Source organism: Rhodococcus triatomae, assembly GCF_014217785.1.
In the GTDB taxonomy this organism is placed as follows: domain Bacteria; phylum Actinomycetota; class Actinomycetes; order Mycobacteriales; family Mycobacteriaceae; genus Rhodococcus_F; species Rhodococcus_F triatomae.
Genome location: NZ_CP048814.1, coordinates 4,575,131 through 4,632,801, shown reverse-complemented (window position 1 = coordinate 4,632,801; position 57,671 = coordinate 4,575,131). Strand labels below are relative to the sequence as shown.

Below are 57,671 nucleotides of genomic sequence, written 5' to 3'. Positions count from 1 at the left end.
CGGCTCTACCGCACGGGCGATGTCGTCCGCCGCCGGGGCCCGCATCTGGAGTACCTACGGCGCGCCGACGATCAGGTGAAGGTACGCGGCTTCCGCATCGAGCTGGGCGAGGTGGAGACGGCGCTGCGCGCTCTCCCCGGTGTCCGGGACGCGGCCGCGAAGGTGATCCGTTCCGCCGACGACTCCGGACGGCTCGTCGGATACGTGGTGCCCGGTGACGGGGTCACGCCGGACGTCGCGGACCTGCGCCGCCGCCTGATCGACAACCTCCCGCAGTACCTGGTGCCGCAGTCGATCTCGATGATCGATGCGCTCCCCACCACACTGAACGGCAAGCTCGACCGGGCGCGTCTGCCCGAACCCGTCGCCGCGTCCCGCACGAGAGCGAGACCGGCCGAGGGTACGGACGCACTCGGGGAAGCAGGAGCACGCGGTGCTCTCGGGGCGCCGCAGCCTCGTCCCCGATCGACGCTCGCGCTCGTCTGCACGACCGTCGAGGACATCCTGGGTGTGCCTGCCACCGCGGACGACGAGTTCTTCGCGCTCGGCGGGGACAGCATCGGCGCCGTCCGCCTCGTCGCGGCGCTGCGCAAGAGCGGGCTGTCACTGGCTGTCGCGGACGTCTTCGACGCCGTGCCACTGAGTGTCCTCGCGGCGACGACGGTGCGCGCGGCACCGGACGCGGATCCGCTCGTTCGGGACGGCGTCCTGGTGGAACTGGACACTCGTGCCGCGGCGCGACTGCGCGAGGACTACCCGCAGTGGGAGCAGGTGCTGCCCCTGGGGCCGCTCCAGGAGGGGATGTACTTCCAGTCCCTGTCCGATCGGGCAGCCACCGGACTGGACAGCTATCACGTCCAGTACTGCTTCGACTTCCCCGCACAGGCTCCGTGCGATCTGGCCGCGCTCGAGTCCGCGACCGCGGCGTTGCTGCGCCGCTATCCGAACTTGCGTGCGGGTTTCACCCACCAGGGCTTCGACGCTCCGGTCCAGATCGTCACCCCCGCCGTCGTCCCCGTGGAGGTGGGGCCCGTCGATACGGACACCGAGATCGCGGAGTGGGCCACACGCAGCTTCGAGGAGCCCTTCGACCTCGCTCGTCCGCCGCTGTTGCGCATCACCGTGGCCGAACGCAGGGACGGCTCGCAACAGGTGATTCTCACGCATCATCACCTGCTCACCGACGGATGGTCGCAGGCGGTCATGCTCTCCGAGTTGTTCACCCTCTACGGCGTCGCCCGGGCACTCGCCCCGGTGGGGGCAGCAGACCCGTCGGGGTCCGCGGCCTGGATCGGCGGAAAGCTCGACGAGGTGCTCGACCCACCTGCGGACTACACGGATCATCTGCGGTGGCTCCGGTCCACCGATACCGAGGCTGCCGCCGCGGCGTGGGGTGATTACCTCAGCGGGCTCACCGAACCGACCCTCGTCGCCGAGGAAGCGCCGACGGGCCTGATGCTGCCGAACAGACAGAGCACAGTCGTCGCACCGGATGTCCTCGCGGGGCTGCAGGCGCTGGCACGCGAGTGCGGCGTCACGCTGTCGACCGTCATGGCCGTGGCGTGGGGGCTCGTGTTGCGGCGTGTCACCGGCCGCGACGACGTCGTGTTCGGTACCACCGTCTCCGGCCGCGATCCCTCGGTCCCGGACGTGGGCAGGATCGTGGGTCTGACGCTGAACACGGTGCCGACGCGGATGCGGCTGGCACCGGGGCTCCCGCTCGCGGAGCTGCTTTCGACCACCATGCGCGAACAGGGGCGTCTGACCGCGCACCATCACCTCGGGCTGGGACGTATCAACCGCACGACCGGACTCTCGGTGCTCTTCGATTCCCTGTACGTGTTCCGGAATCTCAACGGGCCGGAGGTGATTCGCACAGGTCGCGCCGCCGTGTTCGACAGGGCCGGAATCGTCGGCTCGCAGGCGAAGGACGCCACCCACTACGCGGTCACCGTCGACGTCGACCCCGCGAGTGCCGACGGCGACTGCCGGATCACCGTGGAGAACCGGCCGGATCTGGTCGCCGACGACGACGCCCGCCGTCTCCTGGACGTCATGGGCGAGGTACTGGGGCTGATGGGTCGGGCAGGAGCGCGCGAGGTGGTCGTCGCCGACACGGGTACCGCGCTCGCCGGCACGGATGGCACGGACGGCGACCTCGCGCCGCTGATCCCGGAACTCGTCGACGTTCCCGCGCCGGGGCAGGCGGGCGGAAGCATCGACACACTGCTGGTCGAGCGTGCGGCACTCACCCCGGATGCGCCGGCCCTCACCTGCGGTGCGGTCACGCTGACCGCCGCGCAGCTCCACGCCCGTACCGATGCGATGGCACGTGAACTCGCCGGCCGCGGTGTGGGGCCCGGCGACGTGGTGGCACTGGCGCTGCCGCGTATCGCCGACCACGTGGTGGCGATCTTCGCGGTCATGCGGGCCGGTGCCGCCTACCTGCCACTGGATCTCGGGTATCCCGCGCAGCGCCTCACGGAGCTGGTCACCGACAGCGAGGCAGGCACACTGATCACCCACGACGCGGCAACCGGCCGCTCGCGGGAGATCGTGGCCGGGCTCGTGGGTGTGGACATCGTCGATCTCGCGCATCCGTCCGTCGCGGCCGTCCTCGACGGACGGGTGGCGCCGCCCACGGTCGCTGACGAGCAGGTCTCCGGGCCGAGGTACGAGGACCAACTCGCGTACGTCATCTACACGTCCGGCTCGACCGGAAAGCCCAAGGGCGTACAGGTTCCGCACCGCGGGCTGACGACGATGTATCACAACCATCGCGACGAGATCTTCCTGCCCACCGAGGACTCGGTGGGTGGGCGACGCCTACGCGTGGCGCACACCGTCTCGTTCTCGTTCGACATGTCGTGGGAGGAACTGTTCTGGATGCTCGCCGGGCATCACGTCCACGTCATCGACGAGGAGTTTCGGCTGAATCCGGTGGCGCTGGTGCAGCACTACCGGGAGATCGGCATCGACGTGATCAACGTGACGCCGTCCTATGCGCGAGAACTGCTGTCCGGCGGGCTGCTCGACGACGAGCGTCGCCCGGTTCTGGTCATGCTCGGCGGGGAGGGGGTTCCGCAGGAACTCTGGTCGCTGTTGCGGGACACGGACGGGGTCGACGGGTACGATCTGTACGGCCCGACCGAGTTCACCATCAACGCGATGGGCTCGGCGGTCCGTGACAGTGCGAGCCCGTGTCTGGGCCGGCCGGTGCGCAACGCGCATGCGCGGGTCCTCGATTCGGGCCTGAAGCCGGTGCCCGTCGGCGCCGCCGGGGAGCTGTATCTGTCCGGCGACGGCATCGCGCAGGGGTACCTCGGCCGTGCGGGGACCACGGCGGCGACCTTCGTCGCGAACCCGTACCGGCCGGGCAGCCGCATGTACCGCACCGGCGACGTGGTCCGGCTGCGCGCCGGTGGGCGGCTCGAGTATCTGGGCCGCGCCGACCACCAGGTGAAGATCCGCGGTATCCGGATCGAGCTCGGAGATGTCGAGGCCGCCCTCGAATCGATCCCCGGCATCGCCCGTGCCGCGGCAACCGTGCGCGAGCAGGGACCGACGAAGAAGCTCGTCGGATATGTCGTCCCGGACGCCGGTTCCCCGCCCGTCGACGTGCGTTCGGAACTGCGTGATCGGGTTCCCGCACATCTGATCCCCGCCGAGATCGTGACGATCGAGTCCGTGCCGTTGACCGTCAACGGCAAACTCGACCGGGCCGCGCTGCCGGCGCCACCGCGGCGTGACGCCGCGGACACGCTTCGGACCCCGTCTCAGCAGCGCGTGGCGTCCGTCTTCGGGGCGGTGCTCGGAGTGGACGGCGTGGGCGCCGACGACAGCTTCTTCGACTGCGGTGGCGACTCGTTGACCGCCATGCGGTTGATGACGGCGTTGCATCGGGAGTTCGGGGTCGACGTGGACGTGGCGACCCTTTTGCGGCGACCGACGGTCGCCGACATCGCCGCTCACGTCGACGCTCGCGACCCCGACTCGTCGCCTGTGCAGGGCGGCACCGATCCCGGTGGCACCGAGGACGTACTGGTGCTGCGCGACGGCGGTGCCGGCGGCCCGCTGTGGTGTGTACACCCGGCGGGAGGGCTCGCCTGGCAGTTCGCGCCACTGGCCGCGGCGTTGCCGGGGGACCGGCCGGTGCTGGGCCTGCAGTTGCCGGCGACGACGACGGCGCGGGTCGTCGACGATCTGGCCCGCGAGTACCTACGGACCGTCCGCGATCGGCAACCGACCGGGCCCTACCGCCTGCTGGGGTACTCGTTCGGGGGAAACGTCGCACACGCGATGGCCGAACTGCTCGCCGAGTCGGGGGAGGACGTGGCCTTCCTGGGCGTCCTGGACGCGTACCCGGCCGGGGTCGATCTGTCGGCGGCGAGGAAGGGCTCCGTGCGGCCGGAGCAGGATCTCGAGGGAGTCCCGGAGGAGCTCGGGCGCGCACTGCAGGCGAACTTCTCCCGCACGGTCTCGATGCTGGACGCCACCACGCGCACCCCCGAGTATCGCGGTGCGCTGACGCTCTTCGCGGCGAACGCGAGTGGGCGTGGCGAGGTCATGGTGGAGCTGTGGCGCGAACACCATCGCGGTGAACTCACCGTGCATCGTCTCGACCACGACCACGGGTCGATCGTGGGCCGCGACGGATGGGCCGAGCTGGTCCCGCTGCTCGAATCGGCGGTGGAGTAACGTGCAGCCCGCGAGCCGACCGTGCGAACTGCTCGACTGCGAAAGGGAAACACAGTGACCGACAACGAGATACGCACCCGTCCCCGCAGGGCGGTGGCGGTGCTCGTCGCGCTGCTGCTCGGAGCCCTCGCGCTGACCGCGTGCAGCGCAGACGCCGCCGAGGAGGGCTCCGGCAGCGGAACCCGAGTGGTCTCCACGGCCAAGGGGGACGTGACGATCCCCGCCGAGCCCGCGCGCATCGTGGCTCTGTCCTCGGCGATCACCGGATACCTCTACACGCTCGACGCGCCGGTCGTCGCCACCGACACCCGGAGCCTGGGTGCGGAGATGGTGGACGGATTCCCGTCCCAGTGGGCGGAGAAGGCGACGGCCCAGGGAACCACGCCCCTGCCCGGCGGCGACGAGCTCAATCTCGAGGCGATCGTCGAGGCCCGACCGGATCTGATCATCGGTGGGGGGCAGGGGTTCACCTCGGCCCTGGCCGATCAGGCGTACGACCAGTTGACCAAGATCGCGCCCACGGTGCTGATCTCCCCGGAGATCACCGACTGGCGCGAGCAACTGACCCAGGTCGCCGACGCGGCGGGTGAGTCCGATCGGGTGGACGGGCTCATCGCGGCATACGACGCGAAGGTCGAGGAGGTCAGGGAGTCGATCGAGGTGCCGGGAACACCGGTGGCGTATCTGCTGTCGCTGCCCAGCAACGAGCCGACGCTGATACCGCAGACCGCGGCGCTCCCGCAGACCCTCGCCGCGGTGGGGCTGGTGCCGGACGACGTGACCACGAAAGCGAACGATCCGGACCTGTACGGCACCGGGGACTCGTTCATCCTCAGTCGAGAACTGCTGTCGTCCACGGCCGACGCGCCGGTCGTGTTCGTGATCCGACTGACCGGTCGCACCCTCGACGAACTCGCGGCCGACCCCCTGTACGCGTCGCTCCCGGCGTTCGCGGACGGCAACGTTTACGAACTGCCACCGACCAGCTACCGCTCCGATTACCAAGGAGTGATGACCACGCTGGACGAGGTGCAGCGACTGTTCGGCTGACGTGGTCGACGCCGGACGGGCCGGCGAGCTGTGGAACGAGACGAGCCGTGAAACGAGAAACGAGAGAGGGATCTACCGATGGCGACGACGGCCCGTGAGGGCACGATCTACCCGATTTCACTGCGTGAACTGGACGTGCTCGAGGTGTACGACGTGACGCCCGGCATGCGTCGGGTCGTCCTCGGCGGGCCGAATCTGCACGCGCACCGGAGGGACGGGGTGACGGTGCCTCCACTACGGACGCTCGGTTTCGACGACGACGTCAAGATTCTGCCGCCCGACCCCGCGACGGGAACCCTCGGCATCGACCTGCCCACGAACAACGACCGGGGAACGGTGGACTGGCCGCCCGGCTCGTTCGAGTACACCCGCACCTACACCGTGCGGCGGTTCGACGCGGACAGGAACGAGCTGACGATCGACTTCGCTCTGCATCGGACCGGACTCGCCTCGACCTGGGCGCGACGCGTCTCACCGGGAGAGACACTGCTGGTTGCCGGCCCCCGCCATTCGGCGGGGCTTCCGGTCGGTGCGGACTGGATGCTGATCGGGGGCGACGAGACTGCCTTGCCCGCCATCGGGCACTGCCTGGAGAAACTGCCCGCCTCGATGGCGGCGACGGTGGTGATCGAGGTCGCGGAACCCGGACATCACCAGGACCTCACCAGTGCCGCATCGGTGGACATCACGTGGCTGTACCGCAGCGAGAACGACGGTCGTTCCCGGCTGGTCGAGGCGGTACAGGGTGCGCCGTGGCGGCCCGGCCAGCCGTACCTGTGGGTGGCGGGCGAGACACTGACCATCAAGCCGCTGCGGCGTTGGGCCAAGGTGGAGAAGGAGATTCCCAAGCAGTTCGTGGAGATCGTCGGGTACTGGCGCCACCGGGAAGTGGCGACGGTGGCCGACGATCCCGAGGTGGTGGACCTCTCGGCCGAGGAGGACGCGACCTCGGCGCTGCACGAAATGTCGGAGCTGTTGCCGCCGCTGGCGCTGCGAACGGCCGTGACTCTCGGCATCTTCGAAGCGATCGACGGCGGTGCCGCGACATCCGACGACATCGCCGAGCGCTGTGGCGCGGACCCGGTGGCCCTGCGCAAACTGTTGCGGCACCTCACCCTCATGAATCTGCTCCGCTCGACGGGGACGGGCCACGAGCTCACCGAGGCCGGATCGCTCCTCGCCGATCCCGACCATTTCGTCACCGGGGCACTGCATTTCGACAGCATCCACACCCGGCTGGACCTGACCTTCCTCGGGCTCCTGGAGGCGATCCGCACCGGCCGGGCGGTCGGCTGGGAGGGTGTGACGGTCGCCGAACGGATGCAGGACCCGGTGTTCGCAGCCGATTTCCACGACGAACGAGCCCGCGACGCCCAGTACCGCGCGCCCGCCCTGCCGGACGCGGTCGACTTCTCGGGAGTCACCACGATCGGCGTGGTCGGCGAGGGCGGCGGGGTGTACGCGGACACGTTGCTGCGGATGCTCCCGCAGATTCGGGTCCGTCTGGTCGGGCTGCCGAGCGTCACCGAACGCGCCTTCGCCGATGTGTCCGCCGATCGGCGTGACCGAGTGCTACGGATCGATGCCAGCGAATTCACTCCACTCACGGAGCCGGTGGATCTGGTGGTCGCGGGCGGCGTGCTCGAGACGCTCCCGGACGGGGACGCGGCGATGCTCCTGCGCTCGTTGGGGGCGTCGTCCGGTCGTGTCGTACTGGTCACCGATCTGCTGGACCCGGACACCACCGATGATCACGACACCGAGGACGACCTTCGATTGTTGTGCCTGCACGGTGCGGGCCGGCGTACCGAGGACGAGGCCCGGGCGCTCGTCGCCTCGATCGGCGGATCGAGCGTGCGGGTCGCTCCACTCGGCTGGGGCTCGAATGTGGTCGAGTTCGAGCTTGATCGTCGCGGCTGACCGCGCCTCGTCACACGCAGGCCTCGAGGCCGCGACAGCGCCCGGTAGCATCACCGGTACTCGCGGCAGTCGGAGAGGAAACCGGTGCGAATCCGGTACGGTCGCGCCACTGTGAGCCCATCGGGCAAGTCAGACACTCTCCGCCTGCCCTGACCGACTCCACCTCTTGACCGACACCGCTGGGGCGCGAAACCCCAGGAAGGGCCGATCCGTGATCCTGCTGCTGTCGACGTCCGACACCGACCTGCTCAGTGCCCGTGCCAGTGGCGCCGATTACCGCTGGGCCAACCCGGCCCGCCTGCTCGTCGACGCGGACCTGCCCGGACTCCTCGAAGGCGCCGACCTGGTGATCGTGCGCATCCTCGGTGGGCGCCGCGCGTGGGAGGACGGCCTCGAGGCCGTCGTCGGGAGTGGCCTGCCCGTCGTGGTGCTGGGTGGTGAGCACGCGCCCGACGCCGAGCTGATGGAGTGTTCGACCGTGCCTGCCGGGGTCGTTGCCGAGGCGCACAACTATCTGGCGGAAGGTGGAGCGGACAACCTCGCCCAGCTGCACCACTTCCTGTCCGACACGGTGTTGCTGACCGGTCACGGTTTCGCCCCGCCCGCCCATCTGCCGAACTGGGGGGTCGCGGACTTCGCGCCGACCGCCGACCCGGCACGCCCCACGGTCGCGGTGCTGTACTACCGCGCCCAGCACCTGGCCGGGAACACCCGGTACGTGCAGGCGCTGTGCGAGGCCGTGGACGCGGCCGGAGCGAATCCGCTCCCGATCTTCTGCGCTTCGCTGCGCACCGCGGAGGAGGCGCTGTTGCAGACTCTCGGCACCGCCGACGCGCTGATCGTGACCGTCCTCGCCGCGGGGGGAACGAAGCCGGCGAGCGCTTCCGCCGGGGGGGGACGACGAGGCGTGGGACGTCGCCGAACTCGCGGCGCTCGACGTGCCGATCCTGCAGGGGTTGTGCCTGACGAGCAGCCGGGAAGCGTGGGAGTCCAACGACGAGGGCCTCACTCCTCTCGACGTCGCGACCCAGGTCGCGGTCCCCGAGTTCGACGGACGGGTCATCACGGTTCCGTTCTCGTTCAAGGAGATCGACGCGGACGGCCTGTCCACCTACGTTCCCGATCGCGAACGTGCGGCACGAGTGGCCGGCATCGCGGTGCGGCACGCACGGCTCCGGCACATCCCCGCGGCGCAGCGCCGCATCGCACTCATGCTGTCCGCATATCCCACCAAGCACGCCCGCATCGGCAACGCCGTCGGTCTGGACACCCCGGCGAGCGCCATCGAACTGCTTCGGGCGCTGCGGGCCGCCGGGTACGACCTGGGTCCGGAGGACGGTGACGAGGCGGTGCCCGGCCTGTCCGCAGGCGACGGCGACGCGCTCATCCACGCGCTCATCGCTGCGGGTGGGCAGGACCCGGACTGGCTCACCGCAGACCAGCTCGAGGGAAATCCGATCCGGATCTCGGCGGACCGCTATCGCGCCTGGTTCGAGCAGTTGCCCGTGGAACTTCGGGAGAGCGTCGAGGAACACTGGGGCCCGGCCCCCGGCGAACTGTACGTGGACCGGTCGCAGGATCCGCGCGGCGAGATCGTCATCGCGGCACTGCAATTCGGAAACATCGTGCTCATGGTGCAGCCGCCCCGCGGGTTCGGCGAGAACCCGGTCGCGATCTACCACGACCCGGACCTGCCGCCCAGCCACCACTACCTGGCGGCGTACCGGTGGATCGCGGCCGAGTCGGCTGCCGGGGGTTTTCATGCCGACGCGATCGTGCACCTCGGCAAGCACGGCAATCTGGAGTGGCTACCGGGCAAGACACTCGGTATGTCCGCTGCCTGTGGCACCGATGCGGCGCTCGGCGATCTGCCGCTGATCTACCCCTTCCTGGTGAACGACCCGGGGGAGGGCACCCAGGCGAAGCGCCGCGCGCACGCCACCCTCGTGGATCACCTGATCCCGCCGATGGCGCGCGCCGAGAGCTACGGCGACATCGCGCGGCTCGAACAGCTCCTGGACGAGCACTCGAACATCTCCGCGCTCGACCCGGCCAAGCTGCCCGCCATCCGTCAGCAGATCTGGACGTTGATGCGTGCGGCGAAGATGGATCACGACCTGGGCCTGACCGAGCGTCCCGAGGAGGACGTGTTCGACGACATGCTGCTGCACGTGGACGGCTGGCTGTGCGAGATCAAGGACGTCCAGATTCGGGACGGCCTGCACATCCTCGGGCAGGCGCCGGAGGGCGATGCCGAGATCGATCTGGTCGTCGCGATGCTCCGGGCCCGGCAGATGTGGGGTGGCGAGCAATCGGTCCCTGGTCTGCGCGAAGCCCTGGGGCTCAGTGAGAACGGTGACGAGTCCCGCACCCGGGTCGACGACATCGAGCAGCAGGCGCAGGCGCTGGTGCGTGCGATGGCCGACCGTGGGTGGGATCCGGCGACCGCCGACGAGGTGACGGACGACCCGACCGTCGCGAAGATCCTCCGGTTCGCCGCCACCGAGGTGGTGCCCCGGCTGCGGGAAACCGATGGCGAGATCGAGGGGGTCCTGCACGCACTCGACGGCGGTTTCATCCCCGCGGGACCGAGCGGGTCGCCCCTGCGCGGGCTGATCAACGTGTTGCCCACCGGCCGCAATTTCTACTCGGTGGACCCGAAGGCGGTTCCCTCCCGGCTGGCGTGGGAGACCGGTCAGGCCATGGCGGAATCGCTGCTCGCGAGGTACCGCGCCGATCACGGTGACTGGCCGCGCTCGGTGGGGCTGTCAGTGTGGGGCACCTCCGCGATGCGGACGTCCGGCGACGACATCGCCGAGGTCTTCGCCCTGCTCGGGGTGCGCCCCGTGTGGGACGAGGCGAGCCGCCGCGTGGTCGATCTCGAGGCCGTGGACCCGGACGAGCTCGGCAGGCCGCGTATCGACGTGACCGTCCGGATCAGTGGCTTCTTCCGGGACGCGTTCCCGCACGTGCTCGCGCTGCTCGACGACGCCGTGCGGCTCGTGGCCGGACTCGACGAACCGGACGAGCAGAACTTCGTGCGTGCCCACGCCCGTGCGGATCTGGCGGATCACGGTGACGAACGCCGCGCCACCACTCGCATCTTCGGTTCCAAGCCGGGAACCTACGGCGCCGGGCTGTTGCAACTGATCGACTCGAAGAGCTGGCGTGGGGACCAGGATCTCGCCGACGTCTACACCACCTGGGGCGGATTCGCGTACGGACGGGGCCTCGACGGTGTCCCCGCCGCGGACGACATGCGCTCGGCGTACCGCCGGATCACCGTGGCCGCGAAGAACACCGACACCCGTGAACACGACATCGCGGATTCGGACGACTACTTCCAGTACCACGGCGGCATGGTCGCCACGGTGCGGGCGCTCACCGGATCGGATCCGGAGGCCTACATCGGCGACAGCACCCGGCCGGACGCCGTGCGCACCCGGACTCTCTCGGAGGAGACGGCCCGGGTGTTCCGGGCCCGTGTGGTCAACCCGCGCTGGCTCGAGGCGATGCGCCGTCACGGATACAAGGGGGCGTTCGAGATGGCGGCGACGGTCGACTATCTCTTCGGCTACGACGCGACGACCAACGTGGTGGCCGACTGGATGTACGAGAAGCTCGCCGAGTCCTATGTCCTCGACGAGCAGAACCGCAAGTTCATGGAGCAGTCCAACCCGTGGGCGCTGCACGGTATCGCGGAGCGGCTGCTCGAGGCCGCCGAACGTTCGATGTGGGAGGCACCCGAGCAGGAGACCCTCGACGCGCTGCGGCAGGTGTACCTCGAGACCGAGGGCGAGCTCGAAGGGGAATAGCCGCGCCGGTGCGCGGTCACTGCGGTGGGTGTGCGTGGTCCGTCTCGTACGACTTTCGGCGCTCGTCGACTCGGCGGACCACCCAGATGGTCGCGAGGACGGCGACGAGGGTCAACGGCCACCCCATGGCCACCCGCGCGATTCCCAGCCACGTCGTCTCGTCGAGGTGATAGAGCCATTGCTGCACGGCGAATCGAGCGAACGCGAGAAGGCTCCAGAGTGCAGTGGCGGCATCGTAGTAGTGCAGGGACGTCCGGTCTTCGCGCCAGAAGGTGCCCTGGGAGTTGGCGGCTGCCCACACCTGCCCGATGAGGGGACGCCGCACCAGGATCGAGATCAGCAGGATTGCACTGATGCCCGCGGTGATGACGTTGCCGATCAGGTAGTAGCCACGTGCCTCGCCGACGATCGCCGCCACCGCGGAACTGACGAGCACTCCGCCCAACCCGACGAACGCTGCGCCGACCGGCTCTCGCCGCAGCAACTGCACTGCCCCGACCAGCACGGAGGTGGCGACCGACATCCCGATCGCATGCCACAGGCCGAACGAGGCGTTGACAGCGACGAAGACCGCGACGGGGAGCGTGGTCAGGATCGCTCCGGATGCCCCGCCGATGTATCTCCAGGCGTAGGCGAGTTGTGCCTCCAGGGTCTCGGGCACCGGCCGGAGCCCGGGCGGTGCCCCTCCTCCCTCGTCTCTTTCGTCGCCGTCGCGTTCGTGCTCTCTGTCGTGCGAACTCATCGTGCGTCCTCTCATCGGATGAGGAACAGGCGATCGAGATAGGTCTCGAGCGCTTCTTCCAGGCTTCGCGTCGGGAAAGCCGCGGGAGCGAGGGCGTGGTGCAGGCACAGACCGTCGACGAAGGCGACCAGGGCGGAGGCCTCGGCGACGGGGTCGGTCTCCCTTGCGAGCTCGCCGTGTTGCCGGGCGGCGGAGAGCGCGCGGGTGACACCGTCGAGGAGCCCGGCCGTGGCACGTTCGTGGGTCGCGGACGTCTCCGTGTCGGTGAGCGCGACGTGCAGGAAGTTGAGCCAGAACCGGAGCTCTCGCTCTCGTTCCGCGTCGAGGGGCAGCACCGTCCGCATGAGTGCTCCGACGTAGTTCCGTAGCGGGCGTGCGGGTTCGATCGCGAGAACACGCTGCTCGGCGCGTTCGAAGACGTGAGCGATCCCGAACCGGAGGAGTTCGTCCTTGTTCCGGAAGTAGCGCTGCACCATGCCGACCGACACCCCGGCACGTGTCGCCACGTCGGTCAGGGTGGTGCGCTGGAGGCCCAGATCCGCCACCACGCCGAGGAGCGCGTCGGTGATCTGGCTGCGCCTGGTGGCTGCGTCTGCGTGTCGGGTCACATAAAAATAGTACCGTAATATTATTTAGTCGGTAAGAGGGCAATCGCCAGTTTCTCGGCCGCGTAGCCGACGGCGTCCTCCCAGTCCGGGGCGAGCAGCGCCGTTCGGGGGCCGCTGAAGTGATCGGCCAGGCCGGTGGCCGTGGACCACAGCAAGGTCAGCGCGAGGTCGGGCCGATCGACACCCCATTCCGAGAGCCGTGCGTGAATACCGGCGAGCACCCGAGTCGTCGCGTGGAGGAGCGGATCGACTGCTTCCTGGTCGATCCCGCCTTCCCCGCCGCCTGCTGCGAGCAGGTGGACATCCTTCCCGAATTCGGCATGCAGCAGCCGGTAGTCGGACATGAACCGGACGAAGAACTCCCGTGGATCAGGCCGAGCCTCGAGAACCGGGGCGAGCCCGGTGAACATCTCCTCGAGTCGCTCGGCGTACAGCGCGGCATACAGTTCTTCCTTGTTCGCGAAGTAGAGGTACACCGTGCCCAGGGCGATTCCGGCGCCGTGCGCGACGTCCCGCATGTGCAGTGCTCGGAGGCCGTTCTCGCGCAACAGGTCGCGACCGGCATTCATGATGCTCCGGCGTCGGGCCGGCCTGCTCTCGCCGGGTCGGGTGCGAGCCCGGCGGCGGTCGTCTGCCGGTGCGGCGTCGTTCACTCGGGTGTGCCCCATCGGTTCGCGCATCGATTGCTGTAACTGCCCATTGACACTAATCGACAGCCGGGAGAAGCTGAACCGGATTCACTGAACATTGTTCATATCGTACGTCGGGCCATGGAAGGACTGCACGACATGAAGGTCCACCACCTCAATTGCGGAACGATGACGCCGATGACCGGCACGATGGTGGCGCACGTGCTCCTCGTCGAGACCGCCAACGGGCTGGTGCTCGTCGACACCGGGTTCGGGGCGCGCGACATCGACGACCCCGGCCGGCGGCTCGGTCCGCTACGTCACGTGATCCGTCCGGCGCTCTCGCGTGCGGAGACGGCGCTCGAACAGGTCGAGCGCCTGGGATTCGACCGCACCGACGTGCGGCACATCGTCGCCACCCATTTCGATCTCGACCACGTCGGCGGACTGGCCGACTTCCCGCACGCCACCGTCCACACCACGGCAGCCGAGGCCGCCGCCGTGATGTCGCCGACCCTGAAGGAGCGAGTTCGGTACCGCAGAGCCCAGCTCGGACACGGTCCGAACATCGTCGGCCACGAGCCCACCGGCGAACCCTGGCGCGGATTCGCCGGGGCGAGGGAACTCGGCGAGATCGCACCCGGGATCGTTCTCGTACCCCTGCCCGGGCATACCCGTGGGCACGCATGTGTCGCCGTCGACGCCGGTCACCGCTGGGTGCTGCACTGCGGCGACGCCTTCTACGATCCGGCCACGCTTCACGGCACGGCGAACGCCCCCGTCACCCTGCGGGTGATGGAGACCCTGTTCGCGACGAGCCGCCGGCAGGTTCGTGACAACCACGCGCGCCTGGCCGAACTCGCTCGTGCCGCGGATCCCGAGCTCCTCATCGTGTGCGCGCACGACGCGGAACAGCTGCGTCGAGCTCAGGCATCCGAGTGAGCGGGCCGGATCGGGGCGCCGCCCCGATCCGATCGTGACAGGATCGGGTCATGGCGATCCTGTATCACGCGGAACTACGCCCGTCGAAACTCGAGCTCGTCGCGCAGTGGCTGCCCTCACGCCCCTGGTACGACGGCCCCGCCGTGCCCCGGGTGCAACGGGTGGCATCGTTCCGATTCGACGACCCGGACGGAGAGGTCGGCGTGGAGACGCACCTCGTCCGGGTCGAGGACGGCCCGGTGCTCCAGGTTCCGTTCACCTACCGTGGCGCGCCGTTGCCGTCCGCGGACGGGCATCTGGTCGGCACCATGGACCATTCGGTGCTGGGGAGACGCTGGGTCTACGACGGGTGCGCCGATCCGGTCTACGCGCGCTGTCTGGCGGAGACCATCCTCGGAGGCGGCCACGAGGCAGAACAGTTCTACGAGGTCGACGGCGCACTCGAACCGGAACCCGGAACGGCCCGGGTCACCGGGACCGGCGACGGGACCCGGTCCGCGGAAGACCTCCCGACCGCAGCTCTCGAACCCACCACACAGGGAGTCGAAACCTCGGTCGTGGCAGGGCGGTTCGTCCTTCGCGTGCTCCGAGTACCCACCGGGGAAGCAGTGGCTGATCTCGCGCTCGGTGGGACGTGGCCGGGCGTTCGGACACCGGTGGCCCTGGCATTCCTCTCGGCTGCCTAGGGGACATTCGGTGCGCCGATGGACCGAAGACTCGGTGGTGTCGACACTGCGCGCCGCAGGATGTGCGTTCGCCGAGGACGAGGCGCGGCTCCTCCTCGAGGCGGGCACGTCCCCGGCGATGCTCACCGGCATGATCGAGCGACGCGTGGCGGGATTTCCGCTGGAGCACATCCTCGGGTGGGTGGATTTCCACGGCCTCCGCTTTGCCGTGGGTGACGGTGTCTTCGTCCCTCGTCGGCGCTCGGAGCTGATGGTGCGCGAAGTGTGTGCGGCCGCCGCATCCGGGTCGATCGTGGTCGATCTGTGCTGTGGCTGCGGCGCGTTGGGTGCGGCCGTCGCGGCCTCGGTGGCCGGTGTCGAGGTTCATGCGGCAGACATCGATCCCGTGGCTGCCGACTATGCGAGGCGCAACCTCAGCGGCTACTCCGCGCAGGTCCATGTGGGTGACCTGTTCGACGCGTTGCCGGGCCGTCTGCGCGGGCGGGTCGACATCCTCCTCTGCAATGCGCCCTACGTTCCCGGTGAGGAATGGCGGACCCTGCCTCCCGAAGCCCGACTGCACGAGCCCCGTCGCGCTCTCGACGGTGGCGACGACGGATTGGTCGTGCAACGGCGGGTCGTCTCGCAGGTCACCGACTGGCTGTCGCCCGGAGGATGCGTCGTCTTCGAAGTGAGCGCGAGACAGGCGCCGGAAGCCCTGGGCCTCATGCAGGGAGCCGGTCTACGGGCACGTGTCGCGACCGCCGCCGAACTGTCCGCCACGGTGGTCGTCGGCACCGGTCCCGACGACCACCGTGGCGGGGGCGCGGGGCCTCACCCGTGAGCGTCGAGCCAGGCCCGCGCCTCCCGTGTGATGTCCGCCGCTCGATCCGGGGTGATTCCGGTGAGCACGAGCGACGAGACGGACAGGGTCTCGCCCTGATCGGTGATGTTCCCGCGGTTCGCTTCGTCCAGCAGGGCGAGTGACATCGCCTCGTCCATGCGCACCAGCAGTTCTGCATCGAGGTATCCGGAGAACACTCCGGTGCTCTGACCGCGCCGCACCGTGTCGACGGTGCGGTTGCGGATCGGCGCGAGCAGGTCCCGGATCCGGTCCTCGCCGAGTTCCCGGCGCGCGAACGACAACAGGATGCGGAAGCGGTCGCCGATCGGCCACATCCGGAGCGCGAACACGGCACTGGCCAGTTCCGGCCGGTCCGGCTCCTCCTCGGTCAGCAGTGCATTGTCGATGGCCGCCGTCGCCTCGGCCGCGATGCCCTCGACCAGCGAATCCCGGTTCGGGAAGTGTCCGTACACCGTTCGCCGGACCACGCCGGCGGCGCGAGCCACGTCGTCCATGCTCGCATCCGGATTCGCGGCGAACTCGCCGATCGCGGCCGCGATGATCCGCGAACGATTGGCTCTACCGCGGGGGCTGTGGGCAGTGGCATCGGAACTCACGTTCTCCAGTCTCGCGCAACGCCGGGACGCGCCGTCGTCGGACCCGCCGGGAGGACTGTGACGGGAATCTAATTGCACAACCATGTGCAGCGAATCTACATTTGCACATATGTGTGCAGAAAGGTGTGGGAGATGACGACGCAAACGAGGCCGCAACGGCCGGGCATCGTGGTGAACACTCCGGTCAATGCGATGACCGGGCCGTACGGTCGGCGCTGGGCAGCGCTCGCCGTGCTCTGCCTGAGCCTGCTGATCGTGGTGATGGCCAATACCGCGCTCATCGTCGCGGCACCCGACATGGTGCGCGACCTCGGGCTGACGAGTACGGACCTGCAATGGGTCATCGACGGATACACCGTGCCGTACGCGGCGCTGATGCTGCTGTGCGGAGTCCTCGGTGACAAGTACAGCCGCCGGGGCGCCCTGCTGGTGGGGCTCGCCGTCTTCGCCGGTGGAGCGATCTTCGGCAGCCTCGCCGATTCGACCACGGCAGTGGTCGCCGCGCGCATGATCATGGGTGTCGGGGCTGCCACGATCATGCCCGCGACACTGTCACTGCTGGTCGCGACGTTCCCGAAGGCGGAACGTGCGCGAGCGGTCGCGGTGTGGGCCGCGACGACCGGACTGGCCATCGCGCTCGGGCCGCTCCTGGCGGGAATGCTGCTCGAGCAGTTCTCCTGGCACTCGACGTTCCTCATCAATGTGCCGATCTCGGTACTCGCCGCGGCGGGCGTTCTCGTCCTCGTACCGCCCTCGCGAGCTGACGGGTTCGGGCGCATCGACTGGGTCGGCGGCGCGCTCTCCGTCCTCGCGGTGGGGCTGCTGGTGTACGCGGTCATCGACGGATTCCACTTCGGGTGGGGAACCGGGCCGGTGGCCGCCGCCGTGGGCGCGACGGTCGCACTGGCGGCGTTCGTCGGCTGGGAGGCTCGCCATCCCAACCCACTGCTCGAGGTGGGGAAACTGCGGGAGCCGCTCGTCGGTGGTTCCGCGCTGTCGGTCGGCACGTTGATGTTCGTCGCCTTCGGGGCGATCTACTTCGTCACCCAGCAGTTCCAGTTCGTCCTCGGGTTCGGGCCACTCGAGACCGGGCTCCGGTTGCTGCCGTTGGCCGTGGCCGTCTCCGCCGGCTCGATGCTGAGTTCGTGGATCTCCCGTCGGTTCGGAATTCGCGTGACGATCGTGGTCGGCCTCCTGGTCGCGGGATCGGGTGTCCTCTCCACGACATTCGTGGACGGCACGTCGGGCTACGCCAACTATGTGGCGCTCCTGGTGTTGCTCGGGGCCGGAATCGGGATGGCGGCGCCACCGGCGACCGACGCTCTCATGGGCAGCTTCGACGAGGACGATCTCGGCGCGGCGGGCGGTCTCAACGACACGGCGATGGAACTCGGTGGCGCGCTGGGAATCGCGGTGCTGGGCTCCGTCCTCGCGACCGGGTTCAAGGATTCGATCGCCGGATTCCTGTCGAGCCTCTCGCTCCCTGCCCTCACCGGCCCGCAGGCAGATCTCGTCGCGGAAGCGATGGACGCGGCGGGCGATTCTGTCGGGGGAGCAACGCTGGTCGCCGAGGAGATGACGAAGAACCCGTTGACGTCGGCCCGTGCAGGCGAGCTGACGAACGCTGCCGCCGAGGCCTTCGCGGACGCCGTGGTTCGCGCCAGCTGGGCAGGTGCCGCAGCGCTCGCCGTCGGTGCCGTCGTCGTGGCGATCATCCTGCCGCGCAACGCGGATCGTGTCGTGACACCGGAGAACACCGACGAAGGAGAGACCGGACGTGGGTAGAGGATCGTCGTTCGCGCGAGCGCGAGTACTGGTGACCGGAGGAGGAAACGGGCTCGGCCGACTGTTCGCGCTGGGATCGGCCGAACGAGGTGCCGAGGTGGTGATCTGGGACATCGCGGCGGATGCGGCGGAGCGGGTGTGTTCCGAGATCCGCAGCGCCGGCGGTCGTGCGGAGTTCGCCGCGGTGGACGTCACGGATCAGGCTGCGGTGGCCGCCGCAGCCGAGAAAGCAGGCGCCATCGACATTCTCCTGAACAACGCTGGGATCGTCGACGGAAAACCACTTCTCGACGCGACGGACGAGGAGATCCGGCGCACGTTCGAGGTGAACACGCTGAGCCTGTACTGGGTCACCCGAGCGTTTCTCGGCGGCATGCTCGCCCGCGACCGGGGCGCGATCGTGACCATCGCCAGCGCGGCCGGAATGGTGGGAGTGGCGCAGCAGACCGACTACTCGGCGAGCAAGTTCGCGGCTGTCGGTTTCGACGAGTCGCTCCGTGCGGAGTTGCGCACGCAGGGGTCGAGGGTGCGGACGTTCATCGTCTGTCCCTATTACATCGACACCGGGATGTTCGACGGTGTCCGGACCAGGTTTCCGCGCCTGCTTCCCATCCTCGACGAACAGAAGGTCGCGACTGCCGTTCTCGACGGGATCGAGTCGGGCCGAAGGCGTCTCGTCCTCCCGGCGCTGGTCCGGCTACTTCCGGCCGGACGTCTGTTTCCCGTGCCGGTCTTCGACAAGGTGATGGATGTGCTCGGCGTCAATCAGACGATGACGCATTTCACCGGCCGGAAGACCTAGCCACCGCCTGTTCCAGGAAGGGCGCGAACAGGTCGGCGAGATCGGACGCGACCCGGTCGGGGTTTCCGACGTTGAGCGTCAGGTGGCTGATCGCCAGCCGGACGACGGTGGCGCCGAAGATCTCGCCGTCGTGGCGGCTCAGATTCGCCCAGCTGTCCATGAAGATCCGGCAGAGTTCCTCGGTGGCGTGGTCGAGAATCGGGGTGCCGTCCGTGGTCACGAGACTCAGCAGATCGTGCTGCGGGCGGTCACCGACGATATTGAGCACCATCGGGTCGAGGACGCCCTCGGCGAAGAATCCGGCCAGTGCCGACTCGATCGCGCCGCGCGCGTCGTTCTCGTGGGTCTCGACTTGGCGCCGCACTCCCGAGAGGAAAGCGTCGACCAGCCGCAGCAGGTACGCGGTGGCGAGGCCCTGGCGCGAACTGAATTCCTTGTACAGGGTCTGCCGGCTCATTCCGGACTCACGGGCGATGTCCGCCATCGTGATCTCGTTCCACGGTGTGGCCGCCAGCAATTCGCGGGTCGTGTCGAGGACGGTGTCGCGCAGGAGCTGACGCGCCGCCTCCTGGTAGGGGACACGTGTACGCGGCGTGGACATGTCAGGAAGACTGGCATCGGTACGCGGCGGCGTCAACATGGTGGACATGAAAGTGGTCATTGTCTCGCGGCCGCACTCAGCGCCGTCAGGTCGGTCTCCGGATCGAGGAGCACCCGATCCGTGGTGAACGGAGCATGCTCGATCAGCACCCGCACGGCGCGGATGTCCTTGGGGCGCCCGATGGACACCGCTCCGACCAGCCGTCCGTCCCGTCGGCACAGGGCGGTGAAGTCCCGCCCGTCGAGGTCGCCCCGGACCAGGAGTTCGTCGTCGGCGCCGGGCCACCCCGCCACCTGGATGTTGGACCCGAACTGCTGGGACCAGGACCACGGTACCGCGCCGAAGGGCGCCCCCGTGCCGAGGATCGACCGTGCCACGGCGGCACCGTGATCGAGTGCGCTGTTCCAGTGCTCGCACCGGTACCACCCGCCGAGGGCGGCGTGGGGAATCGTCGCGACGTCACCGATCGCGTAGACCCCGTCGACCGAGGTGCGGAACCACTCGTCCACGACGACGCCGCCGTCGATCCGGGCCCCGATTCTCTCGGCGAGTTCGATCGCCGGATCCATCCCGATCGCCACCACCGCGGCGTCGGCGGCCCAGCGTCGGCCGTCGGCGGCCACGGCGACGATCCCGGTGTCGTCCGCCTCGAGCGTCGACAGCGTGACCTCGGTGTACAGATCCACTCCGGCGCTCTTGTGGAGCTCGGTGACCACCGACCCGACGGCTTCGGGAAGGAGGCGCGCCAGCGGCCGGGTCTGTGCCTCGAGGACGGTGACGGCGCAGCTGTGGTCCCGGGCCGTCGAGGCGACCTCGGACCCGATGAGGCCGCCGCCGACCACGAGCAGCCGCTCCCCGGCCGCCAGACGTTCGTAGAGCGCAGGCACGTCACGGTAGGCCCGCAGGTGGTGAATGCGCGGATGATCAGGCCCCAGCGTTCGGGGACGCCCACCGGTGGCCAGGACGAGGACGTCGTAGCCGAGGTGCTCGCCGTCGGAGAGCGTCACCGTCCGTGCCGCGGCATCGACGTCGACCACCGTGGTTCCGGTGAGCAACTCGACGTCGATGTCGGGCCAGTGCGCCGCCGGCTTCAGTGCGACACGAGTGATGTCCGACTTTCCGGACAGCAGACCCTTCGACACTGCCGTGCGCCGGTAGGGGATCTCCGATTCCTCTCCGACCAGCACGATCGATCCGGAGAAGCCCTCGCTCCGCAGTGTCTGCGCCGCGGTGGCACCGGCGACGCCGGTTCCGACGACGACGATCCGCCCGTCCGCGGGCACCGAGGAGGTCACCGCTCGACCTCGACCATCTCGAAGTCCGACTTGGCGGCGCCGCAGTCCGGGCAGGACCAGTCGTCGGGGATGTCGTCCCAGCGGGTGCCCGGCTCGATCCCGTCCTCGGGCCATCCGAGTGCCTCGTCGTACTCGAAGCCGCACTGGAGGCAGCGGAACAGCTTGTAGGTGGTTGCGGTCTCGGTCATGACGGTTCTCCAGGGGGGTGGGGTGTTCGGGAATCAGCCGGCGGGCCGTGCGCCTGCGGGGTGGGGAAGGAAGTCGACTTTCTCCCGCACGCCGCAGTCCGGGCAGCACCACTCGTCGGGGACGGTGTCCCAGGCGGTGCCGGGTGGGAAACCCTCGCGGGCGTCACCGGAGGCTTCGTCGAACACGTAGTCGCACACGGGACAGATGTAGGCGCTCATGCGGCACCGCCGTCGACGGTCGCGCCGTAGCGGGCGTAGATCTTCTCCTGCTTTCCGGGCTGCACGTTGACCCGGGTGATGTCGCCGTCGTAGTGGTCGAGCACCCGGTGGTCCATCACCGTGCGCCACAGTGGCGGCACCGTCGCGAGCAGGATCATGCTCGCGTACCCACCGGGGAGCTGCGGAGCCTGGTCCATGCTGCGCAACGTCTGGTAGCGGCGGGTGGGATTCGCATGATGGTCGCTGTGTCGCTGCAGGTGGTACAGGAACACGTTGGTGCACAGGCGATCGCTGTTCCAGCTGTGGGCGGGCGTGCATCGCTCGTAGCGTCCGGACGCCGTCTTCTGCCGACGCAGCCCGTAGTGCTCGAGGTAGTTGATCCCCTCCAGCAGGGAGAAGCCGATGACCGCCTGGATGAGGACGTACGGCCAGATGCCGATCCCGAAGACCGCGAAGACGGCGGCGAAGAGAACGAGGGTCATCAGCCACGCATTGAGGACGTCGTTCCTGATGCTCCAGTGCGTGGTGCCCAGACGCTCGAACCTGGCCTTCTCGAGATGCCACGCCGACCTCACTCCGCCGACGACGCTGCGGGGCCAGAAGCGGTAGAAGGTCTCACCGAACCGCGAGCTCGCGGGATCCTCCGGAGTGGAGACCCGGACGTGGTGCCCGCGGTTGTGCTCGATGTAGAAGTGCCCGTACGCGGATTGGGCGAGGACGATCTTCGACAGCCAGCGCTCGACGTTCTCCTTCTTGTGGCCGAGTTCGTGGGCGGTGTTGATACCGATACCAGCGGTGACACCGACGGTGACGGCGAGCCCGATATTGGACAGCACGCTGAGATCCCAGTTCGCCCAGACGTAGCACGCGAGAACGAACGACGAGTACTGGAGCGGAATGTAGGCGTAGGTGCACCAGCGGTAGTAGCGGTCGTTCTCGAGGGCGTCGATCACCTCGTCGGGCGGATTCTTACCGTCTTCACCGGCGAGAACATCGATGATCGGGATGATCACGAAGGCGATGATCGGACCCGCCCACCAGAAGACGTTCCAGCTCGTCAGCCAGACCATGCCCCAGGCGATGAACGTGGCCGAGGACGGAATGAGCGCCAGGAGCCACAGGTAGCGCTTACGGTCTCGCCACAGGGCTGTCCGGCCGTCGGATTCGGTATAGGAGAGGGTGGACACAGCTTCCTCCAGTGTCTCGTGACGCAACAAATGCGGGTAACTGATTCGCCATCGCGAACAAAAGAGCGTTCGTTGTTATGACGGTAGACACAGAGTTGTAATATGTCAACGGTGGTCCCGGGGAGCCCGTATGCGCTGGCGTCGAAGCATGAGAGATTCCCGAAAAGCACTCAACTGTCCTGATTGATCGTCTCTATACATGCATATAGAGTGTGTCTGTGAGCGATGCATTCTTGTCCGTGGATCAGGTGGCAGAACACCTGGGGCTTCACGTGCGCACGATCCGCAACTATGTCCGGGAAGGCAGACTTCCCGCGGTGCGCATCGGGAAGCAGTACCGGATCGCCCGGGAGGACCTGGAGACATTCACCGGGCGCGCGGTTCCGGAACCACTGCGGGACAGCGTGGTTCGTCGGCGACACGCCGAGGTGTCGAGCATCGTCGAGGTCGACGCCGTCGATCGGGCAACGGCGGATCGGGTCTCGACGCTCCTGCTCGGCGCAGCGGGTACCGGTCGTCCGGGGGACTCCCCGTTGCGGGTGCAGACCGTGTACGACGAGGAGCGAGCCCGGATGAAGATCGTCGTCATCGGTGCGGTGACGGACACCGCGCGCCTTCTCGACTACGTGGACGGGATCCTGTCCACGTGAGCGCGATCTATCGGTCCGCCACCGGTGCGCAGGAGATCGCCCGGCGCTATACGGAGGCGCTGGGCGCGTGGCCGGTCGCCGCCGAGCACCACCACATTCCCACCCACGTGGGTGAGACCTTCGTGGTGGCCTCCGGTCCGATCGGAGCACCACCGCTGGTTCTCCTGCACGGATCGGGAGCGAACACGACGGCGTGGCGCGACGACGTGGAGTCCTGGTCGCGCCACTTCCGCACCTACGCTGTCGACCTCGTCGGCGAGCCCGGACGGAGTGCGCCGACACGGCCACCGTTGGACTCCGACGCCTGTGCGTCGTGGCTGGACGCGGTTCTGGACGAGGAGGGAATCGGCAACGCCGCGCTCCTCGGAATGTCTCTCGGTGCCTGGACGGCGTTGGACTACGCGATCCGCCGGCCCGAACGAGTCACGCGGCTGGCACTGCTGTGCCCCGGCGGCATCGGCCGTCAGAAGGTGGGCTGGATTCCGCGCGCCCTCCTCCTGCGACTGTTCGGCAGGCGGGGCATCCGTCGGTCCGCGGCCACGGTCACCGGCCTGCACGGCCGGGAGTACCGGCAACTCCTGGACGAGGTGGCATTGACGTTCACCCAGTTCAGGCCGCGTACCCGGCTACCGGTGTTCGGCGACGAGGCACTCCGCGGTGTCCGGGTACCCGTTCAGGTGACGGTCGGCGACAGCGATGTCCTGTTCGATTCGGCGGGGACGGCGCGCCGGGTGCGCGAGTGCATTCCGCACGCCGATGTCATGACCCTGCCGGGAGTGGGGCACGCGGTATTCGGCAGGACCGAGCCGCTACTCGAGTTCCTTCTCGAAGATTCCCGCCCCGGCGGGGATCAAGACGCCGGGTTGTAGGGGAGCGGAGAACGCGACGGTGCCGGCAACTCGCGAAGAGCGCGGACGGTACGGAACCAGCGTGCCCGCACGTCCACAGGAAGGCGGTCCGGCGGACAGGTCGACTTCTGCACGCCCGGGGATGTGGTCACGACCGCGCCGGCTGGACTGTTCGGATGCATGAGGACACAGTGACGGCGTTGCATTGCCGCCGTGTTTCGACCGGTTTCCTTCTGGATTGCAATCGTCGGAGCACCCTGCACTCGTCAGCCTGGAGAGGGGTGGTCGGGTGATCCCAGCCCCCAGGCGAGGATGCGGATGGGCCGCACCCTGATGAGCGGCCCGACGCGTCCGCCGAAGGACTCGGATTCGAGCGCTTCCGCCGTACCGCGGATCTCGACTCCGCGCGGACGCCAGGGGTCGATGCTCTCGAGGTCGTCGACGACGAACGACACCCGCGGATCCGCCTGGATGTTGCGATACTTGCGGGTGCGCGCCAGGTCGTAGCCGCCGATGTCGACGGTGCCGAACTCGCGGTTGAGCCGGAATCCGACCGGGCGGCACTGCGGCCCACCCTCCGGCCCGAGTGTGGCCAGCCGTCCGAGACGCTGCCCGTCCAGGAACTGTGCTTCGGCATCGGTGAATCGACTCATCGGTGACTCCTCGTCCGCGTGGTTCCACGGTACGACGCCCGGCCCGGTGCCGCGTCCGGAATTCGGCGCTCGGTCGCAGAGTCCTGGCGGTGTCGGGGACTCGCACTACGATGAAGTGATGAGCCTCGGCGATCTTGCGCATGCGAAATACGTTCTGCTCACGACGTTCCGGAAGGACGGTTCCGCGGTACCCACTCCGTTGTGGGCTGCTCCCGACGGAGACGGGCTCGTCGTGTGGACTGTCACCGACTCCTACAAGGTCAAGCGGATCCGCCGCAACCCCGAGGTCACCGTCGCCGCCTGTGATGCCCGCGGCAACCCGAAAGGTGCGGCGATCGCCGGCCGCGCGACGATCCTCGACGCGGCGGGTACCGAGCGGGCGCGGTCCGCGATCTCTCGCAAGTACGGGATCGTCGGGTGGCTCGCGATGAAGGGCAGCCTGCTCCGGCGGGGTAAGTCGGGCACCATCGGCATCGTCGTGTCGGCGCCGGACGCACCGTGAGTTCGCCCCTGCTGATCCGTTCCACCAGTGCCTTTGCCGGCGGACACAAACCACCGAATTTGTCCCGGTGCCGGACGCGAATCGGCTCCGTCGAACGCCGCAGGTCGGCACCGGACAAAAACCCTGGACACAACCGAATGGGACACAATGCGTCCATGGTCGGGTTTTGTCCCGTGGCTTCGTTCTCCGGCGACGGGAGCGCCCCGGTGGGGTCCGTGGACCCGCGGAACCCTCGGGATCGGTGGCCGTGACGCTGCAGAAGACGTCCGACACGGGCATCGACCGTCCAAATCTGAGTGAGGGCGGCTCGAAACTGGGCTACTGCCGGGTGTCGACCGGACTCCAGAACACCGATCTGCAACTCGACGCCCTACAGGCGGCCGGGTGCTGGAAGATCTTCACCGACCACGCGTCCGGAGCGAAGGAGGACCGCCCGGAGTTGCAGAAGCTGTTCGCCTACCTGCGCCCCGGCGACACCCTGGTGGTGTGGCGCCTCGATCGGCTCGGGCGGTCGTTGCTCCACCTGATCAAGCTCGTCAACGAACTCGATGCACGCGGTGTGCAACTCGAATCGATCAACGACAGGATCGAAACATCCACTCCCGGAGGGAAGCTCATCTTCCACATCTTCGCGGCGATCGCGGAGTTCGAGCGCAACCTGATTCGTGAACGGACGTCGGCGGGCCTGATGGCGGCGCGCGAGCGGGGCAGGGTCGGCGGCCGGCCCAGGGCGGTGGACGACACGAAGGGCAACTACATCCGGTACCTGTACGGGCAGGGCATGTCGAAGAAGCGGATCGCCGAGGAAATCGGCGTGTCCACGAAGACGATCACGCGGTACTTCAAGACTCTCGAGGAGAACGAGTTCGACGACGAGGACGAATTCGACCCCGCGCTCGAACTTCCGCCTCGGATGCAGGTCTCGAAGTAGCGTCCCAGTCCGAATTCCTTGCAGGGGAGCCTGTTCGAGGTATTGAGGTATCGAGGTGGCCCGTGGTCAGGTCCTGGTGATCGCGGGAACGACGTACCTCTGCTCCAGTACCGAGTCGTCGGGCTCGTACATCCGCAGGACGGGACGGAACTCACCGGCCGGCGCGGGCAGCCAGTTCGCTCGGGCCGTCGGGTCGTCGGGCGCGGTGTGGCTGATCGTGATGGTGAGTGCACCGTCGTCGTCGTAGACGATGCCGGGGGTGCGGTCGCCGATGGAGTAACGGTCGACGGGGTTGTCGACCAGATAGAAGTCCGGGACCGAGTACATGGTGATCGACCAGAATGCACCGACGGGTGGGGTCGGGTCCAGTCTCAGGGTGTAGGTGTGGGCGCCGGTGAGTTGCGCGCCCTGGTCGTCGAGGTAAGTCATGATGTAGGCGGCCTCGTAGGCGTGGTTGCCCCAGAGTCCGCCCTTGGCAGCGGCGGCACGTTCGATGATCCGCAGCTTCGGGTCGGTGATCGTGAACCGGGGGTCGTCCAGTGCTCCGACCTCGAAGTAGTCGAGGTTGTAGTCGAAGGCGTGCAGCGTCAGTGTCCAACCGTTGACCTGCGGACTGGATCCGTGCTTCAGCGCCGTGTCGAGGTTGTTCGCACCGGCCTCCAGGCCGGCCCGCAGGGCATCGGCCGTCTCGGCATCGGCATCGGCATACGGTGAGCGACCTTCTTGGCCGATTCCGATGCGCGCGAGCGAATCCTGCAGTTCCCAGTCGCGCGGCGCGGGCGGGAAGGCCTGAGACCACAGCCTCAGCTTTTCCAGGAACAGCAGGTCTGCGTCGACGCCCGGGTCCGGCGCCGGGAGTCCGGCCGGGCGAGCGTCGGGGTCGAGCGGTGTGAGCGTCGTCGCGTCCTGCAGGGCGTGCACGACGGGCAGGTCCGCGTCACCCACGCAGGCCCACCGGCCCACGATCGAGCCGACGGTGGTGGGAAAGGCGATGACGGTCGTTCCCGTCTGGGCCTCGCCGGACCAGCCCGGCGGAACGAGCAGGTAGTCGCCGGCGGCGGTACCCGTGGCACGGTGCCCGACGTAGGCGAAGTTGTCGGTCCAGGCATCGACGAACTGCAAGACGTAATACCGGCCCGCGGTGTCCGGGACGTGCAGGGCCACCGGGCCGACCGACAGATCGATCGGCCCCATCGAATACAGGGTGTCGTTGTTGATCGTGACGAAGGTGTCGGCCGGACCGGCCAGCGTCCTGGAATGGGAGAAGGTGTTGAACGGCGCCGCCGGGCTTGCGCCGACCCCTTCGCGGACGTAGCGATCGACCTGCTCCAGGTTGAACACGAGCGGGAAGCCGTAGATGTAGGCGTGCGCAGCCACCTCACGCAATTCACGCGATTGCTCTCCGGTCATCGACACTCCTTGCTTGGCCCGACGTGCGTGGACACCAGTATCGGCCAGCACGGAGGGATGACACCTCATCCGAAAGGGATGAAGCTGCACCCCCTCCGAGGGCATTGCCTCCGTGGCACGCTCGCACCCCGCCCGGCTGTCTGACCCTCAGTCGCCAGCTGGACTGGGTGCCCGGAGCCGAAGGGGGTGCAAGGAGCGAGGCGAGGTCTGATTCAGGCGCGCGAGAACTGCGAGGCCCGCTCGACCAGATTCCGGTCCGGCACCACACCCGTGTAGCGGGCGAACTGGCGTGCTGCCTGAAGTGCGATGACTTCTGTCCCGGTGATCACCGGGACGCCGACCTCGGCTGCGGCACGTATCAGTGGCGTGCGGCTGGGGAACGCCACGACGTCGAACACCGTGGTGGCAGCACGGATCCGGGACTCGTCGAAGGCCAGGGCATCGGCGTCCGGTCCGTCCATGCCCAGGGGAGTGACGTTGACGAGGAGATCCGTCGCCGGAGCCGCGTTCTCCTCGCGGACGTGCCGGTAGCCGTAACGCCCGGCCAGCGCGCTGCCCGCCGATTCGTTGCGGGCGAGCACCGTCACGTCATCGAATCCGGCACCACGGAAGGCGGCGACCACGGCCTTCGCCATGCCGCCGGAGCCGCGCAGCAGGACCCGGGACCCGGGATCCACCTCGTGTTCGGCGAGGAGTTCGGCGACCGCCTCGTAGTCGGTGTTGGACGCGGAGAGGACACCGTCGTCATTGACGACGGTGTTGACCGCGTCGATCGCAGCCGCAGACTCCTCGACCACGTCGACCAGCGGAATGATCGCCTCCTTGAACGGCATGGAGACCGAGCAGCCACGGATCCCCAACGCACGGATACCGCGGATCGCGCCCTCGAGATCATCGGTGGTGAACGCCTTGTACAGGTAGTTCAGCCCCAGCTCGTCGTAGAGATAGTTGTGGAACCGGGTACCGATGTTGCTCGGCCGGCCGGCCAGCGAGATGCAGACCGTCATGTCCTTGTTCAGGATCGGCATGGTCAGCTCGCCCTACTCACCGAGGACATGTGGAAGTCCGGGATTCGCAGCGCGGGCATCGCGGTGCGGGTGAACCAGTCCTTCCATTCGCGTGGCAGGGTGCGCTCGGTGTGGCCGGCCTCGGAGACCCGGCGCAGCAGGTCCAGTGGGCTCTCGTTGAACCGGAAGTTGTTGACCGAGCCGGTGACCTGGCCGTCCTCGACGAGATACACCCCGTCCCTGGTCAGGCCGGTGAGCAGCAGCGTCGCCGGGTCCACCTCACGGATGTACCACAGCGTGGACAGCAGCAGACCGCGTTCGGTGGCGGCAACCATCTCGTCGAGGCCGACCGGTCCGCCGCCCTCGAGGATCAGGTTGTCGCCGGGAACCGCTGCGGTGGTGCCGAATTCGGCCGCGGCGGCCCTCGGGTACGCGAGGGCCGCCGCGGCGCCCTCGTGCACCCAGTCGACCCGCCCGGCGTCCATGCCGTTGTCGAAGACCGAGACCGAATCCGACGAGGCGGATGTGGCGACGAAAGGCGCATACTGCATTCCCAGCGCATGCGGGTCCGAGTACAGGGTGAGCGGCAGCGTCGAGAGCTGCTCGCCGACCCGCGTGCCACCGCCGGGTGCGGACAGCGCCGAACGGCCTTCCTGGGCGGCACGACCGTCCATGGACCACATCAGGTAGATCATCAGATCGGCCACGGCCGACGGCGGTAGCAGGGTCTCGTATCTGCCTGCGGGCAGATCGATCCTGCGCGCCGCCCAATCCAGCCGGGTATGCAGGTCCTCGAGCATCTTCGTGCTCGCCACGTCGGTGAAGTCGCGGGTGCTCACGCCCACCCAGGCGCTGTCGTCGCCGCGCTTGCCGTTGATCTCCACCGACCCGGTCGGCTGCACGAACCGGCGGCGCACTCCCGCGGACGTGCCGAGCCAGACGGTCTGCACGCTGTGTTCGGCGAACCCGTACAGGTCTGCGCCGCTGTCGAATCCGCGGGCGAGGTCCTGGGCCAGCTGTTCGAAGACACCGATCTCCGTGCCCTCGGCTCGCTCGCCCCAGTGCTCGTCGATCACTCCGGCGTGGACGAGCTCCCGTGCATCCGGGGCGGGCTCCGCGCCGCGAGCCGCCTCCTCGCTGGCCCGCACCACCGCGGACACGTCGGCGGCGTCCACGGTGCCCGTCGTGACCACACCGACCCGGGCCCGGTCACCGTCGCGCACGACCGAGATCACCGACCAGCGCCGCGAGGTCGAGATGCCATTGGTGGTCATCGAACTGCGCGCCCACCGCAGTGAGGCGTCGCTGGTGTCCGTGACGAGCACGATCGTGTCGTCCACGGATGCGAGGGTGAGGACCTGTTCGACGAGTTGTTGCGCCGGGATCATCGTCCGCTCTCCGTCCTGGTGTTGAGCACGTTCACGCCGCGGAACAGTGCCGACGGGCACCCGTGACTGACGGCCGCCACCTGGCCGGGTTGCGCCTTGCCGCAATTGAACGCGCCCCCCAGTCGCCACGTCGACGCACCGCCGACCGCCTCCATCGACCCCCAGAATTCGGTGGTCGTGGCCTGGTACGCCACGTCCCGCACCTGGCCGGCCAGCGCCCCGTTCCGGATGCGGTAGAACCGCTGGCCGGTGAACTGGAAGTTGTATCGCTGCATGTCGATCGACCACGACTTGTCTCCGACGACGTAGATGCCGTCCTCGACGTCGGCGACGAGGTCGGCGGTGCTGCGGTCCACGGCCGGATCGGGCTGCAGGGACACGTTGGCCATCCGCTGGATCGGCACGTGATGCGCGGAATCCGCGTAGGAGCATCCGTTGGAACGCGCCAAGCCCAGGCGCGGCGCGAAGGAACGGTCGAGTTGGTATCCGACGAGGACCCCGTCCCGGATGAGGTCCCACGACCCGGTGGCCACGCCCTCGTCGTCGTAGCCGACCGAGGCGAGCCCGTGGGCGAACGTGCGATCGGCGGTCACGTGCATGAAATCGCTGCCGTAGCGGAGGGACCCGAGTTGGTCCGGGGTGGCGAAGGACGTTCCCGCATAGGCGGCTTCGTAGCCGATGGCCCGGTCGTACTCGGTGGCGTGGCCGATCGATTCGTGGATGGTCAGCCAGAGGTTCGTCGGGTCGATCACCAGATCGGTGGGCCCCGGCTCCACGGTCGGCGCCCGGAGCTTCTCGGCGAGATCCCCCGGGATGCGGGCGAGTTCGCCGTCCCAGTCCCAGGTGCTGTCCGCACCGAGGTACTCCCAGCCGCGCCCGGCCGGGGGAGCGAGGGTGCGCATGCTGTCGAATCCGCCGTCGCGGTCGACGGCCACCGCCTCGAACTCCGGGTGTACCCGGACACGCTGTTGGGTGATCGCCGAACCGGCCACGTCTGCGTAGAAGGTCTGCTCCTTGACCAGCAGGCAGGACGTGGTGACGTGATCGACACCGGTCGTGTCCAGCAGCCGCCGGGAGTAATCGGTGAGGAGGCCGACTTTCTCCGCGCCGGGCACCTCGAACGGGTCCAGGGCGTACTCGGACACCCAGCTGACGTCCGGGTAGACGGGTTCGTCGGCGAGAACGACGTGTTCGTGGTTGAGCACGCGCAGGGTCCGGGCCACGGTGACGGCCTGGCGGGCGGTCTCCGCGGCGCGCTCGGCGGTCAGCTCCGGATGCGATGCGAAGCCCCACGTACCGTCGACCAGTACGCGGACGGCGAAGCCGATCTCGACCGTGTGCACGTCGGCCTGGACCTCCGCGTCGCGCAGGCGGATCGACTGTTGCACCAGCCGGTGTACGCGCAGATCCGCGTGATCGGCGCCCGCGGCGCGCGCCGCCGTCAGTGCGGCGTCGGCCAGTTCCCGCAACGGCAGGGCCAGGAAATCGGGGTCCACCCCCCGCGTGTTCGTCACGGGACCACCGTAGCCCCAGTGCCGCACGGGCAGCGGTGCTACCCGAATTGTTGCCAGCCGAGGCGAATCACCATCGCCACGACCACGATCAGCAGCGTGACCCGGACGAATCCGGCGCCCTTGTCGATTGCCATGCGCGAGCCGATCACCGCGCCCGCGACGTTGCAGACGGCCATCGCGAGGCCGAGCGTCCACCACACGTGCCCGGTGACGGCGAAGAACGTCAGTGCGCCGATGTTGGATCCGAGGTTGATCACCTTGGCCATGGCGGCGCTCCGGACGAACTCGGTGCCGAGGAACGTCGCGAAGCTGATGATCAGGAAGGTGCCTGTACCCGGGCCGAGTATTCCGTCGTAGTAGCCGATCAGGGCGGCGGCCAGGCCGACGACCGCGGCCGTCTTCCGCGCGGACGGCTGGGTGTGCGCGAGCACCGTCCCCAACTGTGGCCGGGCGGTGACGAACACGGCGACGGCCACCAGCACGACCATGATCACCGGGATGAAGACGTCCTTGTCGATGAGCGACACTGTCGCGGCACCGGCCGCGGCGGTGACCGCCGACAACACACCGGCGGGAATCAACACCCGCCAGTTCATGGGGATCCGGCGCGCGAACGTCCACACCGCTGCGGCGGTTCCGGTCGACGCGGTGAGCTTGTTCGTCGCGAGAGCGGCCTGCGGAGTCAGCTGGGGGAGGACGAGAAACAGTGCCGGGAGCAGGATCAGGCCACCACCGCCGACCACCGCATCGACCCAGCCTGCCGCCGTCGCCGCGGTGAGCAACAGCATCCAGTCACCGACATCCATCGCTCAATCACAGCACCGCGGCGACGGACCGGCGGCGGCGGGGGTGGGGGTGGGGTCCCTACTCTGTGAGCATGCGCAGATTCAGCCTGTGGCTCCGCGGCAAACCCATGGTCGCGGACGCCATCCTGGCGGCCGTCCTGTTCGTCCTCGAGATCTTCGTGTTCGCCACGACCGGAAACTGGCGGCAGCTGCTCCTCGGAGCGTTCATCTGCATACCCGTCGTGTGGCGACGCCGGTACCCGATGACCGCGGCCGGCGCGATCGTGCTCATGTCGGTCACCTCGACGTTCGTCAGCTACGGACTGGACGATCCGGCGGCCGTGGAACATCCGGCGCTCCTGGCGCTGGCGGTGATGCTGTACACGCTCGTCGTCTACGTCGGTCGACGGGCCGGTCTCGTGTACCTGGCCGCGTTGATTCTCGACACGCTGCTGTCGATGTGGCTGATCGACCAGGAGGTGGCGTCGACGCTCGCATTCGTCGCCCTGATCTACGCCCTGTCCTGGATGGCGGCGGAGTTTCTCGGCGCCCGCCGTGCCTACGACCAGGAGGTGGAAGCACGGCTGGCCGTCGCCGACTACGACCGGGAACGGCGCGCGGAGGAGGCCGTGGCGGCCGAGCGCACCCGGATCGCCCGCGAACTGCACGACGTGGTCGCCCATGCGGTGAGTGTGATGGTGGTGCAGGCCGACGGAGCCTCGTACGCACTCACGACGAATCCGGCGGCCGCCAGGAAGGCGCTCGCCAACATCTCCTCGACCGGACGACAGGCGCTCTCCGAACTACGTCGCACGGTCTCCCTGTTGCGTACCGACCCGGCTCTCGATGCGTTACCCCAGCACGGAACGGCCGGCCTGGCTCGGGTGGTGGAGATGATGCGAGACGCCGGCCTGCGCGTCGAACTGGTGATGACCGGCGAACTGGACGACGTGGCACCGGCCGTGAACCTGGGAATCCATCGTGTGGTCCAGGAGTCGCTCACGAACGTCCTGCGCCATGCCGGTGAGCAGCCCCGGGCACGAGTACAGGTCGTGCGGTCCGACGACGCGGTCACCATCGACATCACCGACAACGGGCACGGCGCGGGACGATTCACTCTCGGCTCGGGCAACGGGCTGGTGGGGATGCGCGAACGCGTGGCCGTCCTCGACGGGACCCTGGCTGCGGGGCCGCGCCCCGACGGGAGCTGGCGCGTGCACGTCGTGTTGCCCGTGGCCGACGACTGAAGGCCGGAGGGTGTTACGGCGGTCGTACCCGGACCGACGGGTCGCGCTATGCGCCGTCCCAGGCGTGCACCGTCACCCAGTCGACGAGGAAGTTGCCGCCGCCGATCGCCGGATACAGGCTCGATTCGAGCTGCAGCTGCCATCGCATCGGCGTCGTCGGGATACCGCGACTCTCCTCGAGCAGGACCTTGTCGTCCAGGACGAGACGGACCACCGTGGGCGTCCACTCGATCGTGACGACTCTCCAGTCGGTGTAGCCGGAGTAGTCGACGTCGGACAGCGCCTGCGAGTTCGGGGTCGCGCCGGGCTCGGCGAAGTGGTGGAACCCGTAGATCGGTCCGGTCAGCGGCCCTTCCGGGAAGTTGATCTCCCCGTCCTCGGGCCAGCGCTCGGACTCGGGCCACAGCAGCATCGCCAACCGGTAGCCGGTGATCAACGGATGACTGACCTTGATGCGCGCCGAGTACCGGCCGTACACCTGTCCCTGGTCGTCGCCGTCGATCACCGGAGACAGGTTGGCACCGGCGCGACGGCCGTCCAGCTCGTGCAGGTGGTAGTCGAGCACTCCGTCGTGGGCGCTGAGCACCCGGTCCGCGCGATACGGATTCTTGTTGTAGGTATCCAGGTAGCACTCCGGGTAGGCGCGCCATCGCGTGCCCTCCGTACCGGTGTAGACGATCTTGCGGGGGTTCGCGCACTCGGAGTTCGCGAAGCTGCCTCGCGGTGCGTCGGTGGTGAAGTCGTCGACGAAGATCTCCCGCCAACCCGGCAGCGGCGCCCGTGGCGCGGGCTGGGTTCCGCTCACCACGGGGTCGCCCGTCGACCCGGTGGACGACTGCGCGTGCGCGATCGGGGTCGACAGGATCCCGAGAAGCGCGACGGTCGCGGCCGCGACCGTCACCCCGAAGCGGCGAGACATCCGGTGGGGCACGAGCATGAACACTCCCAGGGTCGAGGACGGCGTCGACCACCCGGCAGCAGAGGGCCGCGTGGTCGGATTACGGGGACTTTACTGACCCGTCGCTCGTCTGTGGGGTGCCACGTCCGCGGGTAGGGCCGGGCCGCGCGGGAAGGGGTGCCCGGATATCGGAAGCCGAGGCCCGGAGCGTGGTGTTAGGTTGGCGCCGTGCCGATCACCGTGCTACTCGTCGACGACCAGGAACTGATGCGGATGGGTCTGACGATGGTGCTCGACGCCCAGGAGGACATCACCGTGGTGGGGGAAGCCGGTGACGGCGCGGCGGCGATCACGGCGGCACGCCGGCTCGAGCCCGACGTCGTGCTGATGGACGTCCGGATGCCCGTCGTGGACGGAGTGAGCGCCACCGAACAGATCCTCGCCGCGGGGGACCGCACTCGCGTACTGGTGATGACGACGTTCGATCTGGACGAGCACGCGATGGGGGCGCTGCGGGCCGGAGCGAGCGGCTTTCTACTCAAGGACACTCCGCCGGAGGATCTGGTGTCGGCGATCCGCAGTGTCGCCGCCGGCGATGCGGTGGTGTCGCCACGGGTCACCCGGCGGCTCCTCGCCCGGTTCCTCGACGACGGACCGCAGGCCACCCGCGACCCGGCGATTCTCGAGTCACTCACCGACCGTGAGCGGGAAGTACTGGTCCACGTGGCGACCGGCCGGTCCAACCAGGAGATCGCCGGGCTCCTGTACCTGTCGGAGTCGACCGTGAAGTCGCACATCGGGCGGATTCTCACGAAGTTGGACTGCCGGGACCGGGTCCAGGCAGTGGTGCTGGCCTACGAGACCGGGCTGGTACGCCCGGGCTCGTAGGCCGACACCTCCCATGCTGGTGTGCGTGGTCTGGCGGTCAGGCTTCGAAGATCCCGACCGTGGGGAGAACGAAGCACTCTCCGCCGCCGAGATAGCTGGTACCGCCGAACAGTGCGGCGAGGACCGGGCCCTCTCCGGTCTCGACGGTCTTGGAGAAGGTCGGAACGCCCAACGCCGTGTCGTCCAGCGCGGCGCTGCCGACCTGGAAGGTGCTGAGGTTGATCCACAGCACGGTCAGATCCGAGCCCGACGGAATGGCGATGTCCAGCGGCAGTGCCTGGAACCGCAGCTCGCCTTGCTGAATGAGGAAAGGCGCGAGGTTGAAGCCGGGTTGCGCGGTGGCGATGGTAAACGTGATCGGCAGGTCGCCGACTCCGCAACCGAGGGTGGGTGCCGGATAGAGGAAGGTCTCCGGCAATGTGACGAGGATGTCCTGCGGAACGAGCAGGCTGTCCGCCAGTGCGGACGCGGCCTCGACGGCCGCAGGGGAATGGGCTGCGGCCAGTGCCTGCAACTCGGCCACGGCATCGGCCGGGCCGGGGGCCGGTGCTGCGGACGCGGTGCCGGCGCCGACGAGGACTGCGGCGGCAGCGCTTGCGACGACCACGCTCGCACGACGAAGCAGGGAAGAGCGTCTCATGTGGACTCCTGAGTGAGGGGGACAACGTGATCCCGACGAGTGAACTGGATCACGTGGTGAGTTTCACTGTCAACTTCGCGACGGATAGGCGCATTGTCCGAATCGGGGTGAAAATGTGATCTGGACCTTCCGAGCGCCGGGAGCAATTCCGGCGTCCCGTTCGTTGACCCGGCAGACGGCACCGCTCCGCCCAGTCCACCCGCCGTCCGGAAAGGGGGCGTCATGTACGCCGTGCTGTTTCTGCTCTACGTATTCGTGGAGGTGACGGCGCTCATCGTCGTCGGCAGCGCGATCGGAGCCGTCTGGACGGTGCTGCTGTTGCTGGCGGGCACGGCCGTCGGCCTGATCCTCATGCGTTCGCAGTGGCGCCGCGTCGTCGAGGGATTCCGCAAGGCGGCAGCGGGCCGCGGCGAACCCGGCACCGCGGTGGCGGACGGCGCGCTCGTCGCCGCCGGTTCTGTGCTGATGTTCGTTCCCGGACTGGTGACCTCCGTTCTCGGCCTGGCGCTGCTCCTGCCTCCCACGCGCTGGGCGGTGCGCCCGCTCGCCGTACTGCTGGCGGGTCGCCGTGCCGCCGTCCTCGTCACGGGCGCGAACACGTTCGGCCGGATGCGCGGCGGTTACGGGCCCGGCCGGGTGGTCGACGGTGACGTGGTCGAGGGCGAGGTCGTCGACGAGGTCTTCGAGGACGGCGTCCGCAGGGGCGGCGCGTCCGACCCGGCCCCGGGAACGTCCACCCCCGGGCGGTCCGTCCTCCCCTGAAGGGGTCCGCACCCTGAGACGTCGCCCGCACTCTCGGGCGGGCACACTGGGTGGCTGTGAGTACCCAACTGCTGGTCGGTGGCCGCATCTACAGTTCTTTCGCACCCGACGCCACGTCGATGGCCGTCACGGACGGCACCGTCGTCTGGGTCGGTGACGACCGGGCCGGTCGTGCACTGCATCCCGACGCCGAGATCGTGGATCTGGCCGGCGCGTTCGTCACTCCGGCGTTCGTCGACACCCACGTCCACGTGACCGCTCTGGGGCTGTCGCTGTCCGGCCTCGATCTCGGTGAGGCGACCTCGCTGGAGGACTGCCTCGGCCGGGTGCAGCGATACGCCGACGCGCACGACGACTCCATCATCTGGGCGCACGGCTGGGACGAGACCCGGTGGCCCGAGTCGCGTCCGCCGTCCACGGCCGATCTCGACCGCGCCGCCCCGGGGCGGGCGGTGTACCTGGCGCGGATCGACGTCCACTCCGCCGCCGCCTCGTCGTCGTTGCGGGCACGCGTCGCGGATCTCGCCGCTGCCGACGGATTCGATCCCCAGCGGCCGCTTCGGGCCGACGCCCACCATCGGGTGCGCACCGCTGCCCGCTCGTCGATCGACGCCGGGCAGCGTGCCCGCGCCCGCGCGCTGGCTCTGAACCATCTCGCGGCGCACGGCATCGTCGCGGTCCACGAGTGCGGTGGACCGGACATCGGCGGCCTGGACGACTTCCGCGAGTTGCTCGCCACCGAGCATCCCGTCGAGGTGCGGGGGTACTGGGGCCTGCCGGTGACCTCCGAGACCGAGGCCCGGGAAGTCCTGGCGGACACCGGTGCCCACGCACTCGGAGGAGACCTCTTCGTCGACGGAGCGCTCGGATCCCACACCGCATGGCTGCACGAGCCCTATGCCGATGCTCCGCGCACCTGCGGCACCGCATACCTCGACGCCGCCGCCATCGCCACCCACGTTGTGGCCTGCACCCGCGCGGGTATCCAGACCGGCTTCCACGTGATCGGCGATGCGGCAATGACCGCGGCGATGGCCGGATTCCGCGCCGCCGTGGACGAACTCGGTGGGCCGGCCGTCGCCTCCCTCGGGCACCGCATCGAACACGCCGAGATGCTCACCCGCGACCAGGCGACCGACCTCGCGTCCTGGGGCGTGGTCGCCAGCGTGCAACCGGGCTTCGACGCCCTGTGGGGTGGACCCGGGGCACTGTACGAGCAGCGTCTCGGCGCGGAGCGCGCGGCCACGATGAACGACTTCGCCGGGACGGCCGCTGCCGGAGTGTCCCTCGCGTTCGGTTCGGACGCGCCGGTCACTCGGGTCGAACCGTGGTCCATGGTCGCGGCCGCCGTCCATCACCGCACCCCGGGGCGCGGAATCTCGCCCCGGGCCGCATTCTCCGCGGCCACCCGAGGCGCGTGGCGAGCCGGCGGCGTCCGCGACGGGATGGCAGGCACCCTCGCTCCCGGCGCCCCCGCCTCCTACGCGATCTGGGAGACCGGCGAACTGGTCGTCAGCGCCCCCAAGGACTCCGTACAGCGATGGTCGACCGACCCGCGTGCCCGAGTGCCCGCGCTGCCGAACCTCGAGCCCGGTGCTCCGGCACCGGTACTGCTGAAGTCGGTCCACCGCGGAGTCGTCGTCCATGAGCGGTGACGACGCCGGAGCCTCGTCGGTGAACGATGACGACGCCGGGGCGCGATCCGGCCCGAACTCCTCCCGCGCACGCGCGGCGGTGGCGCTGCGTTGTCTCGCGGCGGCGGCCTCCGGGGTCCTGCTGTTCCTGAGCTTCCCGCCGCGACCGCTGTGGTTCCTGGCGCCCGTCGGCATCGGACTGCTCGTGTGGCTCCTCGTGGTGGACGGACCACGACGGTGGCGGGTCGGATTCGGGTACGGCTATCTCGCAGGTCTCGGATTCCTCCTTCCGTTGTTGCCGTGGATCGGAGAGTTCGTCGGGCCGGTGCCGTGGCTCGCACTGGCGGCATTCGAGGCACTGTTCGTCGGGCTGTTCGGCGTCCTGGTCGTCATGCTGTCGAGACTTCCCGCCGCACCCTGGTGGATCGCCTGCGCCTGGGTCGCGACGGAGTGGTGGAGATCGAGCGTGCCCTTCGGCGGATTCCCGTGGGGACGGTTGGCCTTCGGACAGTCGGAGGGGTGGTTTCTGCCGCTCGCGTCGGTGGGTGGCGCCCCGTTGGTGTCCTTCGCCGTCGCACTCGCCGGTGCGGGTCTGGCGTGGATCGCCGTCGCGGCCCGGCAGGCCGCCGGGCGGCGCGTCCTCGCGGGTGCGGTCGCCACCGCTCTCGTCGCGGTCGTGGCCGGTCTCGCGCTGGGCCCGACCCTCGCGGGCGCCGACTCGGGCGACCGGCAGATCACCGTGGCCGCGATCCAGGGGAGTGTGCCCCGGCTGGGGCTGGACTTCAATGCCCAACGCAAACAGGTGCTCGACAATCACGTGCGCCGCACCCTGGAACTGGCCGACGACGTCACCGCCGGACGCGCCCCGCAACCGGACATCGTCGTGTGGCCGGAGAACGCCTCGGACATCGATCCGCTCCGCAACGCGGATGCCGCCGCGGACATCGGCGCGGCGGCATCGGCCGTGCGGGCGCCGATCCTCGTCGGTTCGGTCCTCGTCAACGGCGACCGGACGACGACCAATTCCGTCATCGTCTGGGACGGCACCACCGGGCCGGGCGAGCGCCACGACAAGCGGATCATCCAGCCGTTCGGCGAATACCTGCCCTATCGCGACTTCTTCCGGCACTTCTCGTCGTACGCAGATCGGGCCGGAAACTTCGTGCCGGGCGACGGCGACGGCCTGGTCACCGCGGCGGGAATCCCGGTGGGCGTCGCCACCTGCTACGAGGTGGCCTTCGACCGGGCATTCGCCGACTCGATCCGTGCCGGCGCCCAGATCCTCGCGGTGCCGACCAACAACGCGACCTTCGGTGACACCGAGATGACCTACCAGCAGCTGGCCATGTCGAGGGTGCGCGCCGTCGAGCACGGCCGCACCGTGGTCGTGGCGGCCACCAGCGGTGTGAGCGCGATCATCGCCCCCGACGGATCCGTAATTTCGCAAACCGAACTTTTCGTACCCGCGGCGATGGTCGAGGAAGTACCGCTCCGGGAAGGTACTACTCTGGCTAGTCGGCTCGGATCGCTTCCGGAGTACGTCCTGTGCTTCGTCGCGGCCTGTGGCCTGGTGACGGTCCTGGTGGGCTCGTGGCGGCAGCGCCGCGTCGAGGCCCCGGACTCGATCGACGACAAGCCGGCCCGCCGGCAGTGACACTGCCGCCGGCCCGCCGGCGGTGACATTTCTGCCGGCCCGCCGGCGGTGACTACTCGGAAAGCCGGCTCGCCGGCGGGGAGGATCCTGATGCCCTCGGAGCACACAGCCGGGAGGTCGGCCGGGGAGGTGCCGAGCGCACGCACCCTGGTGATCATTCCGACGTACAACGAGCGGGAGAACCTCACCCTGATCGTCGGTCGGCTCCAGCAGGCCCGGCCCACCGCGCACGTCCTCGTCGTCGACGACGGCAGCCCCGACGGCACCGGTCGGATCGCGGACGAGCTGGCGGCCGCCGACCCGCAAGGCCGCATCCACGTCATGCACCGCACCGAGAAGAACGGGCTCGGTGCCGCGTACATCGCGGGCTTCGAGTGGGGTCTCGAGCGCGGATACACGGTGCTGGTCGAGATGGATGCCGACGGCAGCCACGCACCCGAACAGTTGCATCGACTCCTCGACGAGGTCGATGCCGGTGCCGACCTCGTTCTCGGTTCGCGGTACGTGCCGGGTGGGAGTGTCGTCAACTGGCCGAAACGGCGGGAGTTCCTCTCCCGGGGCGGCAACATCTACTCCCGCCTGGCGCTCGGAGTGAAGATCAACGACATCACCGGCGGCTATCGGGCCTTCCGGCGTGAGGTCCTCGAGAAGCTGACGTTGGACTCGATCGAATCGCACGGCTACTGCTTCCAGGTCGATCTCGCCTGGCGAGCGTTGCAGGAGGGATTCGTCGTCCGCGAGGTGCCCATCACGTTCACGGAGCGCACGCTCGGAGAATCGAAGATGAGCGGCGGAATCGTCAGCGAGGCGTTGCTGAAGGTAACCCGGTGGGGGATCGGCAGCCGAATGGCCAAGGTGAAGGCATTCGTGCGCCGGTAACTGGGTGCCGACAGGCGTGCTGCCCCGCGTTCTCGATTCGGGAACCGGGGCAGTTGTCGTACCAGATCGTGAGATTTGCGAAACGGTGACGACGCGGTGTCCGATAGGCCACTGGGAGCGTACCGACGGGTAGCTCACAGCATTCGTTCAGCTGAGCGAGCAATGCTGCACACCGAGCGCGCACGGAGTGCGTGGTGCGAAGTGCGGTATCGGTGGATAGGTCGTGAACTGTTCGCGACCCCGAGGGGAAGATGAGGCGACGAGGCGTGACGGACCGGCGGGCAACCGATCTCTTCCCACTCTCGGCCCCTCAGCGGGGGATGTGGTTCGCCCAGCAGGTCTCGCCCGAGGTGCCCGTCAACATCGCCCAGTTCGTGGAACTCGTCGGCGACGTCGACGTGACCCTGCTGTCCGAATCGATGGTGACGGCAGCCCGTGAGCTCGGGTCCGGATTCGTCCGCGTGGTCGAGGTCGACGGGGTCGCCTGGCAGCGCGTCGATCACGGATTGGACGCCTCGGTCGGGTACGTCGACCTGCGCTCCGAACCCGATCCGCGGGCCGCCGCCGAAGCGTGGATGACCGCGGAGTACACCGCCCCGCTGGACGTTCACACCGACCGTCTGATGGCGTCGACGGTGCTCCACCTCGAGCAGGACGTCTACTACTGGTACAGCCGTGCCCATCACATCGTGCTGGACGGAATGGGTGCCTTCACCCTCGTCGACCGCGCCGCCGCCCTGTACACGGCCGCCCGCGCGGGGGCACCGGCCAAGCCGGCGGCCGCCGCCGACCTCGTCCAGCTGTCGACCATCGAAACCGAGTACCGCGACTCGCCCCGGTACCGGAAAGACCGGCAGTACTGGTCGGAGCGAGTCGGCGACGGAGTCGAACCCTTCACGCTCGCCGACCGGCACGCGCCCCCGCAATCCCGCAGTCGGACGTCGCGGATGCAACTGCCGGACACGACCGTCGCGAAGCTCGACGCGGCCCGCTCACGCCGTGACTCGTCCACTGCCTTCGAGATGATCGCCGGCATCGCGGCCTTCCTGGCGCGGATGTCCGGTCGCGAGGACGTCGTTCTGAGCCTCCCGGTCACGGCCCGCACCACCGCGGTGCTGCGCCGGTCCGGCGGCATGGTGTCCAATGTGGTTCCGCTGCGATTCACCGTCCGGCCCGAGACCACCGCCACCGAGCTCGTGGCGGCGGCGCGCGTCGAGGTCACGGCTGCGCTCCGGCATCAGAGGTATCCGCACGTGGACATCCTGCGGGACGCGGGTTCGGACGCCCGCGGGTTCTTCGGCCCGCTGGTCAACATCATGCTGTTCCACAACGAGATCACGGTGGGCGATACCGTGGGAAGGCTCGAGGTCCTCTCCACCGGGCCGATCAGCGACCTCGCCGTGAACGTCTACCAGGGGGTCGCCGGGAGCACCCTGCATCTCGACCTGGAAGCGAACCCGGAGCTGTACCCCGAGGATGTGCTCGCGAGCCATCACACGCGTCTCCGCGACTTCCTCGATGCGTTCTTCATGCTGGGCGACGGCCCGGTCGGGGACCTCGAGATCCTCACGATCGCCGAGCGCACCGCACTGGTCCCGGCGTCCGGTCCCGCGGCCCCGTTGCCCCGTACCCTCCCGCAGTTGCTTCGGCGCGCGGTCGACCTCGGCAGTGACGGGGAGGCACTGACCGCCCCGGGGAGGGACGGTCGGTTTCGCACCCTGAGTTATCGAGAACTGGACGAGAGCACCAATCGTCTCGCCCGACTCCTGACGGACCACGGGGTCGGTCCCGAGGTCGCCGTGGCGGTGGCCCTGCCGCGTTCGGTCGAATCGGTGAGCGCCACCTGGGCGGTCGCCAAGACGGGTGCCGCGTTCGTTCCGGTGGATCCGACGTATCCCACCGAGCGGATCGAGTACATGGTCGCCGACTGCGGCGCCCCGATCGGCCTCACCACGCGGGACCTGCGCCCCACTCTTCCGGACTGTGTGCACTGGATCCTGTGCGACGACGAACTCGCCGGGCGCCTCGACGCCTACCCGTCGACTCCGATCGAGGACGACGAACGCACTCCGCGCCTACGCCTCGACCACATCGCCTACGTGATCTACACGTCCGGATCGACCGGCCGCCCCAAAGGGGTGGCGGTGACCCACCGGGGGCTCGCCGCGCTCGCGGCCGACGAGCGAGATCGCCTGTCGGTCACCGCACGGTCCCGCACCCTGCACTTCGCGTCCCCGAGCTTCGACGCCTCGGTGTTCGAACTGATGATGGCGATCGGCGCCGGCGCCACGGTGGTGGCGGCGCCGACCACGATCTACGGCGGCGGCGAGCTCCACGACTTCCTCGCCGAACACCGGATCACCCACGCGTTCTGCACCCCCGGCGCGCTGGCGTCGGTGGAACCGGAAGGCCTCGACGACCTCGGCGTCGTCGTCGTGGCGGGCGACCGGTGCCCACCGGAACTGGTGGCTCGATGGGCACCCGGCCGGCGGATGTTCAACGCGTACGGTCCGAGCGAGACCACGATCATGTCCTCGAGCACGACCGACATGGTCGCCGGCGAGCCGGTCTCGATCGGCGCTCCCACCCGTGGGGTGTCGCTGTCCGTTCTCGACCGGCGACTGCGACCGGTGCCCACCGGCGTCGTCGGCGAGTTGTACGTCACCGGCGACAGCCTGGCCCGCGGTTATGTGTCGCGGCCCGGCCAGACGTCGGAACGCTTCGTCGCCAACCCGTTCGGCGCCGGGCGGATGTACCGCACGGGTGACGTGGTCCGCTGGGTACCCGGGCGAGACGGGCGCCCGGTCCTCGAGTTCCACGGGCGCACCGACTTCCAGGTCAAGATCCGCGGATTCCGCATCGAGCTCGGTGACATCGACGCCGCCCTCGCCGGTCACCCGGACGTCCGCACCGCGCACTCGATCGGATTCGACGCCCCCGGCCACGCGACCCGGCTGGTGTCGTACGTCGTCGCCGAGGACGAGAAGGCGGCAGACGTGGAGGAGTTGCTCGAGCATCTCGCCACGAAGTTGCCGCGGTACATGGTGCCCTCCGCCGTCGTCGTGCTGGACGAGTTTCCGCTCACCCCAGCCGGAAAGATCGATCGCGTCGCGCTCCCGGTTCCCGGGTTCGTGGCCGAGAGCGTCGATGCCACCGCCCCCCGTACCCGTACCGAGTCCGTCCTCGGCGAGATCTTCGCGGCCGTCCTCGGGGTGGATTCCGTCGGTGTGCACGCGGACTTCTTCGCACTCGGCGGCAGCTCGCTGTCCGCGACACAGCTCGTGTCCCGCATCAATGCGGCGCTCGACGTCCGGGTCACGGTGCGCGAGGTGTTCGAGAACCCCACCGTCGCCGATCTCGCGGAGATCGCGGACGGTGCTGCGGCGCCGTCGCGGCCGGCACTGGCGCCGCGTCCGCGACCGGACACGGTGCCGCTGTCCATCGCCCAGCAGCGGATGTGGTTTCTCAACCGGTTCGACCCGGGCTCGGCGGCGTACAACCTGCCGATTTCGCTGCGGATGACCGGGACGCTCGACGTCGCGGCGCTGCGCCTCGCGCTCGCCGATGTCCTCGAACGTCACGAGGCGTTGCGCACGATCTATCCGGAGACCGAGTCCGGCGCATGCCAGTCCGTGGCCCCGGTCGCCGATGCGCTTCCTCCGCTGGAGATCACCGATCTGACGGGTGCGGATGCCGCCACCGAGATCGACGCACACCTCGCCGCCCTCGCGGGCCGCGGATTCGACCTCACCGTCGATGTCCCCTTCCGGGCGGCACTGCTCCGGGTGGACACCGACACCCACGTGCTTGCCCTCGTCGTCCACCACATCAGCGCCGACGGCTGGTCGATGGCACCCCTGGCCGGCGACGTCATGGCCGCCTACTCGGCACGGCTGGACGGCCACGAGCCGCAGTGGGAGCCGCTGCCCGTCCAGTACTCCGACTTCACCCTCTGGCAGCACGAGGTGCTCGGCGACGAGAACGACGGCACCAGTCTCGCTGCGCGCCAGATCGACTTCTGGAAGAACGCTCTCCGCGGAATCCCCGGGAGTATCGAACTACCGACGGACCGCCCTCGGCCGGCGCAGCCGAGCTTTCGGGGTGGCCGGGTCGAGACACTCCTGGACGGCACCGCACACGAGATGCTGCAGCGCCTGGCTCGGGAGCAGGGCACGACGCTCTTCATGGTCGTGCATGCCGCCCTCGCGACGTTGCTGCACCGGGTAGCTGCGACGGACGACGTCGTGATCGGAACGCCCGTGGCCGGACGTGGCGACGAGGCGCTCGATCGCCTGGTCGGCATGTTCGTCAACACCGCTGTCCTGCGCACCACGGTGGACGGCGGCGAGGGGTTCGCTTCGCTCCTGGCTCGGGTCAAGGACGCCGACCTCGCCGCGTTCGCGCACACCGACGTACCGTTCGAACGGCTCGTCGACGTCCTGAGCCCGGTCCGGTCCACCTCACACCACCCGCTGTTCCAGGTGATGCTGAGCTTCCAGAACACCCCGCGCGCTGCGGTGGAACTGCGCGACCTCCACGTCGAGGCGGCCGAGATCGAGGTGCACGCCGCGAAGTTCGATCTCCAACTGGATATCGCCGAACGCCACAGCGTCGACGGAACACCGAACGGTGTAGCCCTGCAATGGACCTACGCGACGGATCTGTTCGACGAGTCCACCGTCCGCACGCTTGCCGAACGCTACATTCGTGTACTTGCCGCCGTCGTGGCGGACCCGCAGATCGTCGTCGGCGACATCGGCGTTCTGGCTGCTGACGAGTACGGCGTGCTCGAGCGGGTGAATGCGACTGCGGTGGATGTGCCGGATCTGTCGTTGGTGTCGTTGTTCTCGGATGCGGTGTCGCGTTTTCCGGGTGGTGTTGCGGTGACGTTCGAGGGTGTGTCGCTGTCGTATGGGGAGTTCGATGCGCGGGTGGATGCGCTTGCTCGGTTCCTGGTGGGGTCGGGTGTGACGGTGGGCTCTCTGGTGGCTGTGGCGATGCGTCGGTCGGTGGAGATGTTGGTGGCGTTGTATGCGGTTCAGCGTGCGGGTGCGGGGTATGTGCCGGTGGATCCGGATCATCCGGTCGAGCGGATCGGTCATATTGTCGAGACCGCGGATCCGGTGTTGGTGCTTATTCGGGGTGCCGATGGTGTGCGTGTCGACACTGATGTTCCGGTGGTCGATGTCGACAGTGATGCGGTGTTGTCGGCGCCTCTGACGGATGTCGAGTTGCCGTGGGTGTCGTCGTCGGATGTGGCGTATGTGATTTTCACGTCGGGGTCGACGGGTCGTCCGAAGGGTGTGGCGGTGTCGCACGGGGCGATTGTGAATCGGTTGTTGTGGATGCAGTCGGAGTATGGGTTGTCTTCTGGTGATGTGGTGGTGCAGAAGACGCCGGTGACGTTCGATGTGTCGGTGTGGGAGTTGTTCTGGCCGTTGTTGTTCGGTGCGCGGTTGGTGGTGGCGTCACCGGATGTGCATCGGGATCCGGTGGCGTTGGCTGCTCTGATTCGTGGTGAGGGTGTGACGACGGCGCATTTCGTGCCGTCGATGTTGGCGGTGTTCACTGCAGAATCCACCGCAGGGGAGTGTTCGTCGTTGCGGCGGGTGTTCGCTTCGGGTGAGGCGTTGTCGGTCGATCATGCGCGCCGGTTCGGTGAGGTTCTTCCCTCGGCCGAGTTGCATAATTTGTATGGTCCGACCGAGGCCGCGGTGGATGTGACGTATTGGCCGGTCGCTGGTGATGAGATGCATACGGTGCCGATCGGGCGTCCGGTGTGGAATACGCAGTTGCATGTGTTGGATGCGCGGTTGCGTCCGGTTCCGGTGGGTGTGGTCGGTGAGCTGTATCTTGCGGGTGCCCAGTTGGCGCAGGGGTATGTCTCTCGCCCGGATTTGACGGCGGATCGGTTCGTGGCGAACCCGTATGCCTCGGGGGCTCGCATGTATCGGACGGGAGATTTGGTCAAGCGGCGGGCTGATGGTGCTCTCGAGTATCTGGGTCGTAGTGATTTCCAGGTGAAGTTGCGGGGTCAGCGGATCGAGCTCGGTGAGATCGAAGCCGCCCTCCTCGTCCACGACGACATTTCGCAGGCCGCGGTCACGGTGCACACCGACGCTCGGGGGGAGCAGTCGCTGGTCGGGTATGTGGTTGGTGATGTCGATACCTCGACGCTGGCTTCTCATCTGGGTCATCGTGTTCCGTCGTACATGATCCCCACCCACTTCGTGGTGCTGGACGGGTTCCCGGTCAACGCGAGCGGCAAGCTCGACCGCAAGGCCCTGCCCGAACCCGAGATCGGTTCCAGCACCACCGAATACATCGCACCTCGCACCACGGCGGAGCAGTCGGTGGCGGCCGTGTTCGCCGAGGTCCTCGGTGTCGACCAGGTCGGTGCCGGCGACAGTTTCTTCGATCTGGGCGGCAACTCACTGTCCGCGACCCGATTGGTGGCGCGCCTGCGTGAGCGGACCGGGGTGAACGTCGCGCTGCGTGAGCTCTTCGATTCGCCGACGGTCGATGCCCTCGCCACCATGATCGACGTCCGTGGCGAATCAGTCGACACGAGCGCCCCGATGCCGGCGCTGGCGCCTCGCGCACGGCCGGAACGGATCCCGCTGTCCCCGGCCCAGCAGCGAGTCTGGTTCCTCAACCAGTACGACACCACGAGCCCCGTGCACAACCTGCCCCTCGCAGTGCGGTTCACCGGCGACCTCGATGTCGCCGCCCTCGAGGTCGCCCTGTCGGACGTACTGCGACGCCACGAGTCCCTCCGCACCGTGTTCCCGGAGTCCGATTCCGGACCCTCGCAGCAGGTTCTCAGCGTCGACGCGGCCACCGTCACTCTCGACGTCGTCACGGCGGCAGACCCGTCGGCGGCGGTCCGGGAGTTCGTACTGCGTGGCTTCGACGTCACCGGAGAACTTCCCGTCCGTGCTCGCCTGTTCCGCACCGGCGCGGACGAACACGTCCTCGCGATCGTGCTCCACCACATCGCGGCCGACGGTTGGTCGTTCGCCCCACTCGCCCGCGACGTCATGGTCGCGTACGCGGCGCGCGCCGAGGGCGTCACCCCGGCCTGGGAGCCGCTGCCGGTCCAGTATCCGGACTACACGCTGTGGCAGCACGACGTCCTCGGCGACGAGGACGACGCAGAGTCGCGGTCCTCGCGCCAGATCGATTATTGGAGGACGGCACTCGCGGATCTGCCCGACTCGATCGACCTGCCCTCCGACAGGCCTCGGCCCGCGGTGGCGTCGAAGCGCGGAGCCACCTTCTCCGTGGAGATTCCGGCCGAGGTGCACGCCTCGATGCAATCCCTGGCCCGCGGGCGTGGGGCCTCGACGTTCATGGTCGCGCACGCCGCGCTCTCCGTACTGTTGAGTCGGTTGACGGCAGGCGAGGACATCGCCGTCGGCACTCCCGTCGCCGGACGTGGTGACCGTGCCCTGGACGACCTCGTCGGCATGTTCGTCAACACCCTCGTACTCCGGGCGCGCGTGGATCCGGCCACGCCGTTCACCGAACTTCTCGATCAGGTCCGGGCCACCGACCTCGACGCCTTCTCACACGCCGACATTCCGTTCGAGCGCCTGGTGGAGGTGCTCGCTCCGGTTCGCTCCACCGCTCACACCCCGCTGTTCCAGGTGGCGCTGTTCTTCCAGAACCATGCTCCCGCCGAGTTCACCTTGCCCGGCCTCACCGTCTCGACCATGCCTGTGCTCCCGGACGTCGCTGCCTTCGATCTGCAGGTGGTCCTCTCGGAACTCGATACCTCCGAGCCCCGCTCCCACGGGAGCGGGGCGGGATCGGTGACCGCCGAGTTCAACTACGCCACCGACCTGTTCGACGAATCCACCGTGCGCGAGCTCGCCCGGCAATTCGTCCGTGTTCTCGAGGTCGCCACGACGAATCCGAGCGTCAGCGTCGGCGACATCGAGCTGGTCGACCGCGCCGCTCGCGACGCCGCACTGGCACGATGGAACGACACCGCCCGCGACGTCACCCCGTCGACCCTGCCGGAACTGTTCGCCGCCCAGGTCGCGCGTACACCCGACGCGACCGCGCTGATCGCCGGTGACCGCACCCTGAGCTACGCCGAGTTCGACGCTGCGTCGAACCGCCTCGCCCACTATCTCATCGGCCGGGGAGTCGGGCCCGAGTCCCGCGTCGCCGTCTTGATGCGGCGTTCCCTCGACCTCGTCGTCGCGATGTATGCGGTGGTGAAGACCGGCGCGGCGTACGTTCCGGTCGACCCGGACCACCCGTCGGATCGCGTCGGTTACGTCCTCGACTCGGCTGCTCCTGCCTGTGTGCTGAGCACGTTCGACGATCGGGTGGAGGTCGCCGGCGACGTCGTGGAGATCGATCTGCTGGACCTGAGTGCGTTCGGCGACGAACCGGTCACGGACGCCGACCGCCTCGCACCCTTGCGCGCGGACAACGCGGCGTACGTCATCTACACGTCCGGTTCCACCGGAAAGCCCAAGGGCGTGGCCGTCACCCACCGGGCCATCGTGAACCAGCTGGCCTGGATCCAGTCCGAGTACCGGCTGACCCCGGCCGACGTCTACCTGCAGAAGACGGCGACCACCTTCGACGTGTCGGTGTGGGGCTACTTCTGGCCACACCAGGTGGGGTCGACCGTCGTGCTCGCCACCGCCGACGGCCACCGCGACCCCGAGTACCTGGCCCGCACCATCGACCGCTTCGGGGTGACGGCTACGGACTTCGTGCCGTCGATGCTCGACGTGTTCGTCGCGGAAGCACCCGAGTCGACCTGCGCCACGCTCCGGCACGTGTTGGTGATCGGCGAGGCACTGCCGCCGCGCACCGCCGAGCTGTTCCGTGAACGCTGGGCCGCCGGGTTGCACAACCTGTACGGCCCCACCGAGGCCGCCGTGTCCGTCACGTACTGGGAAACCACCGAGGCCGACACCGTAACGGTTCCCATCGGAGTGCCCGAGTGGAACACCCGGCTCTACGTGCTCGATTCGCGACTGCACCCCGTACCGGTGGGAGTTCCCGGCGAGCTCTACCTCGGAGGCGTCCAGCTGGCCCGCGGGTACCTGGGACGGGTGGACCTGACGTCGGATCGGTTCGTCGCCGATCCACACGGTGATCCCGGCACCCGGATGTACCGCACCGGCGACCTCGTCCGGCGCCGGTCGGACGGCGCTCTCGAATACATCGGCCGTACCGACTTCCAGGTCAAGTTCCGCGGTCAGCGGATCGAACTGGGCGAGATCGAGGCCGTACTCCGCGCGCACCCCGCCGTCACCGGCGCCGCCGTTCTCGTGCACTCCGACGACGCGACCGGGGACCATCTCGTCGCATACGTGGTGGCCGGATCCTCGGTCACTCCCGCGGAACTCCGTACCCATGCGGGTGAGAAGCTCCCCGTCTACATGCTGCCGTCGGTCGTGACCGTACTGGACGAGTTCCCGCTCAACGCGAGTGGAAAGCTCGACCGGAAGGCGTTGCCCGCACCCGAGTTCAGCGCCGAGACCGCCGAATACGTCGCGCCCCGCACCGATGCAGAGCATGCGGTGGCCGAGGTGTTCGCCGAGGTACTCGGCCTGGAGCGGATCGGAGCCGAGGACAGCTTCTTCGATCTCGGTGGAAACTCGCTGAGCGCGACCCGCGTCGTTGCCCGGGTCCGGGCGCAGTTCGGTGCCGAGTTCGCCGTGCGCGATCTGTTCGAGAACCCGACGGTGGCCGCTGTCGCGGCTGCGGCGGGGCAGCCCTCGACCGGCCCGGGGGATTCGGCACGACCCGTGCTCGCCCGCCGCGACCGACCCGAGGTGCTTCCGCTGTCCGCCGCCCAGCAGCGGATGTGGTTCCTCAACCGGCTCGATCCCGAGTCGGCCGCCTACAACCTGCCCTTCGGTGTGAGGTTCACCGGAGACCTGAACGTCGAAGCCCTGTCCACAGCGGTCTCGGATGTCCTGGCACGCCACGAATCGCTACGCACCGTATATCCCGAGATCGACGGTGAAGCACGGCAACTGATCCTCGACGCCGGCTCCATCACTCCCGTATCGCCGGTCCAGACCGTCACCGAGTCGGAGCTGTCGTCGGCTCTGGTGGGGTTGTTCTCGGTGGGCTTCGATGTGACGTCGGAGGTTCCGGTGCGGGTGCGGGTGTTTCGGGTGGTGGATGCGCCGGGTGTGGTGCATGTGTTGGCGGTGGTAGTGCATCACATTTCGGGTGATGGTTGGTCGGTGGGTCCGATGGTGCGTGATGTGATGTCGGCGTATGGGGCTCGGGTGTCGGGTGGGGTTCCGTCGTGGGTTCCGTTGTCGGTGCAGTATGCGGATTATGCGTTGTGGCAGCGGGAGTTGTTGGGGGAGGAGTCGGATCCGGGGTCGTTGGTGTCTCGTCAGCTCGGGTTCTGGCGGGGTGTGCTCGAGGGTGTGCCGGTGGAGTTGGAGTTGCCGGTGGATCGCCCTCGGCCGATGACACAGTCCTTCCGTGGAGGACATCACGACGTCGAGATCTCGCGAGAACTGCACCGCGCCCTCACCGAACTGGGACGTGCCCGAGGCGCTTCCTTCTTCATGGTCATGCACTCCGTACTCGCCCTGCTACTGTCCCGGCTGACCGGGTCGTCGGACATCACTGTCGGTACGCCGGTGGCGGGTCGTGGTGAGCGTGAGTTGGATGATCTGATCGGTATGTTCGTCAACACGCTGGTGTTGCGGACGCAGGTTGACGGTGGCGCCTCGTTCGCGGATGTGTTGGAGCAGGCACGCGAGGCGGATCTGAACGCGTTCGCGCATGCGGATGTGCCGTTCGAGCGGTTGGTGGAGGTCCTGGACCCGCCGCGTTCGACCGGGCGGCACCCGCTGTTCCAGGTCATGCTCACACTCCAGAACCACGAACAGCCGAGCCTCGAACTGGGCTCCCTCACTGTCGAGCAGCTCGACAGCGTGATCGACGTGGCCAAGTTCGACCTGAGCCTCACCCTGGCCGAACGCAGGGACAGTGACGGCGCCGCGGACGGCGTCTTCGCCCAGTTCGGCTATGCCGCAGATCTGTTCGACCACGCGACCGTCCGCCGATTCGCGGACCGATTCCTTCGCCTTCTCGAAGCAGTCGTCGCCGACACCTCCGTTCCCGTGGGTGACATCGACATTCTGGCCGCCGATGAACATGCCGTGTTGTCCGCTGAGAATGCGACTGATGTCGCGCTTCCGGACGCGACCCTGGTGTCGTTGTTCTCGGATGCGGTGTCGCGTTTTCCGGGTGGTGTTGCGGTGACGTTCGAGGGTGTGTCGCTGTCGTATGGGGAGTTCGATGCGCGGGTGGATGCGTTGGCGCGTCATCTGATCGGTGTGGGTGTGGTGCCGGGGTCGTTGGTGGCTGTGGCGATGCGTCGGTCGGTGGAGATGTTGGTGGCGTTGTATGCGGTTCAGCGTGCGGGTGCGGGGTATGTGCCGGTGGATCCGGATCATCCGGTCGAGCGGATCGGTCATATTCTCGAGACCGCTGATCCGGTGTTGGTGTTGGTGCGTGGGGAGGACGCGCTGACAGTGCCGACGTCGGCGTCTGTGGTCGATGTGGGTGGGGTGGATCTGTCGGGGGTGGATTCTTCTCTGGTTCTGCCGTGGGTGTCGTCGTCGGATGTGGCGTATGTGATTTTCACGTCGGGGTCGACGGGTCGTCCGAAGGGTGTGGCGGTGTCGCACGGGGCGATTGTGAATCGGTTGTTGTGGATGCAGTCGGAGTATGGGTTGTCTTCTGGTGATGTGGTGGTGCAGAAGACGCCGGTGACGTTCGATGTGTCGGTGTGGGAGTTGTTCTGGCCGTTGTTGTTCGGTGCGCGGTTGGTGGTGGCGTCACCGGATGTGCATCGGGATCCGGTGGCGTTGGCTGCTCTGATTCGTGGTGAGGGTGTGACGACGGCGCATTTCGTGCCGTCGATGTTGGCGGTGTTCACTGCAGAATCCACCGCAGGGGAGTGTTCGTCGTTGCGGCGGGTGTTCGCTTCGGGTGAGGCGTTGTCGGTCGATCATGCGCGCCGGTTCGGTGAGGTTCTTCCCTCGGCCGAGTTGCATAATTTGTATGGTCCGACCGAGGCCGCGGTGGATGTGACGTATTGGCCGGTCGCTGGTGATGAGATGCATACGGTGCCGATCGGGCGTCCGGTGTGGAATACGCAGTTGCATGTGTTGGATGCGCGGTTGCGTCCGGTTCCGGTGGGTGTGGTCGGTGAGCTGTATCTTGCGGGTGCCCAGTTGGCGCAGGGGTATGTCTCTCGCCCGGATTTGACGGCGGATCGGTTCGTGGCGAACCCGTATGCCTCGGGGGCTCGCATGTATCGGACGGGAGATTTGGTCAAGCGGCGGGCTGATGGTGCTCTCGAGTATCTGGGTCGTAGTGATTTCCAGGTGAAGTTGCGGGGTCAGCGGATCGAGCTCGGTGAGATCGAAGCCGCCCTCCTCGTCCACGACGACATTTCGCAGGCCGCGGTCACGGTGCACACGGACGCTCGGGGGGAGCAGTCGCTGGTCGGGTATGTGGTTGGTGATGTCGATACCTCGACGCTGGCTTCTCATCTGGGTCATCGTGTTCCGTCGTACATGATCCCCACCCACTTCGTGGTGCTGGACGGGTTCCCGGTCAACGCGAGCGGCAAGCTCGACCGCAAGGCCCTGCCCGAACCCGAGATCGGTTCCAGCACCACCGAATACATCGCACCTCGCACCACGGCGGAGCAGTCGGTGGCGGCCGTGTTCGCCGAGGTCCTCGGTGTCGACCAGGTCGGTGCCGGCGACAGTTTCTTCGATCTGGGCGGCAACTCACTGTCCGCGACCAAGGTGATCGCACGTCTGTCTACCGCGCTCGACACCGATCTCGCGTTGCGGGATCTGTTCGAGTACCCCACCGTCGAAGCCCTCGCCGGACGACTACTGGCACGCGCAGGACGCGTTCGGACCCGTCCCGAACTCGCTGCCCTCGAGCGGCCGGACGACATTCCACTCTCCGCTGCCCAGCAACGGATCTGGTTCCTGAACCGGTTCGACACCGACTCCGCCACCTACAACCTCCCGTTCGCAGTGCGCTTCTCCGGCGACCTGGACATCGCGGCGCTCACCTTTGCCCTCGGTGACGTGCTCGAACGGCACGAATCCCTGCGCACGGTGTTCCCGGAGCGGGACGGCCGTCCGGTCCAGGTCATCGTCCCGGTAGCCGATGCCGCGGCCGCGCTCGACGTCGTGGACGTCCACGACGATCACCTCGAAGCTCGACTCACCGACTTCGCCACTCGCGGATTCGACGTGACACACGAGCTCCCGGTGCGGTCGACGCTGTACCGACTCGACTCCGGCGAGTACCTGCTCACGATCGTGCTCCACCACATCGCGGCGGACGGCTGGTCGTTCGGACCACTGGCTCGCGACATCGTCTCGGCGTACGCTGCCCGGACCGCCCACCGCAGGCCCGAATGGCAGTCCCTGCCCGTCCAGTACGCCGACTACGCGCTGTGGCAACAGCGCCTCCTCGGTGACGAGACCGATCCCGAGTCGCTCGGCCGCGAGCAACTCGCCTTCTGGGCGGACCAGTTGGCAGGCGCGCCCGAGGAACTGCGGCTGCCGACCGACCGCCCCCGGCCCGCGGAGTCCACCTATCGGGGAGCCACCGTCGCGTTCGATCTCGACGCCTCACTGCACGGTGCGCTCGTCCAACTGGGGCGGAATCACGGCGCGACCACCTTCATGGTCGTCCACGCGGCGCTCGCTACGCTGCTCGGCCGCCTCTCCGCGACCGACGACGTCGTCATCGGCACTCCCGTCGCCGGACGTGGCGACCGCCGGCTCGACGAGCTGGTCGGCATGTTCGTCAACACTCTCGCGATCCGCACTCCGGTCGTAGGTTCCCAGACGTTCGCCGAACACCTCGCCCGCAGCCGCGATGCGGCGCTCGATGCGTTCGCGCACGCGGACGTTCCGTTCGAGCGCGTCGTGGAGGCGGCCGACCCCGCACGGTCTCGGTCGCGGCATCCGCTGTTCCAGGTGGCGATCTCGATGCAGGACTCGATGCCGACGGCATTCGAGATGGCCGACGTCGCCGTACGGGTCGAGGACGTCGATCCCGGTGTCGCGAAGTTCGACCTGCAGTTCACTCTCGCGGAACGTTTCGGCGCGGACGGGACGGCTGACGGTATCCGTGCCGAGATCACTTACGCGACCGATCTGTTCGACGAGGCCACGGTACGGACCGTGACCGAGCGCTTCCGTCGACTGCTCCACTCCGTCACGGAGCAGCCGGAACGGGCTGTGGGCGATATCGCCCTGCTCGACGACTCCGAGTTCTCTGCCCTGGCACCGGTGCACGGGCCGAGCGGTGAACCCACCCGCACCCTCCCGGAGATTTTCGCCGCCGCGGCATCCGACGTTTCGGCGCCGGCCGTCGTCCACGGCCGGGAAGAGAACGAGCACGTCGTCGGCTACGGGGAGCTGGATACGCACACCAACCGCCTCGCTCGCGAGCTGATCGCCGCCGGCGTCGGTCCCGAGACCTTCGTGGCGATCGCGGTGCCACGCTCGCTGGAATCCGTCACCGCCGTATGGGCGGTGGCGAAGACGGGCGCCGCATTCGTTCCGGTGGATCCGCGCTACCCGGCCGACCGGATCGCCCACATGATCGACGACTCCGCTCCCACGGTCGGCCTCACCGTCCGGGCGCATCGGGCCGCGCTGCCGGACACGATGCGATGGATCGTCCTCGACGACGCCGGTACCGAATCGCTCATCTCCGCGCGTCCGTCGGATGCGGTGACAGACGCGGAACGCACCTCCCCGGTGCTGCCCACCCAGACCGCCTACGTGATCTACACGTCCGGTTCCACGGGCCTGCCCAAGGGCGTTGCCGTCACCCATTCCGGCCTGGCGAACTTCTCCGAGGAACAGAGGCAGCGCTACGGCGTGACCTCCCACTCGCGGGTTCTGCACGTCGCGTCCCCGAGCTTCGATGCGTCGGTGCTGGAGTACCTGCTCGCGGCGGGAGCCGGTGCGGCGCTGGTCGTCGCGCCGGAGGACGTGTTCGGCGGGCCCGAGCTCGCCGATCTCATCCGTCGTCGCCGCGCGACGCACGCGTTCGTCACTCCGGCCGCGCTCGCCTCGGTCGACCCGACCGGGCTCGACGAGTTCGGCTGCGTCGTTGTCGGCGGCGAGGCGTGGGGTGCCGATCTGGCCCGGGTGTGGGCTCCCGGCAGGCGCCTCTTCAACGGCTACGGCCCCACCGAGGCCTCCATGATGGTCGCCATCAGCGACGAGGTCTCGGTGCAGGGACCCGACACCATCGGCGGACCGTTGCGCGGAGTCTCCGCGCTCGTCCTCGACGAACGTCTGCGACCGGTCCCCGTGGGAGTGACCGGCGAACTGTATGTCGCCGGGCCCGCCCTGGCCCGCGGCTATCATCGGCGTTTCGCACTGACCGCCGAGCGGTTCGTCGCCCATCCCCTCGGCGAACCGGGGGAGCGGATGTACCGCACCGGCGACGTCGTGCGGTGGGCCACCAGATCCGACGGCGAGTTCGTCGTCGAATACGTGGGCCGCAGCGACTTCCAAGTCAAGATCCGCGGCCTGCGCGTGGAACTCGGCGAGATCGACGCGGCGCTGGCAGCACACCCGGCGGTCGGCTTCGCCACCACGCTCACCCACACCCCGGATAGCGGGGCCACGGTGGTGGTCTCCTACGTACGCCCGGCCGCCGGAGCAACCGTCGACGTCGACGAACTGGTCGACTTCGCCGCCGCCGCACTGCCCGCCCACATGGTGCCGTCGTCGGTGACTGTTCTCGACGAGATTCCCCGCACCCCCGTCGGCAAGCTCGACCGCGCTCGTCTCCCGGAGCCCGTGTTCACCCGAACCTCCCGGTTCAGGGCCCCCGCCACGGCCCTCGAGATCGCCGTCGCCACCGCGTTCGCGGACGTGGTCGGCACCGAGCAGCCGATCGGGCTGGACGACAACTTCTTCGAACTCGGCGGCAACTCGCTGTCCGCCACCCAGGTGGTCTCCCGAATCGGCGAGGCCCAGGGCACGCGTGTCTCCGTGCGCACCCTCTTCGATCATCCGACCGTCGGGGGCCTCGCCGCCGCACTGGGTGACGTCCCACAGACGGAGCGGCTGCCGCTGATCGCGCGTCCGCGTCCCGAACAGGTGCCGCTGTCTCCTGCCCAGCAACGGATGTGGTTCCTCAACCGTCTCGACCCGGAATCGGCGGCCTACAACGTCCCGCTCGTCCTGCGCCTGTCCGGCCGGATCGACGTGCCGATGCTCCACGCCGCGCTGATGGACGTCGTGGAACGCCACGAGACACTCCGCACCGTGTACCCGAGTGCCGACGGTCTCGCGCATCAGGTGGTGCTGCCCGCCGAGTCCGTCCACCTCGATGCGACCCCGGTCCGTGCGGACGATGCGCTCGAGGCGCGCATCGCCGAGTTCGTGGCGCGCGGGTTCGACCTCGCACACGAGGTACCTCTACGTGGCACCGTGTTCCGGGAAAGCCGCTCCGAGCACATTCTCGTGCTGGTTCTCCATCACATCGCCGCCGACGGCTGGTCGTTCGGTCCCTTGGCCGCCGACGTCATGTCGGCGTATGGGGCTCGGGTGTCGGGTGGGGTTCCGTCGTGGGTTCCGTTGTCGGTGCAGTATGCGGATTATGCGTTGTGGCAGCGGGAGTTGTTGGGGGAGGAGTCGGATCCGGGGTCGTTGGTGTCTCGTCAGCTCGGGTTCTGGCGGGGTGTGCTCGAGGGTGTGCCGGT

Annotated in this window: 36 protein-coding genes, 1 pseudogene and 1 riboswitch (2 of these 38 running past the window's edge); of the genes and pseudogenes, 20 read left to right on the top strand and 17 right to left on the bottom strand. The window is 68.4% G+C overall.

Translation table 11 applies throughout. The annotated features are described in order from the left end of the window. From G4H71_RS22730 to cobN, 4 genes and pseudogenes are all read left to right on the top strand, one after another. Positions 1-4,698 carry the 3' portion of a non-ribosomal peptide synthetase gene (locus tag G4H71_RS22730; protein ID WP_311774406.1) on the top strand. 1,455 nt of this gene lie to the left of the window's left edge, so 4,698 of the gene's 6,153 nt are visible here — the last part of the coding sequence; its start codon lies off the left edge, out of view; the stop codon is at positions 4,696-4,698. 54 nt (positions 4,699-4,752) lie between these two features. Next, entirely contained in the window at positions 4,753-5,748 is a 996-nt protein-coding gene (locus tag G4H71_RS21710; protein ID WP_072739105.1) for an ABC transporter substrate-binding protein, read from the top strand. A gap of 78 nt (positions 5,749-5,826) precedes the next feature. Beyond that, a complete protein-coding gene (locus G4H71_RS21705) occupies positions 5,827-7,668 on the top strand; it encodes a siderophore-interacting protein (protein WP_072739106.1) in 1,842 nt (613 codons plus the stop codon). Positions 7,669-7,714: 46 nt separating this feature from the next. After that, a riboswitch (cobalamin riboswitch) is annotated at positions 7,715-7,827 on the top strand. Between the two features lie 52 nt (positions 7,828-7,879). Continuing rightward, positions 7,880-11,483, top strand: a pseudogene (cobN, locus tag G4H71_RS21700) (cobaltochelatase subunit CobN). Between the two features lie 16 nt (positions 11,484-11,499). Here the strand turns inward: cobN and G4H71_RS21695 are convergent. From G4H71_RS21695 to G4H71_RS21685, 3 genes are read right to left on the bottom strand one after another with little or no spacing between them, the layout of a single operon-like run. After that, positions 11,500-12,225, bottom strand: coding sequence for a DUF3159 domain-containing protein (locus G4H71_RS21695; RefSeq protein ID WP_072739108.1), 726 nt, complete (start codon positions 12,223-12,225; stop codon positions 11,500-11,502). Between the two features lie 11 nt (positions 12,226-12,236). Then, on the bottom strand, positions 12,237-12,833 hold the full coding sequence (locus tag G4H71_RS21690; RefSeq protein ID WP_072739109.1) for a TetR/AcrR family transcriptional regulator: 597 nt from the start codon (positions 12,831-12,833) through the stop codon (positions 12,237-12,239). 20 nt (positions 12,834-12,853) lie between these two features. After that, positions 12,854-13,402: a TetR/AcrR family transcriptional regulator gene (locus tag G4H71_RS21685; RefSeq protein ID WP_169847177.1), complete on the bottom strand. Its 549-nt coding sequence runs from the start codon at positions 13,400-13,402 to the stop codon at positions 12,854-12,856. A 219-nt stretch (positions 13,403-13,621) separates the two neighbouring features. On the opposite strand from G4H71_RS21685, the gene G4H71_RS21680 reads away from it, so the two are divergent. Genes G4H71_RS21680 through G4H71_RS21670 form a run of 3 tightly spaced genes read left to right on the top strand, consistent with a single transcriptional unit; the run spans position 13,622 to position 15,913 of the window. Next, positions 13,622-14,404: an MBL fold metallo-hydrolase gene (locus G4H71_RS21680; protein ID WP_072739156.1), complete on the top strand. Its 783-nt coding sequence runs from the start codon at positions 13,622-13,624 to the stop codon at positions 14,402-14,404. Between the two features lie 50 nt (positions 14,405-14,454). Further along, positions 14,455-15,090: a CG0192-related protein gene (locus tag G4H71_RS21675; protein WP_072739110.1), complete on the top strand. Its 636-nt coding sequence runs from the start codon at positions 14,455-14,457 to the stop codon at positions 15,088-15,090. Between the two features lie 10 nt (positions 15,091-15,100). Further along, a complete protein-coding gene (locus G4H71_RS21670; protein ID WP_072739112.1) occupies positions 15,101-15,913 on the top strand; it encodes a putative protein N(5)-glutamine methyltransferase in 813 nt (270 codons plus the stop codon). Here the strand turns inward: G4H71_RS21670 and G4H71_RS21665 are convergent. Further along, positions 15,904-16,530 carry a TetR/AcrR family transcriptional regulator gene (locus G4H71_RS21665; RefSeq protein WP_072739113.1) on the bottom strand — a complete coding sequence of 209 codons (627 nt, stop codon included), beginning with the start codon at positions 16,528-16,530 and terminating at the stop codon, positions 15,904-15,906. The genes G4H71_RS21670 and G4H71_RS21665 overlap by 10 nt on opposite strands. Positions 16,531-16,662: 132 nt before the next feature. Between G4H71_RS21665 and G4H71_RS21660 the strand changes: the two genes are divergently transcribed. After that, the gene (locus G4H71_RS21660; protein ID WP_083343232.1) at positions 16,663-18,315 is read left to right on the top strand and encodes an MFS transporter; all 1,653 of its coding nucleotides are present in this window, start codon (positions 16,663-16,665) and stop codon (positions 18,313-18,315) included. Continuing rightward, entirely contained in the window at positions 18,308-19,117 is an 810-nt protein-coding gene (locus G4H71_RS21655) for an SDR family oxidoreductase (protein WP_072739115.1), read from the top strand. Before G4H71_RS21660 ends, G4H71_RS21655 begins: the two co-directional genes overlap by 8 nt. On the opposite strand, the gene G4H71_RS21650 is transcribed toward G4H71_RS21655, so the two are convergent. From G4H71_RS21650 to G4H71_RS21630, 5 genes are read right to left on the bottom strand one after another with little or no spacing between them, the layout of a single operon-like run. Then, positions 19,098-19,718, bottom strand: coding sequence for a TetR/AcrR family transcriptional regulator (locus G4H71_RS21650; protein WP_083343231.1), 621 nt, complete (start codon positions 19,716-19,718; stop codon positions 19,098-19,100). The genes G4H71_RS21655 and G4H71_RS21650 overlap by 20 nt on opposite strands. 56 nt (positions 19,719-19,774) lie before the next feature. Then, the gene (locus G4H71_RS21645) at positions 19,775-21,013 is read right to left on the bottom strand and encodes an NAD(P)/FAD-dependent oxidoreductase (RefSeq protein ID WP_072739118.1); all 1,239 of its coding nucleotides are present in this window, start codon (positions 21,011-21,013) and stop codon (positions 19,775-19,777) included. Then, positions 21,010-21,201, bottom strand: a complete 192-nt coding sequence (locus tag G4H71_RS21640; RefSeq protein ID WP_072739119.1) for a rubredoxin — start codon at positions 21,199-21,201, stop codon at positions 21,010-21,012. The genes G4H71_RS21645 and G4H71_RS21640 overlap by 4 nt, the downstream gene beginning before the upstream one ends. 33 nt (positions 21,202-21,234) lie before the next feature. After that, positions 21,235-21,420: a rubredoxin gene (locus G4H71_RS21635; RefSeq protein WP_072739121.1), complete on the bottom strand. Its 186-nt coding sequence runs from the start codon at positions 21,418-21,420 to the stop codon at positions 21,235-21,237. After that, positions 21,417-22,607: an alkane 1-monooxygenase gene (locus G4H71_RS21630; protein WP_072739122.1), complete on the bottom strand. Its 1,191-nt coding sequence runs from the start codon at positions 22,605-22,607 to the stop codon at positions 21,417-21,419. The genes G4H71_RS21635 and G4H71_RS21630 overlap by 4 nt, the downstream gene beginning before the upstream one ends. 218 nt (positions 22,608-22,825) lie before the next feature. Here G4H71_RS21630 and G4H71_RS21625 point away from each other — a divergent pair, with 218 nt between their 5' ends. Both G4H71_RS21625 and G4H71_RS21620 read left to right on the top strand, forming a co-directional pair. Then, the gene (locus tag G4H71_RS21625; protein WP_072739124.1) at positions 22,826-23,257 is read left to right on the top strand and encodes a helix-turn-helix domain-containing protein; all 432 of its coding nucleotides are present in this window, start codon (positions 22,826-22,828) and stop codon (positions 23,255-23,257) included. Continuing rightward, positions 23,254-24,126, top strand: coding sequence for an alpha/beta fold hydrolase (locus G4H71_RS21620; protein WP_072739126.1), 873 nt, complete (start codon positions 23,254-23,256; stop codon positions 24,124-24,126). Before G4H71_RS21625 ends, G4H71_RS21620 begins: the two co-directional genes overlap by 4 nt. A gap of 245 nt (positions 24,127-24,371) precedes the next feature. Here G4H71_RS21620 and G4H71_RS21615 read toward each other — a convergent pair whose 3' ends face one another. After that, a complete protein-coding gene (locus tag G4H71_RS21615) occupies positions 24,372-24,758 on the bottom strand; it encodes a PPOX class F420-dependent oxidoreductase (RefSeq protein WP_072739127.1) in 387 nt (128 codons plus the stop codon). Positions 24,759-24,876: 118 nt separating this feature from the next. Here G4H71_RS21615 and G4H71_RS21610 point away from each other — a divergent pair, with 118 nt between their 5' ends. Together G4H71_RS21610 and G4H71_RS21605 are read left to right on the top strand one after the other, a co-directional pair. Continuing rightward, positions 24,877-25,260 carry a PPOX class F420-dependent oxidoreductase gene (locus G4H71_RS21610; protein WP_072739159.1) on the top strand — a complete coding sequence of 128 codons (384 nt, stop codon included), beginning with the start codon at positions 24,877-24,879 and terminating at the stop codon, positions 25,258-25,260. Positions 25,261-25,507: 247 nt separating this feature from the next. Continuing rightward, on the top strand, positions 25,508-26,191 hold the full coding sequence (locus G4H71_RS21605; RefSeq protein ID WP_072739128.1) for a recombinase family protein: 684 nt from the start codon (positions 25,508-25,510) through the stop codon (positions 26,189-26,191). Positions 26,192-26,257: 66 nt separating this feature from the next. Here G4H71_RS21605 and G4H71_RS21600 read toward each other — a convergent pair whose 3' ends face one another. The 5 genes from G4H71_RS21600 to G4H71_RS21580 form a co-directional block, all read right to left on the bottom strand. Next, entirely contained in the window at positions 26,258-27,601 is a 1,344-nt protein-coding gene (locus G4H71_RS21600; protein WP_072739160.1) for a DUF1254 domain-containing protein, read from the bottom strand. 212 nt (positions 27,602-27,813) lie between these two features. Next, positions 27,814-28,629, bottom strand: a complete 816-nt coding sequence (locus G4H71_RS21595; RefSeq protein ID WP_072739129.1) for a shikimate 5-dehydrogenase — start codon at positions 28,627-28,629, stop codon at positions 27,814-27,816. A 2-nt stretch (positions 28,630-28,631) separates the two neighbouring features. Beyond that, entirely contained in the window at positions 28,632-29,996 is a 1,365-nt protein-coding gene (locus G4H71_RS21590) for a metallopeptidase TldD-related protein (RefSeq protein ID WP_072739130.1), read from the bottom strand. Next, positions 29,993-31,510, bottom strand: coding sequence for a TldD/PmbA family protein (locus G4H71_RS21585; RefSeq protein ID WP_072739161.1), 1,518 nt, complete (start codon positions 31,508-31,510; stop codon positions 29,993-29,995). Before G4H71_RS21585 ends, G4H71_RS21590 begins: the two co-directional genes overlap by 4 nt. Positions 31,511-31,548: 38 nt before the next feature. After that, positions 31,549-32,316, bottom strand: coding sequence for a sulfite exporter TauE/SafE family protein (locus G4H71_RS21580; protein WP_072739131.1), 768 nt, complete (start codon positions 32,314-32,316; stop codon positions 31,549-31,551). Between the two features lie 71 nt (positions 32,317-32,387). On the opposite strand from G4H71_RS21580, the gene G4H71_RS21575 reads away from it, so the two are divergent. Beyond that, entirely contained in the window at positions 32,388-33,542 is a 1,155-nt protein-coding gene (locus tag G4H71_RS21575; RefSeq protein ID WP_072739162.1) for a sensor histidine kinase, read from the top strand. Between the two features lie 46 nt (positions 33,543-33,588). Here G4H71_RS21575 and G4H71_RS21570 read toward each other — a convergent pair whose 3' ends face one another. Continuing rightward, positions 33,589-34,479, bottom strand: coding sequence for a glycoside hydrolase family 16 protein (locus tag G4H71_RS21570; RefSeq protein WP_246442694.1), 891 nt, complete (start codon positions 34,477-34,479; stop codon positions 33,589-33,591). Positions 34,480-34,668: 189 nt separating this feature from the next. On the opposite strand from G4H71_RS21570, the gene G4H71_RS21565 reads away from it, so the two are divergent. Next, entirely contained in the window at positions 34,669-35,328 is a 660-nt protein-coding gene (locus G4H71_RS21565) for a response regulator (protein WP_072739132.1), read from the top strand. A 37-nt stretch (positions 35,329-35,365) separates the two neighbouring features. Here the strand turns inward: G4H71_RS21565 and G4H71_RS21560 are convergent, their stop codons facing one another. Beyond that, on the bottom strand, positions 35,366-35,968 hold the full coding sequence (locus tag G4H71_RS21560) for a hypothetical protein (RefSeq protein WP_072739133.1): 603 nt from the start codon (positions 35,966-35,968) through the stop codon (positions 35,366-35,368). Between the two features lie 222 nt (positions 35,969-36,190). Between G4H71_RS21560 and G4H71_RS21555 the strand changes: the two genes are divergently transcribed. The 5 genes from G4H71_RS21555 to G4H71_RS21535 all read left to right on the top strand — a co-directional run. Beyond that, positions 36,191-36,730: an FxsA family protein gene (locus tag G4H71_RS21555; RefSeq protein WP_072739135.1), complete on the top strand. Its 540-nt coding sequence runs from the start codon at positions 36,191-36,193 to the stop codon at positions 36,728-36,730. A gap of 50 nt (positions 36,731-36,780) precedes the next feature. After that, a complete protein-coding gene (locus G4H71_RS21550) occupies positions 36,781-38,385 on the top strand; it encodes an amidohydrolase (RefSeq protein ID WP_072739136.1) in 1,605 nt (534 codons plus the stop codon). Beyond that, the gene (gene lnt / locus G4H71_RS21545; RefSeq protein WP_083343230.1) at positions 38,375-40,018 is read left to right on the top strand and encodes an apolipoprotein N-acyltransferase; all 1,644 of its coding nucleotides are present in this window, start codon (positions 38,375-38,377) and stop codon (positions 40,016-40,018) included. The genes G4H71_RS21550 and lnt overlap by 11 nt, the downstream gene beginning before the upstream one ends. Before the next feature lie 90 nt (positions 40,019-40,108). Continuing rightward, positions 40,109-40,897, top strand: coding sequence for a polyprenol monophosphomannose synthase (locus tag G4H71_RS21540; RefSeq protein ID WP_072739137.1), 789 nt, complete (start codon positions 40,109-40,111; stop codon positions 40,895-40,897). Positions 40,898-41,163: 266 nt separating this feature from the next. After that, positions 41,164-57,671, top strand: partial view of a non-ribosomal peptide synthetase gene (locus tag G4H71_RS21535; protein ID WP_246442712.1) — the 5' portion only. It continues 12,931 nt past the right edge of the window; 16,508 of the gene's 29,439 nt are visible here — the first part of the coding sequence; its start codon is at positions 41,164-41,166; its stop codon lies beyond the right edge, outside the window.

What these genes read in the sequence shown, in the direction of transcription:
- G4H71_RS21610 (WP_072739159.1), top strand. Translation starts at nt 24,877, where the DNA reads ATGAGCCTCGGCGATCTTGCGCATGCGAAATACGTTCTGCTCACGACG.
- G4H71_RS21675 (WP_072739110.1), top strand. Translation starts at nt 14,455, where the DNA reads ATGGCGATCCTGTATCACGCGGAACTACGCCCGTCGAAACTCGAGCTC.
- G4H71_RS21695 (WP_072739108.1), bottom strand. Translation starts at nt 12,225, where the DNA reads ATGAGTTCGCACGACAGAGAGCACGAACGCGACGGCGACGAAAGAGAC.
- G4H71_RS21555 (WP_072739135.1), top strand. Translation starts at nt 36,191, where the DNA reads ATGTACGCCGTGCTGTTTCTGCTCTACGTATTCGTGGAGGTGACGGCG.
- G4H71_RS21615 (WP_072739127.1), bottom strand. Translation starts at nt 24,758, where the DNA reads ATGAGTCGATTCACCGATGCCGAAGCACAGTTCCTGGACGGGCAGCGT.
- G4H71_RS21685 (WP_169847177.1), bottom strand. Translation starts at nt 13,402, where the DNA reads ATGAATGCCGGTCGCGACCTGTTGCGCGAGAACGGCCTCCGAGCACTG.
- G4H71_RS21660 (WP_083343232.1), top strand. Translation starts at nt 16,663, where the DNA reads ATGACGACGCAAACGAGGCCGCAACGGCCGGGCATCGTGGTGAACACT.
- G4H71_RS21640 (WP_072739119.1), bottom strand. Translation starts at nt 21,201, where the DNA reads ATGACCGAGACCGCAACCACCTACAAGCTGTTCCGCTGCCTCCAGTGC.
- G4H71_RS21590 (WP_072739130.1), bottom strand. Translation starts at nt 29,996, where the DNA reads ATGATCCCGGCGCAACAACTCGTCGAACAGGTCCTCACCCTCGCATCC.
- G4H71_RS21540 (WP_072739137.1), top strand. Translation starts at nt 40,109, where the DNA reads ATGCCCTCGGAGCACACAGCCGGGAGGTCGGCCGGGGAGGTGCCGAGC.
- G4H71_RS21575 (WP_072739162.1), top strand. Translation starts at nt 32,388, where the DNA reads ATGCGCAGATTCAGCCTGTGGCTCCGCGGCAAACCCATGGTCGCGGAC.
- G4H71_RS21560 (WP_072739133.1), bottom strand. Translation starts at nt 35,968, where the DNA reads ATGAGACGCTCTTCCCTGCTTCGTCGTGCGAGCGTGGTCGTCGCAAGC.
- G4H71_RS21680 (WP_072739156.1), top strand. Translation starts at nt 13,622, where the DNA reads ATGAAGGTCCACCACCTCAATTGCGGAACGATGACGCCGATGACCGGC.
- G4H71_RS21635 (WP_072739121.1), bottom strand. Translation starts at nt 21,420, where the DNA reads ATGAGCGCCTACATCTGTCCCGTGTGCGACTACGTGTTCGACGAAGCC.
- G4H71_RS21600 (WP_072739160.1), bottom strand. Translation starts at nt 27,601, where the DNA reads ATGACCGGAGAGCAATCGCGTGAATTGCGTGAGGTGGCTGCGCACGCC.
- G4H71_RS21570 (WP_246442694.1), bottom strand. Translation starts at nt 34,479, where the DNA reads ATGCTCGTGCCCCACCGGATGTCTCGCCGCTTCGGGGTGACGGTCGCG.
- G4H71_RS21650 (WP_083343231.1), bottom strand. Translation starts at nt 19,718, where the DNA reads ATGTCCACGCCGCGTACACGTGTCCCCTACCAGGAGGCGGCGCGTCAG.
- G4H71_RS21705 (WP_072739106.1), top strand. Translation starts at nt 5,827, where the DNA reads ATGGCGACGACGGCCCGTGAGGGCACGATCTACCCGATTTCACTGCGT.
- G4H71_RS21595 (WP_072739129.1), bottom strand. Translation starts at nt 28,629, where the DNA reads ATGCCGATCCTGAACAAGGACATGACGGTCTGCATCTCGCTGGCCGGC.
- G4H71_RS21580 (WP_072739131.1), bottom strand. Translation starts at nt 32,316, where the DNA reads ATGGATGTCGGTGACTGGATGCTGTTGCTCACCGCGGCGACGGCGGCA.
- lnt (WP_083343230.1), top strand. Translation starts at nt 38,375, where the DNA reads ATGAGCGGTGACGACGCCGGAGCCTCGTCGGTGAACGATGACGACGCC.